Below are 45,234 nucleotides of genomic sequence, written 5' to 3'. Positions count from 1 at the left end.
GCCCTGAATGCCTTGCTTGGCAAGGCGTTCAGCGAGCGCAGCGAGGACTTTTCCGCCGCGCAGCGGCGGGAAAGTAACGGCATTTTTGCAGGCTGTCGGAAAAGTCCTTGGACTTTTTCGACAGCCTGAGGCGGGGAACTGGTTCCCCGCCTCCTCTTTGTGTTCAGAAAGGGGGATCAGAACAGGCCGGTGATCTTCCCGTTCTCATCCACGTCGATCTTCTCCGCGGCCGGGACCTTGGGCAGGCCGGGCATGACTTCCCCACGGGTCAGGCCCCGTGGGGGCCCCTTGGGATCAAAATGCTCGGGCGAAATGAATTCGCCCTGCGCCAAGGTTTTGCTGCGCAAAACGCTTGTACGCCGCACCTGCGGCGAAAGCATGCCCATGCCCGGCTCAGAACAGTCCGGTAATCCGGCCGTTCTCGTCCACATCGATCTTCTCCGCGGCCGGGACCTTGGGCAGGCCGGGCATGGTCATGATGTCGCCGGTGAGGGCCACCAGGAAGCCCGCCCCCGCGGACACCTTCACATTTCGGACGGTGACCGTGAAGCCCTGGGGCGCGCCCAGCAGGCCGGGGTCGTCGGAGAAGGAGTACTGGGTCTTGGCCATGCAGATGGGCAGGCCCCCGAAGCCCAGGTCGGTGAGCTGCTTCACCTGCTTCTTGGCGGCGGGGGTGAGGACCACTCCGTCCCCGTGGTAGATCTTCTTCACGATGGCCTCCAGCTTCTCCTCAATGGGGAGCTGAGTGTCGTAGGCGTACTGGAAGCGGTTCTCCTCCTCACACAGGCGGACCACCTCTTCGGCCAGGGCCTTGCCGCCCTCGCCGCCCTTGGCCCACACCTCGCTGAGGGCCACATTGACCCCCAGCTCCCGGCACTTGGCCTCCACCAGGTCCAGCTCGGCCTTGGTGTCGGTGGGGAAGGCGTTGACGGCCACCACACAGGGCAGGCCGTACACATTTTTGATGTTGCCCACATGCTGGAGCAGGTTGGGCAGGCCCTTCTCCAGGGCCTCCAGATTCTCCTGGTTCAGCTCCGCCTTGGGCACGCCGCCGTGGTACTTCAAGGCGCGCACCGTGGCCACCACCACCACCGCCGCGGGGGTCAGGCCGGCCATGCGGCACTTGATGTCCAAAAACTTCTCCGCCCCCAGGTCGGCGGCAAAGCCGGCCTCGGTGACCACATAGTCCCCCAGCTTCAGGGCCATGCGGGTGGCCATGATGGAGTTGCAGCCGTGGGCGATGTTGGCGAAGGGGCCGCCGTGGATAAAGGCGGGGGTCCCCTCCAGGGTCTGGACCAGATTGGGCTTCAGAGCGTCCTTCAGCAGGGCGGTCATGGCACCCTCCGCCTTCAGGTCGTGGGCGGTCACCGGCTTGCCGTCGTAGGTGTAGGCCACGATGATGCTGCCCAGCTTCTGCTTCAGGTCCATCAGACTGGTGGCCAGGCACAGCACCGCCATGATCTCGCTGGCCACCGTGATGTCAAAGCCGTCCTCCCGGGGCACGCCCTGCATCCGGCCGCCCAGGCCGTCCACAATGTGGCGCAGCTGCCGGTCGTTCATGTCCACCACCCGCTTCCAGGTGATCTGCTTGACGTCGATGCCCAGGGCGTTGCCCTGCTGAATGTGGTTGTCCAGCATAGCGGCCAGCAGGTTGTTGGCCGCGCCGATGGCGTGGAAGTCGCCGGTGAAGTGGAGGTTGATGTCCTCCATGGGGACCACCTGGGCATACCCGCCGCCGGCGGCTCCCCCCTTGATGCCGAACACCGGGCCCAGAGAGGGCTCCCGCAGGGCGGCGATGGACTTCTTGCCGATCTTCCGCAGGCCGTCGGCCAGCCCCACAGAGGTGGTGGTCTTGCCCTCGCCGGCGGGGGTGGGGGTGATGGCGGTCACCAGGATCAGTTTGCCGTCCTCCGCCTGTACCTCATTTAAAAGCTTGTAGTCCACCTTGGCCTTGTACCGGCCGTAGCACTCCAGGTACTCCTCCGGCACGCCTGCCGTCTCTGCGATCTCCTGGATGGGCTTCATTTGGGTGCTCTGCGCGATTTCGATGTCAGTCAACATGTCCAAATTCCTCCTTCGTCATAGAAAGCGGTGAGCCCTGCATAAAAAAAGGGCGCACCCTCAGTTCGGTGCGCCCAGACGGTCGGCATTGAGGCGGCTTTGGCGCCCGCTATACTTCATGTGGTTTCCATCCACTTCCGTCAGTCGTATAGCTCCTGTTCCCCACGGGAAAGTATTTGTAGTGTATCACAGCTTTTTTCATCCGTCAAGTCGTACTTCACATGTCCACCCGCCGTCTGAGGGCCAAAGGCCTGGTCCGGGAACCTGTCTCTTGTGGAGCGGAGCTGCGAGCTCAGCGGTCCGTCTCCCACTCCAGAATCGTTCCAGTGGAGGCGTCGATGGTGAAATCGTATTCGGTCTGACCGCTGCGCAGCTCCCCCTCATAGACCATGCGGCCGTCGTCCCGTTCCAGCTTGAACTCCCGGTAAGTGCCGGTAGTACCGGCCCGCTGTTCCACAATTTGCTTGGCCCGCGCCTCGCCGATGTAGGAGCCGGAGGAGTCGGCGGCCGTGTAGCGCTCCGCGTCAAAGTCGTAGCTCAGAATCTCTCCGGTGGCGGCGTCAATCTCGTAGTCGTACTCCTTGCTGCCGCTGTAAAACTCAACCTCATAGGTCCGGCGGCCGTCGTCGTAGTCCAGCTTGGCGTGGAGAAACACTGCGTTGGAAGCGGACACCCCGGCATGGTTCAGGGCGATGGTCTTGGCCTTCCCCGCGCCGATGTCGGCGCTGGACTGCGTGCCGCCGGAGGAACCGGGGACATACCCTTCAATGTCAAAGTCGTAGCTGACGATGGCCCCGGACCGGGCGTCGATCTCGTAGTCGTACTCCTTGTTTCCGCTCCAGAAATCCACATCGTACACGGCCCGGCCGTCGTCGTACTCAAATTGGCTCCGGACGAAGGTAGCCTGAGCGGCGGAGATACCGGCGTGGTTCAGGGCAATCTCCCTGGCTTTGGCCTCGCCGAGATAGGAGCCGGCGTTGGCCGCGCCGCCGCTTGTTCCGGTGGACTGGGACTCAGAGCTGGTAGTGAGAATAACGGTCTTGGTGCTGTTGTCCCAGGACACGTTCAACCCCAGGGCCTTTCCGATAGAGGCCACAGGCAGATACGTGGTGCCGTTGATGGTGAAGGGCTCCACCTCGTTACCGTAAGCGTCCCGCAGATCGACTGTCTGTCCATTCAGGGTGACCTTCATGTTCGCGTAGCCCAGATGGGCGATTCGGGAGCCGGAAGCCGCCAGAGTGGGGAGGGTCAAAGCGCTCACCAGCAGAGTGAGAGCCGCGCCGCCGGCGATCCAGGTTTTCCAATTCTTTTTCATATCCAATTCCTCCTGTCGTTTTGTGGCAGTTGTTTTGTGCGTTCAATTATGTAATGCGGCGGCAGGGAATTTTATTGCGCTCCAAGAAAAATTTTTCAGAAATTTTTTTGAATCCGCGGGACAGCGATGCGGCAGAGCAAAATTGTCAGAATTCGTACGCATACGTCCGGCTCTTGCATCAAGCCGCCCGGCAAAAGGAGGAAGCCCCCCCTATTGCGCGCGCATCCAGATGAAAAACGGGAGAGGCGCGCTGGCGCGGCGTCTCTCCCAGGAAAAACCTATTGTTTCTTTTGCGCTGCCCGCGCAACTCAGGGCAGTTCAGCGCTCTGGGAAACGGCCCTGCTTACCAGGGGAACCAGCCGTCGTCCTCCCGGGCGGCCAGCACGTCCAGCGCGCCGTCCAGCAGCCCGGCCGCATCGGCCCGGGTGAGGGTATCGCCCAGGGCGGCGGAGTTGGTCTCCTCCTCCCGCAGCACGCCGGAGGCGGCCAGGTTGGCGGCGGCCTGGCTGGCCCAGTGGGCCCCGGTCCCCTCAGAGGCAAAGACCTCCAGAGGCACGTCGGCCACGTCCAGCAGGTTGTTGAGCATCACGGTGGCCTCCCCCTGGGTGATGGCTTCCTCCGCCCCAAAGACGGGGGCGCCGCTGCCGTCTCTGGAGCCCTGGATCACCCCCGCCGACAGGGCGGAGGAGACGCAGCCCTTGGCCCAGGTGGGGATGGCCTCGTCATCGGAGAAGCCAGTGACCGTCACATCCTCCATGGGCTCCAGACCGGCGGCAGCCATGGCCAGGGAGAGGAACTCCGCCCGGGAGACCGCCTGGTCCGGGTCAAAGAAAAACTGCCCGTTCCGGTACTCGCCCACGAAAATGTCCTCCTCCGCCAGACGGAGGGCCGCCTTGTGGGCGGGGCTGCCGTCCAGGTCGGCGTAGTCCACCTTGGTGTCCGGTTTGTCGATCCGGATGGTCACCCTGGCCTCGGGAGAGGTGTTCCCGGCGGAGTCGATGGCCACATAGGTGAAGGAGTCCTTGCCCGTCTTGTTCTCATAGGGGGTGTAGACGAACCGGGCGGAGCCGTCCTCGGAGAGCTCCACACTGCCCCGGGCGGGGGTGTCGGTGAGTTGGAAGGTGAGGGTGTCCCCCTCCCCGTCCACCGCGTCAAAGTAGCCGGTGATGGCAACGTTCCGGTAGGTGGACAGATCCATGTTCCGGGCGATGGGGGCCTCATTGGCGGCGGTGAGCAGGTAGAGGGTGACGGTGGTGTCCTCCGGCTGGGCGGAGGAGGACGAGAAGGCGGGGGTGAAGGTGAAGCTGGTGGTGGTGACGGTGGGGGCGGGGCTGGACTGGAAGGCCAGCCCGGACAGGGCGGTGGCGTCGATCACCGTGCCCACGGTCAGCGCCTGCCCGCCCATGGTGAGGGAGCCCGCCCCGGGGTCGGGGAGGGAGACCAGGGTGATGTGGGACAGCACGGCGTCTGCGCCGGACTCCACCGCAAAGTCCTGGGGGGAGAAGGCGATGGTGTCCCCCACCAGGCCGTTTTTGGTGAAGTCGGCCACGGCGGGGACCTCCTCCTTCTTGTCCCAGAAGAAGGCGGAGGCGGACAGGGGCAGGGCGCAGACCAGCAAGAGGGTCAGCACGGCGGCCAGTCCGCGCCGGAAAAGAGGAAACTGTTTCAAGGGGATGACCTCCTTATTGAATGGATGTGCCCCTAGTATCTGCCTGGATGGGGAAATGATACAGGAAAAGAAAGGGGGGCGTTTCCGGCGGGGCGAAACAGGGAAGGCTGGGGGCGGAAAAAGAGGCGTTTTCCCCGCCGCGCTGCTCCTTGTATCCGGGGAAAAATCGTGATATAATAAGACGGTTTCCGAGTTTTCCCATACAAAATGGACCATACTACCGATTGAGAGGCTGCTGTTATGACTTACAAGGAAGAATTTATTACCTTTATGGTGCGCTCCGGCGTGCTGACCTTCGGGGACTTCACCACCAAGTCCGGGCGGAAGACCCCCTACTTCGTGAACACCGGCAACTACAAGACCGGCGCCCAGGCCGCCAAGCTGGGCGACTACTACGCCGCCTGCATCCAGGAGCACATGCCTGACGGCATCACCTGCCTGTTCGGCCCCGCCTACAAGGGCATCCCCTTGGCGGTGTCCGCCGCCGCCTCCCTGTACCGGAACTACAACCGGGACCTGCCCTACTGCTTCAACCGCAAGGAGGTCAAGGACCACGGCGAGGGGGGCTCCATGGTGGGCTATAAGCCCCAGGACGGAGACGATGTGGCCATCATCGAGGACGTGGTCACCGCCGGCACCGCCGTGCGGGAGTCCATCGAGCTCTTCAAGCACGTGGCCGACGTGAACATGAAGGCCCTCTTTGTCAGCGTGGACCGGATGGAGCGGGGCACCCGGGAGTGCTCCACCCTGGACGAGCTGCGCCAGGACTACGGCATCCAGGTATTCCCCATCGTCACCGTTCGGGAGGTCATCTCCTTCCTCCACAACAACCCCATCGACGGCAAGGTGTATATCGACGACGACATGAAGGCCAAGATGGAGGCCTATCTGGAGGAGTACGGAGCCAAGGGCTGAGCCATAAAATCCCCCGTCCCTCTCGGAGAGCGGAGGGGGGCCTCCGGGGGGAACTGGTGCCCCCCGGAAAACGCGGCGCGCGAACGCGCAGAGCGGTCCCCGCAGGGACCGCCCGCGTTTTGGATGGAGGCCTACCTGGAGTAGTACGGGGCCAAGGGCTGATATATCGAAAATTGGAACTGAAAGGTCCGTGATTTCGCCGTCAGGGATACTCTTTTTGCTCTAATGGGATGTAGTTCCGGACGGCGACCTACTTTGCCCGTGGCGGCAAAGTAGGCAAAACGCCACCGGGGACGGCTCAGGATGAGTGCTCCGCACTCATATTCGCCTTTCCCCGGGCCCCATTACGGGGGTATCCCTTTGGGTGGGCGGAAAATTTCCGGCGCGCAAAATCAGGTGTGATGGGCCTGAATTCCAACCGGGCCACTGGGCCCTGAGTTTGCAAAATCTGTGGCTGATGCGGTTCCGGAAATGCGCCTGGGGTTCCTAGCCAACGCTCCCGGGCTGTTATCGCCGTAGGGGCTGGGCCAAGACCAGCCCGCCCTGTAGAACTCTGTGTTTCTTTGTAGGGGCGGCACACCTGGGCCGCCCGTGAACGATAGAGAAGGGAGGTGCTTCCCATGGCGGATAAGCCCAAACACCGCCACACCGGACACCGGGAGCGGATGAAAGCGGAATTTCTGGCCCGGGGGCTGGAGGGCTGGCCCGACCACCGGGTGCTGGAGCTGCTGCTGTTCTACACCATCCCCCAGGGGGATGTGAACGACCTGGCCCACGAGCTGGTGGAGCGGTTCGGCTCCCTGGCCGGGGTGCTGGACGCCTCGGTGGAGGAGTTGAAGAAGGTGAAGGGAGTGGGGGACCACACGGCGGTCTTTCTCCGCATGCTCCCGGCGGTGCTGGGCCGGTACCAGGGGGCCCGCACCCGGCTGAGCGCCATCATCAACAGCCCGGAGGAGGCCTACGCCTGGCTGGAGCCCTACTTCTTCGGGGCCCGGAACGAGATGGTCTACGTCCTGTGCCTGGACGGCAAGCGGCAGGTGCTGGGGGTGCGGAAGGTGGCCGAGGGCAGCATTGAGCTGGCGGAGGTGAACACCCGGCGCATCGCCGAGGAGGCCATCGGCCTGCGGGCCGCCCAGATCTACGTGGCCCACAACCACGTGAGCAACCTGGCCATCCCCTCCCAGGCGGACTGGCTGACCACCGACACCCTCCGGGGCGCTCTGCGCCCCATCGGCATCGAGCTCATCGACCACCTGGTGTTTGTGGACGGGGATATGGTCTCCCTGAAAGACAGTGAGCGCCTCAAAGGTTTACAGTACGTGTAATGTGTGACGGGCATGCTCCTCTCCATTTTCATTGGAGAGGAGCAAAACCATCTTGCTGGGGAACATTTGTTCTGATATAATAAAGAGAATCCAAACAGGGGGAGGGGCGGAGATGCCCAAATTTGAAGTGGTTTCCGAGTATACGCCCTCCGGCGACCAGCCGGAGGCCATTGAGGCGCTGTCCAACGGCATTGAGATGGGTCTGGACGAGCAGACCCTCCTGGGCGTCACCGGCTCGGGCAAGACCTTCACCATGGCCAAGATCATCGAGAAGGTCCAGCGCCCCACCCTGGTGCTGGCCCACAACAAGACCCTGGCCGCCCAGCTGTGCGCCGAGTTCCGGGAGTTCTTCCCCAATAACGCGGTGGAGTATTTCGTCTCCTACTACGACTACTACCAGCCGGAGGCCTACATCCCCCACACAGACACCTTCATCGAGAAGGACTCCGCCGTCAACGAGGAGATCGACCGGCTGCGCCTGTCCGCCACCGCCTCCCTGCTGGAGCGGCGGGACGTGATCGTGGTGTCCTCCGTTTCCTGTATCTATGGCCTGGGCGAGCCGGAGGACTTTGCCGCCATGATGGTGGCCCTCCGGGTGGGCATGACCATGGAGCGGGACGAGCTTTTGAAGCGCCTGGTGGCCATCCGCTATGAGCGCAACGACATCGCCTTCGAGCGCAACATGTTCCGGGTCCGGGGGGACACGGTGGAGGTGTGGCCCGCCTACTGGAAGGACACCGCTCTGCGCATCGAGTTTTTTGGGGACGAGATCGACCGCATCAGTGAGATCAACGTGGTCACCGGAACCCCCATCCGACGGCTGAACAACATCCCCATCTGGCCGGCCACCCACTACGTCACCCCCAAGGAGAAGATGGACGCCGCCATCCAGGAGATTTATAAAGAGCTGGAGGAGCGTGTAGCCTTCTTTGAGAGGGAGGGCAAGCTCATCGAGGCCCAGCGCATCAAGCAGCGCACCATGTACGACATCGAGATGATGCAGGAGCTGGGCTACTGCTCCGGCATCGAGAACTACTCCCGGGTCATCGAGGGGCGGCCGGTGGGGTCGCCCCCCCACACCCTGCTGGACTACTTCCCCAAGGACTTCGTGCTGTTCATCGACGAGAGCCACGTGACCCTCCCTCAGGTGCGGGCCATGTACAACGGGGACCGGGCCCGAAAGACCACCCTGGTGGACTACGGCTTCCGCCTGCCCTGCGCCTATGACAACCGCCCCCTGAAATTTGAGGAGTTTGAAAAACGCCTCAATCAGGTGGTCTATGTCTCCGCCACCCCCGGCGAGTACGAGCGCACCCGCTCCGGCCAGATCGTGGAGCAGGTCATCCGGCCCACCGGCCTGCTGGACCCCAAGGTGGAGGTCCGCCCGGTGGAGGGCCAGATCGACGACCTGATTGGAGAGATCAACACCCGCACCCAGCGCAACGAGCGGGTGCTCATCACCACCCTCACCAAGAAGATGGCGGAGGACCTCACCGCCTACCTCCAGAACACCGGCATCAAGGTCCGGTATATGCACCACGACATCGATACCATCGAGCGCATGGAGATCATGCGGGACCTCCGTCTGGGCACCTTTGACGTGCTGGTGGGCATCAACCTCTTACGCGAGGGCCTGGACCTGCCCGAGGTGTCCCTGGTGGCTATCCTGGACGCGGACAAGGAGGGCTTCCTCCGGTCGGAGACCTCCCTCATCCAGACCATCGGCCGGGCGGCCCGAAACGCCGACGGTATGGTCATCCTGTACGCCGACACCATCACCCCCTCCATGCGCCGGGCCATGGACGAGACTGAGCGCCGCCGGGAGAAGCAGGACGCCTATAACAAAGCCCACGGCATCACCCCCAAGACGGTGGTCAAGTCGGTGCGGGAGCTGCTGGAGATCTCCGCCACCGCCGAGGACGTGGCCTCCGACGAGCGCCAGGGCAGGGTCAAGGCCATGACCAAACAGGAGAAGGCCGCCGAGATCGCCCGCCTGGAGAAGGCCATGAAAGAGGCGGCAAAAATGTTGGAGTTCGAGCTGGCGGCTTCGTTAAGAGACCAGATCATCGAGTTGAGAGGGAAGTAAGGAGAATTTTATGGATTCTCTCCCAAAACGAAAACGAATCGCTTGGCCGGATATGATTACAGCCAACCGGGGTGTTATTTTGTGACAATATGCGCCAAAAATCGCCGCTATTTATTTTGGGACGAGTTTGATTGGCGCGTAGGGGCGGCCTGTGGCCGCCCGCGCCTATCCCCAATTGGCACCATTGTGGAGAAAGAAATCCACCGGTTGTCCCAGATATACTCAATGGTCTGTGTGGATAAATTTGTGGTAATGCCAAATCACATTCATCTTTTGATAAGAATCCGCTTTTCAGAAAGCGGGCGGCCACAGGCCGCCCCTACGCTCTCGCAAATTATCAACCAATTCAAAGGCTCCGCTACGAAACGAGCTGGGTATATCTTGTGGCAAAAGGGCTACCACGACCATATCATCCGCAGCGAGGCGGACTATCTCCGCATCTGGGACTATATCGACACCAACCCCGCCAAGTGGCGGGAGGACTGTTACTACTGCCAAGCCGAGGGGGCGGTCTCACCGTGAAGCACGCCTGCTGATTCTGTCCCGGACGCTGGCGGGGGGCCACACGGGGCCGCCCCTACAACGTGTCCGAGACCTGCCCCCTCATCCGTCGTGCTTCGCGCGACACCTTCCCTATCCCTTCTGTCGCTGCGCGACATCTCCCCTTGATAAGGGGAGTCGGCCCCCAGGGGAAGGCTTTCGGTCGACCCAGTGTACCGTCCCTACGACGGGCCACGGACTATTGGGGGAACGGCGGGAGGGGCAAGCCCTCCCCTACGGGTTTTCGGGAAGCTACCTAGGTTTGGGTAGGGGAGCCCCTTGGGGCTCCCGCCGTCAACGGACCCGGTGCCGTTGGCTAGAGAACCTAGGCGCATGAATTGAACCGCAACAGCGGCAATTTTTGCAGACCCAGGGCCCAGTGGCCCGGCGGGAATTTAGACACCCACTCAAATTTTGCGCGCCGGAAATGATGTACAAACTCTCAGAAGAGCGTCCCCCGTAACGGGGGACCGGGGGCCGACTCCCCTTGTCAAGGGGAGATGGCCGAAGGCCAGAGGGGATAGGGAGGGCGAATATGAGCGCGGAGCGCTCATTCTGAGCCGTCCCCCGGCGATCCTTTGGTTTCTTTCCCATCGCTGGGAAAGAAACTCGCCGCCCGCAGGCGGCGAAATCTCCCCGCCAAAACAGCAAATCTCTGCCGGGGCGGCGGGGGCAAGCCCCCGCCCTACAAAGGTGCGAAACGGCGAGAAAGACAGCGAAATCCCCCATAATAGAAATGAGGAAAACCACATGTCCAAAAAAGAAGAAAAAACCAACGTGATGCGGGTACTGGATCAAAAAAAGATCCCCTACACCCCCCACACCTACCCCCACGGGGACGGCGAGGCCCCGGACGGGGTGACGGTGGCCCAGAATCTGGGGATCGACCCGGCCCAGGTGTTCAAAACTCTGGTGACAAAAGGCGCCTCCGGGGGATACTATGTCTTTGACATCCCGGTGGCGGCCACCCTGGACCTGAAGAAGGCCGCCAAGGCGGTGGGGGAGAAGTCCATCGCCATGCTCCACAGCAAGGAGCTGCTCCCCCTCACCGGCTATGTCCACGGGGGCTGCTCCCCCATCGGGATGAAGAAGCAGTTTCCCACCGTGTTCCACCACAGCGCCCTGGACCAGGAGACTATTTTCGTCTCCGCCGGGAAGATCGGCTTCCAGGTGGAGCTCTCCCCCGCGGACCTGATGAAGCTGGTGCGGGGGACCGCGGCGGACGTGACCGCGGCCACAGAATAACCGAGAGGCAGGCGAGAGACCATGACCATCCGACCGGCCCAAGCGGGCGATCATTCCGAGATCTATTCCCTGGTCCAGACGGCCTTTGCCACGGCGAAGGTCAGCGACGGGACCGAGCAGGACTTTGTGCTGGAGCTGCGCCGGCGGGACACCTACCGCCCGGAGCTGGAGCTGGTGGCCGAGGAGAACGGACAGCTCATCGGCCACATCCTCCTCACCATTTTGCCGGTGCAAGGCGCTCCCCAGGGGCTGTGGGGGCTGATGGTGGCCCCCCTGTGCGTCCGGCTGGAGGACCGGAGCCGGGGCCTGGGCGGCCAGCTTCTCCACGAGGGGGGCCGCCGGGCGGCGGAGCTGGGGTACAACGCCCTGTTTTTAGTGGGCGACCCGGACTACTACGGCCGGTACGGCTTCCAGAACGCCGTCTCCCTGGGGTTCCAAAATGCCTCCGGCGTGCCCGACCAGTTTCTGCTGGCACGGGGGTTGACTCCGGATGCTTTGCGAGACGCGGGGGGCGCGCTGGCGCTCCATTGAAAACCAGGCAAAAATCCACTTCTGTCGAGGAGGGCTTACCATGACCGCGCTGAAAGCAAAGTGGAGCGAAATGTCCCTGTACCGCCGGGTGCTGTTGATCGTGATGGTCATAGAAATCCTTGCGTTTTTCTTTGCTACTCTGGTGATGATAAACCGGCCCGGTTTGGAGTATCAGGACGCCCTGCTCTACTCCAGCACCGAGGGAGATATCCAGATTTACCAGGGTGCGGTGGACGGAGAAACCGCCCGCTTTGCCGTGTCCCCGGAGTGGGAAGTCTCCTATCAGTGGGGAGACTATACCTACGGTCCCTATCAGATTACAGAGGACCCTGCCACCGTCCCCGACGGCTATGAGGGGAGTCAGGGCATTGAGATTCGCCTGGGGGATGAGGTGCTGTTCCGGGGGTGCTATCTCCCCGGCTCCACTCTGTCGCTGATTCAGGAGGACGGGGAACCTCTCTGGGGAAGTTCCTCCTACGCAATTGCAAGCGACGGGACTATTTTGGGAGAAAACGGCCGCGTCATTACACCGCAGGAGTTCCACGAGCCTGATCTGTCCACCTTGGTTCAGGTGGCTCTGGAGCCAGCGCTCACCCACCGGGGAAGCATGGGGTTCTATCTGACGGTCACCCTGCTGGCCCTGTTCAACATCATTCAGATCTGTTTCCCCCACCTCTTCTTCCGCCTGAGCCTGCTGGGCCGTGTGCGGAATATCCACGACGCGGAGCCCTCCGACTTCTACATCGCCATGGAGCAAATCGAGTGGGTGGTTTTGGCATTGGCGTGCCTGCTGTTCTACTACATGGCTATGACTACGATACAATAGAGAACGCGCCTGTCCCGCGGGGCGGGCAAAACGAACACAAAAAAGAGGAAAAACCATGCAGGATCATATTTATGTAAAAGGCGCCCGGGAGAACAACCTGAAAAACGTGGACGTGACCATCCCCCGGGACAAGCTGGTGGTGCTCACCGGCCTGTCGGGCAGCGGCAAGTCCTCCCTGGCCTTCGATACCATCTATGCCGAGGGACAGCGGCGGTATGTGGAGTCCCTCAGCTCCTACGCCCGGATGTTCCTGGGGCAGATGGAGAAGCCCGACGTGGACTACATCGACGGCCTGTCCCCCGCCATCTCCATCGACCAGAAGACCACCAGCAAAAACCCCCGGTCCACCGTGGGCACGGTGACCGAGATCTACGACTACCTGCGCCTGCTGTGGGCAAGGGTGGGCACCCCCCACTGCCCCATCTGCGGCAAGGAGATCAAGCAGCAGACCATCGACCAGATCATCGACCAGGTGCTGGAGCTGCCCGAGGCCACCCGCATCCAGGTGATGGCCCCTGTCATCCGGGGCAAGAAGGGCGAGCACGCCAAGGTCTTTGAGGACGCCCGCCGCTCCGGCTATGTGCGCTGCCGGGTGGACGGCATCACCTACGACCTTTCGGAAGAGATCAAGCTGGAGAAGAACAAGAAGCACTCCATCGAGATCGTGGTGGACCGGCTGGTCATCCGGGACGACATCGCCCGCCGCCTCACCGACTCGGTGGAGATCGCCTCCGGCCTGTCGGGGGGGCTGGTGGTCATCAACGTGGTGGGGGAGGACCGGGACATCCTGTTCTCCCAGAACTACGCCTGCGAGGACTGCGGCGTGTCCATCGAGGAGCTCACTCCCCGCATGTTCTCCTTCAACAACCCCTACGGGGCCTGCCCCACCTGCACCGGCCTGGGCAGCCAGCTGAAGGTGGACCCGGACCTGGTCATCCCCAACAAGAACTTGTCCATTCTGGAGGGGGCCATCACCGCCTCCGGCTGGAGCAACATCAAGTCCGACGGTATCTCCCGCATGTACTTTGACGCCCTGTCGAAAAAGTACCGCTTCAAGCTGGATACCCCGGTGAAGGACCTGTCCAAGGAGGTCATGGACGTGATCCTCTACGGCACCAAGGGGGAGGAGCTCACCCTCCACTACGACCAGCCCCGGGGGAAGGGCACCCTCCATCAGCCCTTCGAGGGCATCTGCAACAACCTGGAGCGCCGCTATAAGGAGACCCAGTCCGACGCCATGCGCCGGGAGCTGGAGGACTGCATGAGCGAGTGCCCCTGTCCCACCTGTCAGGGCCGCCGCCTGCGGAAGGAGTCTCTGGCGGTCACGGTGGGCGGCCTGGACATCGACGCTTTCTGTCACAAATCCGTCACCCAGGCTCTGGACTTTGTGGACCACCTGGAGCTGTCCGAGACCCAGATGATGATCGCCGAGCGGATTTTGAAGGAGATCAAAAACCGGCTGGGCTTCCTCCAGTCGGTGGGCCTGCAATATCTCACCCTGTCCCGGGGGGCGGGCTCCCTGTCCGGCGGCGAGAGCCAGCGCATCCGCCTGGCCACCCAGATCGGCTCCTCTCTCATGGGGGTGCTGTATATCCTGGACGAGCCCTCCATCGGCCTGCACCAGCGGGACAACGACATGCTCCTGAAGACCATGAAGGATCTAAGGGACCTGGGCAACACCCTGCTGGTGGTGGAGCACGACGAGGACACCATGCGCGAGGCCGACTATATCATCGACGTGGGCCCGGGGGCGGGCGTCCACGGGGGCGAGATCGTGGCGGCGGGCACCCCCGAGGAGGTGATGAACACCCCCGGCTCCATCACCGGAGACTATCTGGCCGGGCGGCGAAAAATCCCCGTTCCAAAGGAGCGCCGGACCGGGAACGGCAAGCACCTGAAGGTCATTGGGGCGGCTGAGAACAACCTGAGGCACATCGATGTGGACTTCCCTCTGGGCGCCTTCATCTGCGTCACCGGTGTGTCTGGGAGCGGCAAGTCCTCCCTGGTGAACGAAATCCTCTACAAAAAGCTGGGGGCCGACCTGAACCGGGTGAAGGTCCGTCCGGGCAAACACGACCGCATCGAGGGGGAGGAGTTTCTGGACAAGGTCATCGACATCGACCAGTCCCCCATCGGCCGTACCCCACGCAGTAACCCCGCCACCTACACCGGACTCTTTAACGACATCCGGGAGCTGTTCGCCTCCACCCAGGACGCCAAGGCCCGGGGCTATGGCCCGGGGCGGTTCTCCTTCAACACCCGGGGCGGCCGGTGCGAGGCCTGCCAGGGGGACGGCCTGCTGAAGATCGAAATGCACTTCCTGCCCGACATCTACGTCCCCTGTGAGGTGTGCAAGGGCAAGCGCTATAACCGGGAGACCCTGGAGGTCCACTACAAGGGCAAGAACATCTACGAGGTGCTGGAGATGACGGTGGACGAGGCCCTGCCCTTCTTCGAAAACCTGCCCCGCATCTACAACCGCCTGAAAACCCTGGAGGAGGTGGGCCTGGGCTATGTGAAGCTGGGCCAGGCCTCCACCACCCTGTCCGGCGGCGAGGCCCAGCGGGTGAAGCTGGCCACCGAGCTGAGTAAACGCTCCACCGGCAAGACCATCTATATTCTGGACGAGCCCACCACCGGCCTGCACAGTTACGACGTCCAGCGGCTCATTGACGTATTGCAGAAGCTGGTGGACGCGGGCAACACCGTGGTGGTCATCGAGCACAACCTGGACGTCATCAAGACCGCCGACTATCTCATCGACCTGGGCCCCGAGGGGGGCGACGGGGGCGGCGCCATCGTGTGTGCGGGAACTCCCGAAGAAGTGGCACAGTGTGAACAGTCCTACACCGGGAAGTATTTGAAGCGGATGCTGGTGTGATCGTTTATTCGCAGGGGAGTGTTTCGCCGCCCGCTCTCATTTGGCCTTCCCCCTGGGGGGAAGGTGCCCCAGTGCTCACACTGGGGCGGATGAGGGGACAGATTTCGGATTGGATTCGTTGTGCGCAGGGGGATATTTCGCCGCCCCGGCGGCGAGTTCCTTTCTGCCCGGACAGAAAGGAACCAAAGAGCCGCCAAGGGGTGGGCGCAATCGGCAGGAACGGCGTTGCCGCCCCTGCCTCCATGCCGCCCACCCCCTGGACCCCCATTACGGGGGTTACCCCTTGGGCTAGGCAGAATATTTCCGGCGCGCAAAAATGGAGTGGCTGGTCCAAATTCCCGCCGTGCCACTGGGCCCTGGGTTTGCAAAAATTGCCGCTGCTGCGGTTCCACGACTGCGCCTGACTTTGCCGGGCCAACGCTCCCGGTTCGGTTCTCGCCGTAGGGGCGGCACACCTGGGCCGCCCGCGTCCCCCTGAGCCGCACTTGAGCCCAAACACGCCAAAAGGCGCGCTTTCTATCAGGAGGAGCAGAACCGAAAGGTTACCAAATCCTCAGCGGCAGCGGTAATAGAACGGCAGCCAATCAGTTGAGCCACCCGCGCCTTTGCGATAACGGACCATGCGGCCTAATTGGCGGCCCCCGTAAAATGGGGTCCGGGGAAAGGCGACTATGAACACGAAGTGTTCATCGGAGCCGTCCCCGGTGGCGTTTTGGTTCCTTTGCCGCCATGGGCAAAGGAACCCGCCGCCCGCAGGCGGCGGAATCCCCTGGGAGAGCTCATAATCCTTTCAAGTCCTCCCCCAGCGCCAGCCCGAACTTCACCCCCGCCCGGAACCCCTGCACGGCGTAGAAGCGGCAGACGTACTCCAGATCCTGTTTTTCCGCCTCCATCAGGGCGGAATCCAGAATGGCGAAGTGCAGCTCGTCGGCGTCGTCCTGGGGCTGGTTTTCAATTTGGGGATGGATATAATGGTCGTAGAGCCATTTCATCAGGTCTGACATCAATAACACCACCTTACAGTTCGTGATTATACACCATCTTAAAGTTCGTATCAATGGGAGATACCGCTTATGGAGAAAATCATGGAACCTTTTGGCCTCCGACTCAAAGAACTGCGGAGACACAGGAATATTACGCAGGTCGAAATGGCTGAACTATTGGGATGCACTGACCGGCACTATCAAAAAATAGAGTATGGGTATGTGAATGTGCCGTCCTTGACCTTAATCAAGCTGGCTGATTTCTTCGGCGTCACCACCGACTACCTGCTGGGCCGCAGCGAATCCCCTGCTCAGGAAAAGGAGTAACCCTCTATGGATTTCATTCGTTTGACCGACCCCGCCGGCCCGGAATTTGAGACCGCCTTTGCCCTGTACGAAGTCAGCTTTCCCGTCCACGAGCAGCGCACCCGCCCGGCCCAGGCGGTCCGACTGTCCCACCCGGAGTACCGTTATATGCTGCTGTATGAGGGAGACCAATTCCAAGGCATCCTCCTCTATTGGGAGGGCCCCGGCTTCCGGTATGTGGAGCACTTCGCCATCGCCCCGGAGCTGCGGGGCGGGGGAGTGGGGGCCCGTGCCCTGGCGGAGCTGTGCAGCCAGGGAATCCCGGTGATCCTGGAGATCGACCCGCCGGTGGACGAGATCTCCGTCCGGCGGCAGCACTTCTATGAGCGGTGCGGATTTTCTAAAAATCCCTTCCCCCACGTCCATCCCCCCTACCGGAAGGGGTTCCAGGGCCACCCCCTGGTGGTGATGTCCGTCCCGGGGGCCCTGACCCAGGAGGCCTATGACCGCTTCGCGGGGTACCTGCAAAATACGGTCATGTCCGACTGCGTGCCGCCCCTGGAGGAGTGAGGCGCTTTTGACCGAGCTGGACCGTTTTTCCGGCACTCTCGCCCCGGTTCTGGCATAGGATGGCCCGGAGGTGGTGCCCTGTGGGTCCTGTGACAGAGGCGATTTTGGCTCTGCTGTGCGCGGTGGGAGCGGCCGCGCTGCTCTGGCTGCTGTTTGGCTGGCTGGTCCGTCCGGCCTCGGTACATAATCTTTGGATAGTGATCCCCGGCAGGGGAAATGGCAACTTGCTGGAGGCCGCCCTCCGGCAGCTGGCCTGGCTGCGCCGGGCGGGCCTGTTCCGGGGGGAGGCGGTGATCTGGGACGCCGGCCTCACCCCGGAGGGCCGGGAGCTGGCCCTGCGCCTGTCCCTCCGGTGGTCCTGGGTCACCTGCTGTCCCAGTGGAGCGCTGGAGGAGTGGCTGGGGCGGTGAGAGAACGCGACTTGGAAACGAGCGGCGCGTCCGGGTCGTCGCGCCCTACTGAAAGTAGAAACCTCCAAAGCGGCGGGGGCAAGCCCCCGCCCTACAAAGTTTCCACACCATAAGCGTTGGCTCGGCCAAGTCAGGCGCAGAAGTGGAACCGCACCGGCAGCAATTTTTGCAAACCCAGGCCCCAGTGGGCCGGGAGAAAACGCAGACCGCCACTCAGATTTTGCGCGCCGGAAATCCATTGCCGGGCCAAAGGGATAACCCCCGTAATGGGGTCCGGGGAAAGGCGACTATGAGCACGAAGTGCTCATCCGGAGCCGTCCCCGGTGGCGTTTTGGTTCCTTTGCCGCCATGGGCAAAGGAACTCGCCGCCCGCAGGCGGCGAAATACCCCCTGCGGATAATGAACCAAATCCGAAACCTGCCCCCTCATCCGTCACGGCTTCGCCGTGCCACCTTCTCCCCGAGGGGAAGGCTTAAAAAGAGCGGCGAAATCCAGGCAAATATGGAGCAGACAAAAGAAAGGAGGGGACCGCAGTGCCCCAGCTCACAGAGGAACAATCCACCCTGGAGGGGACCGTCTCCTCCATCATCTTTCAAAACGAGGAAAACGGCTATACGATTCTCCGCCTGGACGCGGGGGAGGAGGAGATGACGGTGGTGGGCTCCATGCCCGGGGTGTCCCCGGGGGAGTACCTCACTGTCCGGGGGCAGTGGGTGCGCCACGCCACCTACGGCACCCAGTTCCGGGCCGACGTGGTGGAGCGCCGCCTGCCCCAGGGGCTGAAGGAGATCTTCCACTACCTGGCCTCCGGAGCCATCAAGGGCATCGGCAAGGCAACTGCCCGGCAGCTCATCGAAACCTTCGGGGAGGACGCCCTGCGGGTCATCGAGGAGGAGCCGGAGAAACTCACCACCTTGAAAGGGATCTCCCCCAAGCGGGCCCGTACCATCAGCGACGCCTTCCGAAAACAGATGGGGATGCGCCGCCTGCTGGAATTTTTGACGGAGCACCAGCTCCCCGCGGAGCTGTCCGGCCCCCTGTACCGGGCCTACGGGGACGTGGCCCTGGAGGTGGTGCGGGCCAATCCCTATGTCCTGGCCTCCGTGGAATTTGGGGTGGAGTTCTCCCAGGCGGACGCCCTGGCCCTCTCTTTGGGCATCGCCGCGGACGACCCCCAGCGGCTGGAGGCCGGACTGCTCTTTGAGCTCTCCCACAACAACTGGAACAACGGCCACACCTTCCTCCCCGCCCAGAAGCTCATTTCCGCCACGGCTCAGCTGCTGGAGGCCTCCGGCGACCTGCTGGAGGAGCGGCTGGAGGCCCTGGCCAATCGGGGCGAACTGGACCGGGAGACCATCGCCGGCCAGGACGCCGTGTACATCCCCGCCCTGTACGAGGCGGAGACCTACATCGCCCACCGCATCGGGGAGATGAGCCAGGCGGAGCTGCTGCCCCCTGACGGGCTGGACCGGATCATCGCCCGCATCCAGCGGGAGCAGCGCATCACCTACGCCCCCCAGCAGCGCCAGGCGGTGGAGATGGCCGCCTCCCGGCAAGTGATGCTCCTCACCGGCGGGCCGGGCACCGGCAAGACCACCTGCCTGCGGGGGGTGCTGGCCCTGTTTGAGGCCATGGGGCTGGACACCGCCCTGGCCGCCCCCACCGGCCGGGCGGCCAAGCGCCTGGGGGAGCTGTGCTCCACCGACGCCTCCACCATCCACCGGCTGCTGGAGACCGGCTTCGACCCCAGCACGGGGCAGTTGGCTTTCACCCACGACCAGTACGACCCCCTGGAGGTGGACGCGGTCATTGTGGACGAGGTCTCCATGGTGGACGTGCCCCTGATGGCCGCCCTCCTTTCCGCCCTGCGGGGGGACTGCCGGCTGGTGCTGGTGGGGGACCCGGACCAGCTGCCGTCGGTGGGGCCGGGCAACCTGTTCTCCGACTTGATTCGCAGCGGGGCGGTGCCCATGGTCCGCCTCACCGAGATCTTCCGCCAGGCCGCCCAGAGCGCCATCGTCCGCAACGCCCACATGGTGAATGCCGGGGAGCTGCCCAACCTGAGGCAGAACGACAGCGACTTCTTCTTCCTCCGCCGCCGGGACCCCCAGCTGGCAGTGGAGACCATTGTGGACCTGTGCCGCCGCCGGCTGCCTGAGCGCATGGGCATCCCCGCAGACCAGATCCAGGTGCTCTCCCCCACCCGCCGCCGGGGGACCGGCACCACGGTGCTGAACCAGGCCCTCCAGGCCGCCCTGAATCCCCCCTCGGAGCGGAAGGGGGAGCGCCGCTTCGGGGACTGGATCTTCCGGGCGGGGGACCGGGTGATGCAGGTGAAAAACAACTACGACATCCTTTGGAGGGAGGAGGACGGCTCCGCCTCCGGCATGGGGATGTTCAACGGGGACATCGGGGTCATCCAGTCGGTGGACAAGGAGAGCGTGGTGGTGGACTTCGACGGCAAGATCGTGGAGTATACCCCGGACATGCTGGGGGAGCTGGAGCCCGCCTTCGCCGTCACCGTCCACAAGTCCCAGGGCAGCGAATACCGGGCGGTGATCCTGGCCGCCCTGGAGGGAGCCCCCATGCTCATGACCCGGGGCATCCTCTATACCGCCATCACCCGGGCCAAGAGCCTGTTTATCGTGGTGGGGGACGAGAGCGCGGTGGCCCAGATGGTGGCCAACAACCGGCAGACCCGCCGGTACTCCGGCCTCCGGGCCCGGCTGGCGGGCGAAATAGAGACATAGCAAGAGCGGCCGCGCATCTGCGCGGCCGCTCTTGCTGACTGGATGTGTAAATAAATTACTGGATGGACAGGGTATCGCCGTCTACGGTCACCGTCCGGCCCAGCATCTCAAAGAGCTGAGCGGGGGCCCAGGTGGTGCCGGGCTCCACAATATAGGGGGCCATTCCATAGTCCATGGGGGAGGTCATGCCCACCGCGCCCTCAATCTTGGTGACGCCCTGGATCAGGTTATCGCCGATGTTCAGATTGACCCGGAAGGAGTCGTCCTCCACGGTGACCAGGGCGGCCTCGCCGTTCTCGCCGGGGGTGTAGGTCACCTCATAGCCCAGGGCCTGGGCCACGGCGGCCACGGGGACCATGGCGGCGCCGTTCTCCACCTTGCCGGTCACCGGGAGCACCATGTCGCCCTCCAGCACGATAGACAGCTCAGTCCCATCCTGAAGCGTTCCGGCGGGATCGGTGGTCTCAGCAGGGGCGGAAGTCTCTGCGGTTTCGCCGTTCTGCTCCTCCGCCGCGCCGGGCATGAGCATCAGGTGGTCCGTGCCCGCCTGTCCGGGGTAGGACAGCAGAACGATGTCATACCAGGCCATCACATGGCTGCCCACCTGGAGATCGGCCAGGGAGGCCTTTTCCCCGGCGTAGGTGGTCACAGAGGCGTCCGCCTCCACGGTGAGCCACAGACCGCCGTTATTGGTGGTGATGGTGGCGCTGCCGTCCTCATTCTGGGTGACAGCCTCCACCTCCAGGTACTTGGCCGCGCCCACATCCTGAGGAACATTGCGCACCACCGCGAAGGCGGGGGACTGGGGGGGCAGGGAGCGGGTGGAGACCGGGCTGTGGTACACGTAGACGGACTCGCCCACCTGGAGGGTGGCGGGATCGGAGGCGGTGCGCTCCCCGCTGTCGATCCACACGGTCTCGCCGGAGATGTTCATCACATATTCCCCATAGCGCTCCGAGGTGAGCAGCAGGCTGGTGATGGTTCCGGCCTCATCCCGGCCGATCTCCTGGACCTGGCCGTAGTACAGCTCGCTGTCGGACATGGTCTCCTCCTGGACTGCGGCAGAATCGGTCTGCGCGGGATCGGCGGACTCCGCCGCCATGGCGGGCAGGACTGCGGCGCACAGCAGGGCGCTGCTGACCAGCAGAGCAGATAGGGTACGCTTCATACGTCAACACTCCTTTTACAGCGAGGGGAATTTCCCCGTTTGTTTGCTTAGACGGCGGAGCGGAGAAAAGGTTCCCTGGAAAAAGAAAAAATTTCCGCGCCCGTTCCGCCCTTGAATCTATGCGGGCGGGCGGGGATATGGTATAATGACAGCAGGAAAACAAAACAGAACATCTGCCCCGCTTCGGCGGGAGGCGCGGAAAGGATGGAGAAAGTATGAAGCATTGGAAGCGCAGCGGAACACTGATCCTGGCGGCCGTACTCTCCCTGTCTCTGGCGGCGTGCGGCGGCTCAGAGCCTACCCCGGAGGAGATTCTGGACCAGACCCTGCAGAACAGCCAGGAGGGGCTGGAGAGCCTGTCCGCCTCCGTCACCGCCCAGATAGACATGGAGATCCAAGTGGGGGACCAGACTCAGACCATGGAGAACACCACGGCAATGGATATGGTATGCTTTTCCGATCCCCTGAAGCTGAAGGCGGAGACCTCCATGGACATGGGGGAGCTGGGCTCCTTTTCCGCCACCGTTTACGCCCAGCAGGAGGGGGAGACCTACACCACCTACACCGACGTGGGCGGACAGTGGTTCAAGGAGACCGCCAGCGCCGAGCTCCTGGAGCAGTATAACGCCTCGGCGGAGATGAACTCCTATCTGTCCAGCACCGACCAGTGGGCCTTCCAGCAGGAGGAGGAGCTGGACGGAAAGACGGTCCTGAAATTCTCCGGTACCGTCACCGGCAGCCAGGTGTCCGCCCTGATGGAGGAGAGCGGCGTGCTGGACAGCCTGGGCACCATGCAGCAGCTGGGGGTGAGCACGGAGAACCTCCAGGGGATGCTCCAGGATCTGGGGGACATGACCATTGAGATGTGGATTGACCCGGAGATCTGCTACCCGGTGCGGTATGAGATGGATATGACCCAGGTGTGCAACACTCTGATGGAACATGTGCTCCAGGTGTTGGAGGACATGGGCCAGTCCACCGATGGGGTTTCCATTCAGTATCCCCAGGTACAGATGACCATGACCTGCTCCGACATCAACTCCGCCCCCGACTTCGAAATTCCGGCGGAGGCGCTGGAGGTGTGAAAAATGGAGGCCAAAGGGCCTCCATTTCAGCTTGTCGAAAAACCTCTGTTCTGACGAATCCGCCCGAGCGTTGGCGGGGGAGCTCGAGGGGGCGGCAGCCCGCCTCGAGTGGGATCGAATGCCCTGAATGCCTTGCTTGGCAAGGCGTTCAGCGAGCGCAGCGAGGACTTTTCCGCCGCGCAGCGGCGGGAAAGTAACGGCATTTTTTTATTTCAGCTCCCGCTCATAGGCCGCCTTGGCTGCTTCGTTAAAGCAGACGAAGGTGACCGCAGGGCCCTCCGGGTGCTCTGTCAGGAAGCGGCGGACCGTTTCGACGGCAATGCGGGCGGCCTCCTCCAGGGGGTAGTGGTACACCCCCGTGCTGATGGCGGGGAAGGCCACCGTTCTGCACCCCAGCTCCAGGGCCAGGGCCATGGAGCTCTCATAGCAGCTCGCCAGCAGCTCCGCCTCGTTGTGTCCACCCCCGTGCCACACGGGGCCCACCGTGTGGATCACATACTTGGCGGGGAGCCGGTAGCCCTTTGTGGCCTTGGCCTGCCCGGTCTGGCAGCCGTGAAGGGTGCGGCACTCGGCCAGCAGCTCCGGGCCCGCCGCCCGGTGGATGGCCCCGTCCACCCCGCCGCCCCCCAGCAGAGAGGTATTTGCGGCGTTGACAATGGCGTCAACCTTTAATTTTGTGATGTCTCCGGTGACAACATGCAGTTCCATGGCAGAAAACCTCCCATTCAGATTTTGGATGGTTTTAGTGTACCACGGACCGCCGCTGGAATACAAGGGATGAAAGATACGGAACATTGTTTCTTGCGGTGAAAGAGTAGTCCGCACACCTCTTACCCAAACCGAAGGGCCCCACAGCCGACGGCTGTGGGGCCCATTGGATGGGAGGCAAAATTACTCATTCGTCTCAGCCGGCTGAAGTTCCGGTTCATGGGAGAGGGGCATGGCATGCTCCTGCTCCCTCCTTTTCCGGGTGAGGAGCAGGCCGGCGCACAGGGCGGTGAAGGGGGCAACGGTGACCAGGCCGAAGGAGCCGATGACGGTGTGGATGATCTCCGCCGCCACGTACTTGTAGTTCAAAATGTGGTCCACCGGGGTGCCCTGGGCCATAAAGACCATGAGCAGGGCGATATAGCCCCCGGAGTAGGCGAACAGCAGGGTGGTGGTCATGGTGCCCATGGCGGCCCGGCCCACGTTGACGCCGGACTTGGCGGCCTCCTTCCAGTCCAGGTCGGGGCGCTTCTCCACCACCTCGTGGATGGCGGAGGTGATGTCCACGGACAGGTCCATCACCGCGCCCGAGGCCCCGATAAAGATGGAGGCCATAAAGATCTGGGTCAGGTTCAGGTGGGCGTAGCCGGAGTACAGCAGGCTCTCCGAGTTGCTCATCACCGCCCCGTGGATCTGGAACAGGTCGGTGAACAGGATGCCCAGCACGCAGGTGACCAGGATGCCCAGAAAGGACCCGGACACCGCCGCCCAGCACCGCCGGTCAAAGCCGTACACCAGGGCGATGATGATAAGGGTGAGGAACAGGGTGATGGCCAGCCCCACCCAGATGGGGTTCCAGCCCTTCAGGTACAGGGGGACCAGCACCTTCCACAGGGTGAGCACCGTCAGGGCGAAGGAGGCAATGGCCCGGACGCCGGTGCGCCCGGCAAACAAAATCAGGAACACTGCGAAGCCCACCGCCATCAGGGCCTCCCAGCCCAGGCGGTAGTGGTCGGTCATGGTCACGTTGGTGACGGTGTCCCCGTCGTGGCTCACCACCACCTGGGCCACATCCCCCGGAGCGAAGATCTTGTCCTGCTCCAGAGAGCCATTGAGCATGTTGATTCCGGTGACGGTCTGCCCGGCGAAGGCTCCGTCCAGAATTTCCAGCTGGCAGCGCTGCTCACCGGAGCGGACCAGGCCGGTGTCAATGATGGCGGAGTCGTCCACCGACAGTACCTCGGCCTTGCAGCGCTCCGCCTCCTGGTAGAGAAGGGCCCCCTCAAAGCCGGTGGGCAGGAAGATCAAAACGAGAATGGCCAGCAGGCACACCAGCACCGGGGCGTGGTAGCGCAGGGCCTGGGGGGTCAGATGGTTTCCCATGTATCAAAAACTCCTTTTTTCGAGTGAAATTTCGCAGTTTAGTGGGACCGGCGGTTCAAAACAGGAACCAGCCGATCAGCAGCAGGGCGGTGAGCACTGCGTCCGGAATGACGATCCAAAGGGGCGAGACGTGATAAATACGCATAGAGAACACCTCGATTCCATGTACGGGAACAGCCGCGCAGCCCGCTCCTGACGAGAGAGCCAGGAGCGGGCCGGCAGTAGAGAAAAGAAGGAAGTTGAAGGATTCAGAGTGATAGGGCCATCAGGCGATGTTCAGCAGGTCGGCCATCTTCTCATAGATCTGGGTGTTGTCGTAGTAGCCGCTGAAGCTCTCAGCGCCTACGCCCTCGGCCAGGACGGCCACGGGCAGGCCGGTGTGGCTGTAAGAGGTGAAGGAGATGCCGGACTTGTTGTTGATGATGTGGGTGATGGTGACGCTCAGGGGCTCGTAGGTGCCGTAGAGCACATACTCCTCCTGCTCATACTGGCTGGCGGCGGTGCCGTTGACGCTCTTCTCATAGGCGGCCCGCAGCTGCTCCATCTCGTACTCGGTGAGCACCAGCTTGTCGTCGGCGGCGCCCTGGGCCTTCAGGCCGAAGAGCTCCTCAATGTCGGAGAGCACATCCTCGAAGGGGGTCTTGTTCTCCTTGTAGGAGGCCACATAGTCGCTGTCAAACTTGGCGTAGGAGATCTTCTGGTTCTCCAGCAGGTCCAGATAGGTGTCGTAGTCGGTGCCGGCGAAGCCGATGGTCAGGCCGCCGGTCTCGTGGTCGCCGGTGACCAGGATCAGGGTCTCGTCGGGGTGCTCGGCGGCGAAGTCAATGGCCACCTGCACCGCGTCGGCCAGAGCCTGGGTGTCGTGGATGGAGGAGCCGGCGTCGTTGGCGTGGCAGGCCCAGTCGATCTTGCCGCCCTCGCACATCATGAAGAAGCCGGTGTCGTTGTCCAGCACCTCGATGCCCTTCTCCACATAGTCGGCCAGGGACCACATGTCGTCGGTGCGGTCCAGCTCATAAGGGATAGCGTCGTCGTCGGCCAGGTTTTCCTCAATGATGATGGCCTTGTCGGTGTCGGCGCTGATGGCGTCGGCCTCGGCGTAGGTGCGGGCCACGGTGTAGCCGGCCTCCTGAGCCAGCTGGTACAGGTCGGTCTGGTCGCCCTCGCTGCCGGTGGGGTCCAGCAGGCCGCCGCCGGCGAAGTAGTCAAAGTCGGACTCCACCATCTCCAGGCCGATGTCGTAGTAGTTGCTGCGGCTGGCCTGGTGGGCGTAGAAGGCGGCGGGGGTGGCGTGGTTCAGGTTGACCGAGGTGATGACGCCGATCTCATAGCCCTTCTGGGCCTTCAGCTGCTCGGCGATGGTCTCGTACTCCACGGTGCCGGTCTCGTCCACATTGATGGAGCCGGAGTAGGTCTTGTGTCCGGTGGCGATGGACGTGGCGGTGGAGGCGGAGTCGGGGGCGAAGGAGTTGGAGTCGTAGGTGACGGCGGTACCCACGCCCTCAAAGTTCATGAAGTTCAGGTACTCCGGGCCGTCCAGGATGGCGCCCTGGTTGTCGTCCAGGCTGGGCTGGGCCTGCCAGTAGTCCTCATCGTTCAGGGCGCCCAGATAGTCGGACGTGGACTGGATCTGGGGATAGCTCATGCCGTCGCCGATGAACAGGAAGACGTACTTGGGGGTCTTTCCGGTCTCGTTGGACATGGTGGCGGCAGCCACGGTGTTCTGGTCGTCGGTGGGCGCAGCGGCATTGGCGGCACAGCCCGCCAGGGCGGCGGTGGTGAGCGCCAAAGTCAGGGTCGCGGCGATCATACGTTTCATGTGATGTTTTCCCTCCATAACAATTTCCTCGTCTGGTTCAGACGGCTTTATTTTACGGATGGGATGTAAAACCATCCACCGGCGGGAGGTAAAAACTTGGTAAAACCAAAGCGGGGAATGCAAAGCCGGAGGGGACGCGAAAATAAATTGACAGGGCGGAGGAGGCCTGTTATAATGAAGAAGATATTGCTGATCCTCTATCACCGGATAGAGAAGATCGTGAGGGCATTCAGAAATTGGCCGTAGGTACGGCGCGATGTTCGCGCTATAAGGTCAATTTTTGGAATGCCTTTTGTTTTTATCCGGAGGAGTCAGAGGAGTTTCCAGACATACCAGATTTTTAAGGAGGCGCATCCCTATGCCCCAGCTCAGTCAGCGGGTAGAGCTGTTTACCGACTCCGTGATCCGGCGGATGACCCGGATCAGCGAACAGTACGGAGCCATCAACCTGTCCCAGGGCTACCCCGACTTCGATCCCCCAAAGCCCATGCTGGACCGCCTGGCCCAGGTGGCCTATGAGGGGCCCCACCAGTACTCTATCACCTTCGGCGCCCAGAATCTGCGGGAGGCCCTGGCGGACAAGCACGGGAAGGCCATCGGCCGGAGGGTGGACCCCAACCGCGAGGTGCTGGTCACCTGCGGCGGCACCGAGGCTATGATGTCCGCCATGATGACCGTGTGCAACCCCGGGGACAAGGTCATCGTGTTCAGCCCCTTCTATGAGAACTACGGGGCGGACGCCATCCTCTCGGGGGCCGACCCCATCTACATCCCACTGGTGCCGCCGGAGTTTGACTTTGACCGCTCCGCCCTGGAGGACGCCTTCCGCCAAGGGGCCAAGGCCATCATTGTCTGCAACCCCTCCAACCCCACAGGGAAGGTGTTCACCCGGGAGGAGCTGACCTTCATCGGGGAGCTGGCCCGGAAGTACGACGCCTTCGTCATCACCGACGAGGTGTACGAGCACATCGTCTTTGCCCCCTATGAGCACGTGCGCATGGCCTCCCTGCCCGGGATGTACGAGCGGACCATCACCTGCAACTCCCTGTCCAAAACCTACTCCATCACCGGCTGGCGGCTGGGCTGGCTCATCGGCCCGGCGGAGGTGGTGTAGAACGCCAAAAAGGTCCACGACTTCCTCACCGTGGGGGCCCCCGCCCCCCTCCAGGAGGCGGCCTGCGTGGGGGTTCGCTTCCCGGAGTCCTACTACCGGGAGCTCAACGCCATGTACACCCGCAAGCGGGACTTCTTCTGCGGCGGGCTGGAGCGGCTGGGTCTGAAGCACAACCGCCCCCAGGGGACCTACTTCGTGCTGCTGGACATCTCCGACTTCCTGGCCCTGGACCAGTTTAAGGGCTGGAGCGACATGGAGTTCTGCGAGTGGATGATCCGGGAGATCGGGGTGGCGGCGGTGCCCGGCTCCAGCTTCTTCCGGGAGCCGGTGAACCACCTGATCCGCCTGCACTTCGCCCGCAGCGAGGAGACCCTTCAGGAGGCCCTGGACCGTCTGGCCAAGCTGGCGGAGCTGTTACCGTGATCTTCTGAGGCGGGCGCACACTGTGCGCCCCCACAAAAGGGAAGGAAACCCCAGGGCGGGTGGCCCAGTGTGCCGCCCCTACGAAAAGGAAGAAAGCCTGAGTCGGCAGGGAACGGAATCTTGTAGGGGCCGATGTCCCCATCGGCCCGCGGGTGAGGATGCCCGCCTCTGTGGGGGGCGCTCCAGGTAGGGGCGGCTATCAGCCGCCCGCATGAAGGGGGCGAAATTCCAAAAAACGGGCGGATGACATCCGCCCCTGCGAAATTTCCTCAGTCCAAATTTTGAGAAGGAGCAGTTTTATGAACATCAAACCGTTTTTGGTAGAAGAGTGGATGAACGAGTACGAGGTGGGGGCCAAATATAATATCGCCGAGACCTGTGTGGACTCGGTGTCCCTGGACGAGCTGTTCGCCCTCACCGGCGAGGACAAGGGGGCCTTTCTGGAGGCGCTGTGCGCCCGGCGGCTCACCTATGGGGACATCTTCGGCTTGCCCGCCTTCAAGGAGGGGATCTGCAAGCTGTACCGGGACGTGAAGCCCGAGCAGGTGATCCCCACCCACGGGGCGGCGGGGGCCAACCACCACCTGTTCTACTCCCTGGTGGAACCCGGGGACAAGGTGATCTCCGTCCTGCCCACCTATCAGCAGCTCTACTCCATCCCTGCCTCCCTGGGGGCCCAGGTGGAGCTGCTGCATCTGACCCAGGAGAGCGAATACCTGCCCGACCCGAAAGAGCTCGCCCGGCTGGCGGAGGGGGGCGTGAAGCTCATCTGCCTCAACAACCCCAACAACCCCACCGGGGCCCTCATGCCGGAGGCCCTGCTCCAGGAGATTATTGCCGTCGCCCGGCGGCACGGGGCCTACATCCTGTGCGACGAGGTGTACCGCCACCTGACCCAGGAGGAGGGGTACTGCCCCTCCATCGTGGACCTGTACGAGAAGGGCATCAGCGTGAGCAGCATGTCCAAAGTGTTCTCCCTGGCGGGGGTGCGGCTGGGCTGGATCGCTTCCAAGGACGAGCGCGTGCTGGAGGAATGCCGCATCCACCGGGACTACGACCTCATCAGCTGCGGCATGCTGGACGAGGCGGTGGCCGCCCTGGCCCTGAAGCATGCGGACAAGCTGCTGGAGCGGAACCGGGGCATCGTCCGGGAGAATCTGGCCATTCTGGACGCCTGGGTGCAGAGAGAGCCCCACCTTTCCTATGTGAAGCCCCAGGCGGGGACCACCGCTCTGGTGTCCTATGACCTGGACGTCCCCTCCTATGACTTCTGCAGGGAGATGTACCACGCTACCGGGGCCTTCGTCACCCCCGGGGACTGCTTCGAGCAGGAGCGCTCCATGCGCATCGGCTACGCCTGCGACAGAGAGACTCTCCAGAAGGGACTGGAGGCTGTCAGTACCTATCTTGCGCAAAAGAAGTAGAACAAATCCGCTGCCCGAAACCGCGCCCTCATATGGGCGCTGCCCCCTGCGCAAAATGCCCTGAACGGCTATGATATCGACCTAGAAGATAAGCCTTCCGAAGTGCCAAAAATCCCTGGTGTCATACTTCAAAAGGCAAAGAAATAGAGCCTACAACCAGCTGCTTTCGCTTTTGGTCGTAGGCCCTATTTTTTAATTTAGGGTATCAGTCCTAACGATTTACCCGTTTTTTAGAACAAATTACTTGCTCTCGGTCGCTCTGGGATTTTTGATGGCGGCCTGCGCGGCAGCCAGCCGGGCGATGGGCACACGGAAGGGGGAGCAGGACACATAGTCCAGCCCGGTGTTGTGGCAGAACTCCACGGAGGAGGGATCGCCGCCGTGCTCGCCGCAGATGCCCAGCTTCAGGTCGGGGCGGGTCTGACGGCCCAGCTTGGCAGCCATCTCGATGAGACGGCCCACGCCGGTCTGGTCCAGACGGGCGAAGGGATCGGACTCGTAGATCTTCTTCTCGTAGTAGGCGTCCAGGAACTTGCCGGCGTCGTCACGGGAGAAGCCGAAGGTCATCTGGGTCAGGTCGTTGGTGCCGAAGGAGAAGAACTCGGCCTCCTTGGCGATCTCGTCGGCGGTGAGGGCGGCACGGGGGATCTCGATCATGGTGCCCACCTTATAGGTCATGTTGGAGCCGGCGGCCTTGATGATCTCGTCGGCGGTGGCCACCACCACGCTCTTCACGTACTTGAGCTCCTTGACCTCGCCCACCAGGGGGATCATGATCTCGGGGACCATGTTCCACTCGGGGTGCTTGGCCTGGACGTTCAGAGCGGCCTTGATGACGGCCTTGGTCTGCATCACGGCGATCTCAGGGTAGGTGACGGCCAGACGGCAGCCGCGGTGGCCCATCATGGGGTTGAACTCGTGCAGGGAGGCGATGATGGCCTTGATGTCCTCCACGGACTTGCCCATATCCTGGGCCAGCTGGGCGATGTCGGCCTCCTCAGTGGGGACGAACTCGTGCAGCGGGGGGTCCAGGAAGCGGATGGTGATGGGGTTGCCCTCCATGGCCTCGTACATGGCCTCGAAGTCGCCCTGCTGCATGGGCTCCAGCTTGGCCAGAGCGGCCTCGCGCTGCTCCACGGTGTCGGAGCAGATCATCTGACGGATGGCGGGGATACGGTCAGCCTCAAAGAACATGTGCTCGGTGCGGCACAGGCCAATGCCCTCGGCGCCGAACTTCATGGCCTGCTTGGCGTCGCGGGGGTTGTCGGCGTTGGTGCGGACCTTCATCTGGCGGTACTTGTCAGCCCAGGCCATGATGCGGCCGAACTCGCCGCCGATGGAGGCGTCCACGGTGGGAATGGCCTCGCCGTAGATGTTGCCGGTGGAGCCGTCCAGGCTCAGCCAGTCGCCCTCGTGGTAGACCTTGCCGGAGAGCTCGAACTGCTTGTTGGCCTCGTCCATCTTGATGGCGCCGCAGCCGGAGACACAGCAGGTGCCCATGCCGCGGGCCACCACGGCGGCGTGAGAGGTCATGCCGCCGCGGACGGTGAGGATGCCCTGGGAGGCGACCATGCCCTCGATGTCCTCGGGAGAGGTCTCCAGACGGACCAGGACCACCTTCTCGCCCCGGGCGGCCCACTCCTTGGCGTCGTCGGCGGTGAAGACGATCTTGCCGCAGGCGGCGCCGGGGGAGGCGGGCAGAGCGTTGCCCACGGGGGTGGCCTTCTTCAGGGCCTCGGGGTCAAACTGGGGATGGAGCAGAGTGTCCAGGTTGCGGGGATCGATCATGGACACGGCTTTCTTTTCGTCGATCATGCCCTCGTCCACCAGGTCGCAGGCGATCTTCAGAGCGGCGGCGGCGGTGCGCTTGCCGTTGCGGGTCTGCAGCATGTAGAGCTTGCCGTGCTCCACGGTGAACTCCATGTCCTGCATGTCGCGGTAGTGGTCCTCCAGGGTCTTGCACACCTGCTCAAACTGGGCGAAGGCCTCGGGGAACTTCTCGGCCATCTCCTGGATGGGCATGGGGGTGCGCACGCCGGCCACCACGTCCTCGCCCTGAGCGTTGGTCAGGAACTCGCCCATGAGCTTCTTCTCGCCGGTGGCGGGGTTGCGGGTGAAGGCCACGCCGGTGCCGCAGTCGTCGCCCATGTTGCCGAAGGCCATGGACTGCACGTTGACGGCGGTGCCCCAAGAGCCGGGGATGTCGTTCATACGGCGGTACACGATGGCGCGGGGGTTGTTCCAGGAGCGGAACACGGCCTTGACGGCGCCCATCATCTGGTCCACGGGATCGGTGGGGAAGTCGGCGCCCACCTTCTCCTTGTACTCGGCCTTGAACTGCTCAGCCAGCTCCTTCAGGTCGTCGGCAGTGAGCTCCACGTCCTGGGTGACGCCGCGCTCGGCCTTCATCTTGTCGATGAGCTCCTCAAAGTACTTCTTGCCCACTTCCATGACCACGTCGGAGTACATCTGGATGAAGCGGCGGTAGCAGTCATAGGCCCAGCGGGGATTGCCGGACTTCTCGGCCAACACCTTCACCACGTCCTCGTTCAGGCCCAGGTTCAGAATGGTGTCCATCATGCCGGGCATGGAGGCGCGGGCGCCGGAACGCACGGAAACCAGCAGGGGGTTCTCCTTGTCGCCGAACTTCTTGCCGGTGATCTCCTCCAGCTTGCCCACATACTCCATGATCTGGGCCTGGATCTCGTCGTTGATCTTCTCGCCGTCCTCATAGTACTGAGTGCAGGCCTCGGTGGTGATGGTGAAGCCCTGGGGCACGGGCAGACCGATGTTGGTCATCTCGGCCAGGTTGGCGCCCTTGCCGCCCAGCAGCTCGCGCATGTTGGCGTTGCCCTCAGAGAAGAGGTACACGTACTTGTTAGCCATTTCCTTCATTCCTTTCTGTTGCTTAACACGGCGGCGGCGCCCATGCCATGGCTTGTCTCCTTCTCACCTTGAGCAGCCCGGAAGCAGAGGTCCCCGCCCCACGCCGATGGTCCGGCGGTCCTGTTCCGCCGGGATATCGCATTCTCCATTATACCTATTTGAAGGAAATATTGCAACAACTTCCTGGGTATTTTTCACGGTTTTTCTCCCAGCCCGAGTGAAAAATATTCTATTCCGCCGAACATTGTGAAAAATCGTTACTTTTTTCTGCATGACGGGCATCCTCCAAAAGGAGGGACTACCACTCCACCCCCTGGCGGGCGGCCGTCCCCCGGTCGTATGGGTGGCGGAGCTTTTTCATCTCGGTCACATAATCGGCCCGCGCCAGCAGCTCCGGGGCCGGGTCCCGGCCGGTGAGGACCACCTCGCAGGCCGCCGCCTCCAGGCAGGAGAGCACCTCCTCCAGAGGCAGCAGGCCGGTGTTCACCGCCGCGCACACCTCGTCCAGCACAAGAAGTCCATCCGGAATCTCCCGCGCCGCCGTCCGGGCCTGGGCGATGAGGCGGAGGTAGCGCCTCTGCTCCGCCGCCCGCTCCTCCGGGGTGAGCTGAAAGGAAAATTTAATGTGCTCCGGGGCGGGGAGCAGGGTAACCTTCGGGAGCAGAGAGAGGGCGTACCTCTCTCCGCTGTCCGCCCCCTTCAAAAACTGGGCGATGACCACCGGCTTTCCCCGGCCCGCCATACGCAGGGCCAGGCCCATGGCGGCGGTGGTTTTCCCTTTTCCGTCGCCGCAGTAGAGATGGATCATGGTATTCCTCCTTGTTTCCTTGGGGAGTTTCGCAGTGGGATTTCGCCGCCTGCGGGCGGCGACCTTCTTTTTCCATGGCGAAAAAGAAGGCAAAACGCCACCGGGGACGGCTCCAGATGAGCACTTCGTGCTCATAGTCGCCCACCCTACCCCCTCTGGCCCTTCGGGCCATCTCCCCCTGACAGGGGGAGTCGGCCCCGGACCCCATTACGGGGGATGCATTCTTGATAGGTTCTGCAAAATTTCCGGCGCGCAAAATCTGAGTGGCGGTTTGCGATTTCTCCCGGGCCACTGGGCCCTGGGTTTGCAAAATTTAAAATCGCTGCGATTCCAGGACTGCGCCTGACTTTGCCGGGCTAACGCTTCCGGTGCGGATCCTGACGGGCCCTAAGCCTTCCCCCTCCAAGGGGGAAGGTGCCCCCGAAGGGGGCGGATGAGGGTGGGCTCCGGAATGGCAGGAACCCCTCAGCGGGTCGGCCAGTGTCCGGCCCCTGCGAAAGGAAGGAACGGCTTCCGGGTGCGCCGTAGGGGCGCCCCCATGTGTCCGTCCGCTGGAGATGGTTTCCCCCAATGTAGGGCGGGGGCTGAAGGTGAATCGGCCGAAGGCCGAGAGAAGCCACCCTGGGGTGTGCCCCCGCCGCGTTCGGAGAATTCTCCTCCCGTACGCGCCGTCACCGCTGCTCTCACAAGAAAAGCAGGCCGCCCTCGGGCGGCCTGCTGGAAATGGCTCAGACTGTGGTCAAGATCAAGCTCTCCCCGTCGGAGGAGACGTTGATCCGGCTGACCGGGTGCTGCCAGCTGCCGATGATCCGCTCGGCGATGGCGTCCTCCAGCTCCTTCTGGATGAGGCGGCGCAGGTTCCGGGCGCCGTAGGCGGCGGAGTAGGACTTCTTGACCAGATAGTCCAGCAGGCTGTCCTCCCAGGTGAGGGAGATGTGCCGCTCGGCCAGGGAGTCCTTCAGCTCCTTGAGCATCAGGCCGGCGATGGCCTTGAAGTTGTTCTCGGTGAGCTGGTGGAAGTAGACGATCTCATCCACCCGGTTGATGAACTCGGGCCGCAGGAAGTCCTGGAGGGCCTTCATGGCCCGGTCCTTCCCCTGCTCGTCGGCGGTGCGGTTGAAGCCCACGGAGCCCACCTTGGTGTTGCTGCCGGCGTTGGAGGTCATCACGATGACGGTGTTTTCAAAGTTCACCTTCCGGCCGTGGGCGTCGGTGATGTGTCCGTCGTCCAGGATCTGAAGGAGAATGTTCAGCACGTCCGGGTGGGCCTTCTCGATCTCGTCAAAGAGGACCACGGAGTAGGGTTTTCTCCGGATCTTCTCGGTGAGCTGGCCCGCCTCGTCATAGCCCACATACCCCGGGGGGGAGCCGATGATCCGGGAGACGGCGTACTTCTCCATAAACTCGGACATATCCAGCCGGATCAGGGACTCGGGGGCGTTGAACAGGTCCTGGGCCAGCTGCTTGACCAGCTCGGTCTTGCCCACGCCGGTGGAGCCTACGAAGATGAAGGACACGGGCTTGCGCTTGGGGCTGATGCCCACCCGGCCCCGGCGGATGGCGGCGGCCACCGCGTGGACCGCCTCGTCCTGGCCCACGATGTGCTCCTTCAGCCGGTCCTCCAGCTTGGAGAGCCGCTCGAACTCCTGCTCCTGGATGCGGCTGGCGGGGATGTTGGTCCACAGCTCGATGACATTGGCCAGGTGCTCCGCCGTCAGGGCGGGGACGCCCTGCTGCTGAAGCTGGTGCTGCTCGGCCTCCAGGCGCAGCTCCATGCTGCGGATGTTGGCCAGCCGGGCGTAGGCCTCCTCGGTGTCGGCGGCCATCATGACTTCCTTCTCCTTGGCCAGATCGGCCATCTCCTTGGAGATCTCCGCCTCCCGGGCCAGAGTCCGGTTTTTCAGGTTCACATTGGAGCAGGCCTCGTCCAGCAGGTCGATGGCCTTGTCGGGCAGATAGCGGTCGGTGATGTACCGCTCGCTCATGGTGACGGCCAGGCGGCACATTTCCGGGGAGATGGACACCTGGTGGTAGGCCTCGTAGTAGGGGGCCACCCCCTCGATGATCTTCACGCTGTCCTCAATGGAGGGCTCCTCCACGATGACCGGCTGGAAGCGCCGCTCCAGGGCGGTGTCCTTCTCAATGTGCTTGCGGTACTCGTTGAGGGTGGTGGCGCCGATCACCTGGAGCTCCCCCCGGCTGAGGGCGGGCTTGAGGATGTTGGCGGCGTTCATGGAGCCCTCCGCGTCCCCGGCCCCCACGATGTTGTGCACCTCGTCGATGACCAGGATGATGTTGCCCAGCTTCTTGATCTCCTCAATGAGGCCCTTCATCCGGCTCTCAAACTGGCCCCGGAACTGGGTGCCAGCCACCAGGGCGGTGAGGTCCAGCAGATAGACCTCCTTGTCCTGGAGCTTATAGGGGACGTCCCCCTTGGCGATCTTCATGGCCAGCCCCTCGGCGATGGCGGTCTTGCCCACGCCGGGCTCGCCGATGAGGCAGGGGTTGTTCTTCTGGCGGCGGTTCAGGATCTGGATGACCCGCTCCAGCTCCCGGTCCCGGCCAATGAGTTTGTCCAGCTTGCCCTCCTGGGCCCGCTTGGTGAGGGAGATGCAGTAGTTTTCCAAAAACTTGCGCTTGGCCGGGCGCTCCCCCTTGCCGTTCTGGGCGGTTTTATCCCCCCGGTTGGGATCCCCGCCGGGGTTGGGCTGGCCGTTCTGGCCGCCGTTCCCGCCGAAGAGCTGGTTCAGGAAGGGGAAGGTGGCGGTGCGCCCGTCGTCCTCCTCCCCGTCCGGATCGCTGGGCTGGGCCACCAGGCCCTCCATCCCCTCGGCCCCGCCGAAGGCGGACATCATCTCGTTGGTGAGGTTGTCCAGGTCCTCGTCGGAGATGCCCATTTTCTTCATCATATCATCAATGGGCTTGATGCCAAGCTCCCGGGCGCACTTGAGACAGAGACCTTCGTTCTTGGTCTCGCCGCCCTCCAGCTTGGTAATAAAGATCACCGCCACATTCTTGTGACAGCGGCTGCACATAGTCGGCTGCATACATACCACTCCTTTCCGGAGAAAACTTCGTCTCGTGGGAAACCATACACCATAATTGTGAACTGGTTATGAATCTTTTAAAAAATGGAGGCAATGAACAGAAACGGATTGGTGGTGCAGAAAAAGCGGAGCAGGATGGACTGGTCCACCGCCTCCTGGGGAATCAACCCCCGAAACAGCCAGCAGGCGATAAACAGCAGCACGCCGCCCTTCACCAGCCCAACAGCCGCCCCGCTCCACTGGTTCAGGGTGGACAGCACCGGCAGCTTGAAGGCCAGATCCAGAGCGTGGCTGAGCACAAACCACCCCGCCAGGATCAGCACGAAGCACAGGAGAAACAGCACCGTCCGGGTCAGCTGCACCGCCACATACTCCGCCAGCGCCCGGACGGCGTTGGCGGCGACGGTCTCCACGCCGTCCTCCACCGCCTGCTGGAAATTCTGGGTGAGGCTGCGGTAGAGCGAGGAGTCCTGGAGGGCTGCCAGCACATCCTCCAGGGGGAGCTCGTCAAAGAAGGCGTCCCCCGGCGTGCTGCCGTCCCCGCTGTTCTCAACCGGGGGCGTATACTGGTAGTAGCTGCCCACGGTGTCCTGGATGCCGCTCTCGATGGCGGGGGTGATGGCCTGGCTCACCGGTCCGGCCAGGGCGTCGGAGAGAATGCTCGCTCCGATAAACGCCACAAAAACGGCCAAAAAGCCGCACAGCGTAAGGACAAAGCCCTTCCGATAGCCCTGGACCACCGCCAGGATCAGTACAATCAAAACAATCAGATCAAAGATGAAAAATCCCATGGAATCCTCCTCTTCTGCGGGTCACTGTTTTCAAGACGGCAGATACAGCCAGGCCTGCTGGGAGTTGGCCAGCAGGGCCGCCCCGGAATCGGTCAGCGAGATATACCGGGCGTTTTGCGTCTGGTCCAAACTACTATATGCAGTGAAATCCGAGGTGTAAATATCCAGCCGGTCCCCGGTGAGCAGGGACACATAGCGGCCGGCGGCGTCAAAGTCCAGCACGTTGGCCGTGAGGTCCAGGGACGCCAGTTCCGTTCCGTCCGGCCCCACGATCACCGCCTGCTCCGCCGAGCCGGCCTGATAGCGGCCCAGCAGCAGAAGGGCGTATCCGTCCCCGCTGAAGCTGCACCCCTTCAGATAATTCCGGCCCAGGGTATAGACGCCGGACGCCGTCCCGTCCTCCTGAATGGCGGAGACCTGGTCCTCCCCCAGAACCCACAGCAGTCCATCCTCATAGTCCAGGTCCAGCACCACTGTGTTGCCCAGGGAGATCACCGCGGAGGGCTCCTGGGAGTCCACCGGATAAAAACGGATCTGGCTCTGGAAAGCGCCGCCCTCCTGCCCCATGGTGACGACGGCCACCGTCTTGCAGTCGGGGGAGACGGCGGCGTCCACAACAAAGGTGGTGGACAGCCGGATCTGGATGGGGGGCTCTTCCGTGTTGTAGGAGCTGTCGTACACCGTGACCAGGCCGCGCCAGCCCCCGCCGTGGGAGGTGACCGCCAGCCAGCCCGAGTCGTTCACCCGGGCGGAGAGCAGCTCCCCGCTGTCCAGGGTCAGGTGGAATGCCTCCTCCACCCCGCTGAACAGGAACAGATCCTGGCCGCCCGCGTCGTAGACCACGCCGTATCCGCTGGAGTGGGTGAGCACCGGCTGCTCCAGATTCCGCACCTCCTCGGCGTACAGCTCCCCGGAGAAGGAGTAGTACCGGGCCCCGGTATCCGAGGCCAGAAGCACGCCGCTGTCCAGGTATGCAAAGTTGGCCTGCCTGCCTCCGGCGTGGGAGAAGGGAACCGCCTCGCCGCTCTCGCTGGTCTCCAGGTTCCGGTACTCAAACCACCGGGCCAGCGCGTCCAGGTTCAGCCGGTCCCGGTAGACCACCAGGACCAGGGCGCCCAGCAGCAGCGCCGCCGTCACCAGCAGGGCGATCAGACGAACTAGGATATTCGGTTTTTTCGGTTTTGATTCCTGTTGTTCTTTCATGGGCCTGTTCCTTATCGTTGCATTGGGCATCTGTTTGATGCGTCAGGATGGTTGGAAACTTTGTGCCGGGCATTTTCCCCCGCGGATGAGGTCCCCCGCGCCGCCCCTTACAGCACGTCCTCCTCATACCACAGCTTGGTCATATAGAGCCCCCCCGGCGGCACGGTGGGGCCGGCCAGGGTCCGGTTGCCCGAGGCCAGGATGGCCGGGATGTCCTCCGGGGACAGCTTGCCCTCGGCGGCGTAGACAATGGTGCCCGTCATGGCCCGGACCATATTGTAGAGGAAGCCGTCGGCGCACACCCGGCACTCGATCAGCTCCCCGGCCCGGGACACCTGGAAGTAGTGGACGGTGCGCACCGTGGTGCGGGTCTCGGTCCCCACCGAGCGCACCGCCCGGAAGTCGTGGGTGCCCACAAACTGGTCCGCCGCCCGCTGCATCACCGTCTCGTCCAGGTGCTTGGGGTAGAACCAGGCCCGGTCCACATAGAAGGGGTTGCCCAGGCGGGAATTGTAGATGCGGTAGGTGTACTCCTTCCGCTGGCAGGAGCCGATGGCGTTGAAGCTCATGGGCACCTGGGTGGCCTTCACCACCACGATGTCCCGGGGCAGGCGGGTGTTCACCGCCAGGGGAATCCGGTCGCAGGGGATGGTGGAGGTGGTGCGGAAGTTGGCCACATAGACCTCGGCGTGGACCCCGGCGTCGGTGCGCCCCGCCCCGGTGCACTTCACCGGGTGGCACACCACGGTGGAGAGGGCCTTCTCCAAAGTCTCCGCCACCGTGACCGCGTTTTTCTGCACCTGCCAGCCGTGGTAGGCCGTCCCGTTATACATCAGTTTTAAGGCGATGTTCCGCTCCTCCATGGTATCCTCCTCACAGGCTGCCCAGCTGAAAAATCCCGCCCGCCGCTGCGGGCGGGACGCTCTCCCGCGCTGGTTCCTGGGTTGCTATCGGGATTATAACATAGTATAATCAGTTGGGCAAGCGTCCCTTTTTCGGAAAAAGGTGCATTTAATCGGATTTTAAGAAAGAGAAAAGTACCCTTTAAGACCGCCGCGGTATACTGAGAGACGATGAAGCGGCCCAGGGCCGTCATCCACCCCAAGGGAAAGGAGCAATCCCATGGAAATCACATTGGAACAAGTGGAGCGCCTGCGGGAGAAGGCCGATGTGTCCTACGGCCAGGCCAAGGCGGCCCTGGAGTACAGCGGCGGCAATCTGCTGGACGCGCTGATCTATCTGGAGGAGCAGGGGGTCATCCCCCGGCCGGAGGACGCCTACTACTCCACCAAGAATGAGGCCCCCCCTCCGCCGCCCCAGGATCTGCCGGTCCTCCAGGTGAAGCCCGAGGCCAAACAGGCCAAGCAGAAAAAGCACAAGCGCCGGGGCGTGCGCCATCTGCTCCACTGGCTGCGGCGCATCCTGCTGGACAATGAGCTGGAGATCTGGCGCAAGGGGCAGCCCATCACCGCCGTCCCCATGCTGATTCTGCTGATTTTTGTGATCTTTTTATACTGGATCGCCATTCCCCTGCTGGTCCTGGGGCTGTTCCTGGGCTTCCGGTATCAGATCGCCGGGCCGGACCTGGAGAACGACACCATCAACGGCATGATGGACTCGGCGGCCAGCACGGCGGCCGATGTGGGCCGTCAGGTGATGGACGAGCTGAAAAACCAGCACGAAAAGTATAATAACCGCAAAAAATAACATTTTGTATCGTTCCCGCCCGCCGGGCTGGGAAATCAACGGGTGCGCCGCCTGCCGGGCGGCCGCCGCAAGGAGAAGATGGAAATGGCAGAGAAGATCCTTCTGGTGGAGGATGAGGAAAAACTGGCCCGCATGGTGGAGATGGAGCTGCGCTATGAGGGCTATGAGGTGACCAAGGCCTTTGACGGCCGCAGCGGCCTGGAGGAGGCCCTGTCCGGGAAGTACGGCCTGGTGCTGCTGGACATCATGCTGCCCCAGCTGTCTGGGATGGAGGTGCTCCGCCGCCTGCGGCGGGAGAGCGACATGCCGGTGATCATGCTCACCGCCCGGGACAGCGTCATCGACAAGGTGTCCGGCCTGGACTCCGGAGCGGACGACTACATCACCAAGCCCTTCGCTATCGAGGAGCTGCTGGCCCGCATCCGGGCCGCCCTGCGCAAGCGCTCCAGCGCACGGGCCGGCGCGGTCCTCTCGGCCGGCCCCCTGGAGATGGACGTGGACAAGCACTCGGTCACCGTCAAGGGTCAGGGGGTGGAGCTCACCAAGAAGGAGTTCGACCTGCTCCACCACCTGTTGGAGAACAAGGGCCGGGTCCTCTCCCGGGAGGCCCTGCTGGACAGCGTATGGGGCTTTGACTTTGTGGGGGAGACCAACTCGGTGGATGTGTACATCCGCTTCCTGCGCAGCAAGATCGACGAGGCCTTCGGCATCAAGCTCATCCACACTGTGCGGGGCGTGGGCTATGTGATTCGGGAGGACTGACCTTTGAACTTATTTTACCGTCACCGGAGAACAGGCCCGGGGGAGCGTCAGTTTCGTGAGGCGGGACAACTCCGGTCTGTGAGGAATTCACCACCAAGAGCTTACCTTCTCCTCAGACAAAGCCTAAACGAGACCGGCGCCGCCGGGCGGCCCAACGTGCCGCCCCTGCGGCGGACAACGGACCTTTCCGAAGGGCGGCGGGAGGGGCAACTCCCTATCCCCTCTGGCTCTTCGGGCCATCTCCCCTTGATAAGGGGAGGCGGCCTCCCCTACGGTTCTCGGGAAAATCTCCCTGGTTTGGGTAGGGGAGCCCCTTGGGGCTCCCGCGCCGATGTTGTGCATGTCAAGAAGTCACCCTCATCCGTCTGGCCTATCGGCCAGCCACCTTCCCCCTGACAGGGGGAAGGCTTTCAGGCGGCCAAAGGCCGCCCCTAAAGCGGAACACAAACCGGGAGCGTTGGCTCGGCAAAGCCAGGCGCAGAAGATGAACCGCAACGGCACCAATTTTTGCAAACCCAGGGCCCGGTGGCCCGGCGGGGATTTAGACACCCACTCAGATTTTGCGCGCCGGAAATGACACAATGACTACCAATAGCGCGTCTCCCGTAAAAGGGGTCCGGGGCCGACTCCCCCTGTCAGGGGGAGATGGCCCGAAGGGCCAGAGGGGGTAGGGTGGGCGAATGTGGGCACGAAGTGCCCACCTTGAGCCGTCCCCGGGGGCGTTTTGGTTCCTTTGCCGCCATGGGCAAAGGAACTCGCCGCCCGCAGGCGGCGAAATCCCCCTGAGAAAAGCCCCTCCTGACACGGCGCGCCGAGTCGTCGCGCCCTACGGAAGAGATAAAATCTCCGAAGGCGGCGGGGGCAAGCCCCCGCCATACAGAAGTGCGAAAAGGAGAAGAAAGTGGCGAAATCCCTGCCGAAAGGAGCAGAAACAAAATGGTCATCGTCTATCAGTCCAAAACCGGCTTCACCAAACAGTACGCTGAAATGCTGGGGGACTCGGAGCGCGTGGAGGTCCTCCCCCTGAAGGAGGCGGAGCAGAAGCTCTCCTCCGGCACGCCGGTCCTGTTCCTGGGTCCCCTGTCCGCCGGCCGGATCGTGGGCCTGGAGCGGGCCCGAAAGGCCTTCCTTCTCCGGGGTGTGTGCGGGGTGGGGATGTCCCTGCCCTCTCCGGAGCTGCCGGAGAAGCTGCGCCAGGGCAATCAGCTGGGGGACCTGCCTGTCTTCTATCTCCAGGGCGGCTGGGCCCCGGACCGGGTGAATCCCATGACCCGGGCCATGGTCAATCTGGTGACCCGCTCCACCCGGAGGGAGCTCCAGGCCAGAGGAGCGGACCGCACGCCCCAGGAGGAGGCCATGCTGGATATGCTGCTCCACGGGGGCAGCTTCGTCTCCCCGGACAACCTGCCTTCCCTTCAGAATTGGCTGTCCAAGCAGTAATTTTCCCCTGGATTTCAACAGAAAGGAGGGAACGCCATGCCCCAGCGGAAGCACCGCTTTCAAGCCCCCCCGTCCCAGGACCCTCTGAGCGGGGCCAAGTCCTCCCTGGTCTTTCGCCTGAACTTCGGCTTTTTCTTCCGGCAGCTGGTGATTTTTCTGGTGATGGATCTGCTGCTGCTCTTCATGGCCACCGCCGGGCTGTTTCTCTATGCGGAGAACCGGTGCGCCACGGTGGCCGCCCTGGTGGAGGAGCGGGGCGTCCCCTCCGCCGATACCATCCCCTGGATGGAGGCCAGCGACTACACCATTGTCCCTCTGGGGATCGACGGCTCGGGGAGCATGGCTGTGGAACCCGCGCCCTATGGCTCGGACGGCCAGGCGGTGGGGTACTCGCTCCTCCCGCTCCCCTTCCTCCCTCAGTATCCGGAACTGGAGGGCGGAACCCGCTCCTGGGACCTGTCCTCCTACTACACCATCGTGCTGCCCAACAACGGGGAGCCCTACGCCATCACGGTGGACCTGTCCGGCATCTCCAGCACGCTCTACTGGGCGGGAATCGTCCTGCTGGCCTGTCAGGGATTGTCCCTGCTCACCGGGCTGTTCCGGAACAACCGGTCCATCCACAAGATCCTGAAGCCCATACAGGATCTGGCCGCCACCGCCTCCCGGCTCAACTCCATGACCCACATGTCCCGGCAGGAGCTGGAGGCCCTGGCGGGGGAGCTGGAGAAGATCAACGCCACCCATCTGGACAGCCGCATCGACCTGCCCGCCACCCAGAAGGAGCTGCGCTCTCTGGCCCAGGCCATCAACGCCATGCTGGACCGGATCAACAAGGCGTACAGCGCTCAGATGCGCTTCGTCTCCGACGCCAGCCACGAGCTGCGCACCCCCATCGCCGTCATTCAGGGCTACGCCGCCCTCCTGGACCGGTGGGGCAAGGACGACCCGGAGGCTTTGCAGGAGTCCATCAACGCCATCCGCTCCGAGGCCAAGTCCATGGAGAACCTGGTGGAGCAGCTGCTGTTCCTGGCCCGGGGGGACAACGACACCCAGCCGGTGAAGCGCACCCACTTCGACCTCACGGCTCTGGCCGGGGAGGTGCTGCGGGAGGAGGAGATGATCCACGATGACCGCCTCTTCCTGCCCCGGTGGGGGGAGGAACCGGTGCCGGTGTACGCCGACCAGGGACTCATCAAGCAGGTGATGCGGATTTTGATGGACAACAGCGTGAAATACAGTGCTCCGGACAGCCGCATCTATCTGCGGGTGATGGTGCTGGACGGCCACGCCCGGGTCACCGTCCAGGACGAGGGCATGGGCATCTCCCCCGAAGGCATCCCCCACATCTTCGACCGTTTCTACCGCACCGACCAGTCCCGGGACCGAAAGACCGGCGGCACCGGCCTGGGGCTGTCCATTGCCAAGTGGATCGTCGACCGGCACGGAGGCTGGTTCGAGGTGGTCTCCCGGGAAGGGGTAGGCACCCGGATCTCCTTCCTGCTGCCCGCCGATCAAACACCCCCGGAGGAGGAGGCGGCGGGGTAATGTACTACGTCTATCTCCTCCGCTGTGGGGACGGCACCCTGTATACCGGCTTCACCAACGACCTGGCCCGCCGCCTGGCGGCCCACAACGCCGGGAAGGGGGCAAAATATACCCGCGGACGGCGTCCGGTGGAGCTGGTATACTGGGAAAGTTTCTCCAACAAATCTTCTGCCCTCCGCAGGGAGTACGCCATCAAGCGGCTCCCCCGGGGGCAGAAGCTCGCCCTGATTCAATCCGCTGCGCTTCCGTGTGAAATTTGAAAGCCCGGCAGGCGGCCCCGCACAGCGCCCCGTCCGCTTTTTGCGAACATTTATGCTGAACGCCGGGGTTTTTCTCCCTTTTGCTCGCATAATTTGGCTGGAAAAGGCTCTTGAAATTCAAAAAACCATATGGCATAATAACACCGACCATTCGACACCAAAGGAGTGACGACTGCTATGATGGTTTCCACAAAGGGCCGCTACGCTCTGCGGGTGATGATCGACTTAGCGGAGCACGATGACGGATTGTACATCCCCCTGAAAGAGATTGCCGCCCGGCAGGATATTTCCGAGAAATATCTGGAAAGCATCGTAAAGCTGCTGACCCGAAACGGCGACCTGGTGGGCGTCCGGGGAAAAGGCGGCGGCTACCGCCTGACCCGCTCCCCGGAGGAGTACACCGTGGGCAGCATCCTGCGCCTGACCGAAGGGGGACTGGCCCCGGTGGGCTGTCCCGGACTGGACAGCCGCAGCTGCGACCGGGCGGAGGACTGCCGGACCCTCCCCATGTGGAGAGAGCTGGACAAGCTCATCAACGACTATTTGGACGGCGTGACCTTGGCCGACTTGATCCGCCCCAAGGAGGAGGAACCCGCGTTCCTCTGACCGAAAAGACTGTGCCGCCCGTGGGCGGCACAGTCTCAGGCTGTCAAAAAAGTCCAAGGACTTTTCCGACAGCCTGTAAAAATGCCGTTACTTTTGCGCCGCTGCGCGGCGCAAAAGTCCTCGCTTCGCTTGCCGGAATCCTTGCACAGCAAGGCTTCCGGGGCATTTGATTCCATTCGAGGCGGGCGGCTGCCCCCTCGAGCTCCCCCGCTCCAACTTGAGCGGATTCATCTCAACAAAAAAGGTTTTTTGACAAGCTGAGACTGTGCCGCCCGTGGGCGGCACAGTCTCAGTCTATCAAAAGAGCCCTCCGTCATCTCCGTGCTAAGAGCTATCCCTATGGGCGGCTGCCCTCCGAAATGCGCCTGCGGGCTCAGGCAGACGGCGGAATAAAGGCGAGATTTTGCCTCCGGCAAAATGCTCGAGCGGCGCAAATGCGCCGGGGCGCTCCCGCGCCCTGAGGACCGCCCCCATAAAAACAGCCGCCCCGTTTGGGGCGGCTGTTTTGCGTTTGGGATCAGCCTTCCTCAGCCAGCGCCTTGGCGGCGGCGATTGCCTTCTCCTGAGCCATGGGGGGGCAGTCCCGCCCCACCAGCGTAAACGCTGGCGGGGACCCCGTTTTTTGATATCCTCGGGCGG

The 45,234-nt window shown here is 63.0% G+C and carries 35 protein-coding genes and 1 pseudogene; 21 read left to right on the top strand and 15 right to left on the bottom strand.

The window, feature by feature from the left end:
* Positions 1-176 precede the first annotated feature (176 nt).
* The 4 genes from B5F19_RS17170 to B5F19_RS18205 all read right to left on the bottom strand — a co-directional run bounded on the left by B5F19_RS17170 (position 177) and on the right by B5F19_RS18205 (position 5,045).
* Complete coding sequence (locus B5F19_RS17170) at positions 177-386, bottom strand: formate--tetrahydrofolate ligase (RefSeq protein ID WP_162612565.1); 210 nt, start codon at positions 384-386, stop codon at positions 177-179.
* A 7-nt stretch (positions 387-393) separates the two neighbouring features.
* Entirely contained in the window at positions 394-2,061 is a 1,668-nt protein-coding gene (locus B5F19_RS10160) for a formate--tetrahydrofolate ligase (RefSeq protein ID WP_087290165.1), read from the bottom strand.
* Positions 2,062-2,353: 292 nt separating this feature from the next.
* Entirely contained in the window at positions 2,354-3,376 is a 1,023-nt protein-coding gene (locus tag B5F19_RS10155; protein ID WP_087290163.1) for a PepSY domain-containing protein, read from the bottom strand.
* Positions 3,377-3,719: 343 nt separating this feature from the next.
* Positions 3,720-5,045, bottom strand: coding sequence for an Ig-like domain-containing protein (locus B5F19_RS18205; protein ID WP_087290161.1), 1,326 nt, complete (start codon positions 5,043-5,045; stop codon positions 3,720-3,722).
* 240 nt (positions 5,046-5,285) lie between these two features.
* Here B5F19_RS18205 and pyrE point away from each other — a divergent pair, with 240 nt between their 5' ends.
* The 8 genes from pyrE to uvrA all read left to right on the top strand — a co-directional run bounded on the left by pyrE (position 5,286) and on the right by uvrA (position 15,394).
* Positions 5,286-5,960, top strand: coding sequence for an orotate phosphoribosyltransferase (gene pyrE, locus B5F19_RS10145; protein ID WP_087290159.1), 675 nt, complete (start codon positions 5,286-5,288; stop codon positions 5,958-5,960).
* Between the two features lie 620 nt (positions 5,961-6,580).
* Positions 6,581-7,285: a DNA repair protein RadC gene (gene radC, locus B5F19_RS10140; RefSeq protein ID WP_087290157.1), complete on the top strand. Its 705-nt coding sequence runs from the start codon at positions 6,581-6,583 to the stop codon at positions 7,283-7,285.
* A 112-nt stretch (positions 7,286-7,397) separates the two neighbouring features.
* Complete coding sequence (uvrB, locus tag B5F19_RS10135) at positions 7,398-9,371, top strand: excinuclease ABC subunit UvrB (RefSeq protein WP_087290155.1); 1,974 nt, start codon at positions 7,398-7,400, stop codon at positions 9,369-9,371.
* Positions 9,372-9,452: 81 nt separating this feature from the next.
* Complete coding sequence (locus B5F19_RS18320) at positions 9,453-9,893, top strand: transposase (RefSeq protein ID WP_343219428.1); 441 nt, start codon at positions 9,453-9,455, stop codon at positions 9,891-9,893.
* Between the two features lie 768 nt (positions 9,894-10,661).
* The gene (ybaK, locus tag B5F19_RS10125) at positions 10,662-11,156 is read left to right on the top strand and encodes a Cys-tRNA(Pro) deacylase (RefSeq protein ID WP_087290151.1); all 495 of its coding nucleotides are present in this window, start codon (positions 10,662-10,664) and stop codon (positions 11,154-11,156) included.
* Between the two features lie 21 nt (positions 11,157-11,177).
* Positions 11,178-11,687, top strand: a complete 510-nt coding sequence (locus tag B5F19_RS10120) for an N-acetyltransferase (RefSeq protein ID WP_087290149.1) — start codon at positions 11,178-11,180, stop codon at positions 11,685-11,687.
* A 40-nt stretch (positions 11,688-11,727) separates the two neighbouring features.
* Complete coding sequence (locus B5F19_RS10115; protein WP_087290147.1) at positions 11,728-12,513, top strand: hypothetical protein; 786 nt, start codon at positions 11,728-11,730, stop codon at positions 12,511-12,513.
* 55 nt (positions 12,514-12,568) lie between these two features.
* Complete coding sequence (uvrA, locus tag B5F19_RS10110) at positions 12,569-15,394, top strand: excinuclease ABC subunit UvrA (protein ID WP_087290144.1); 2,826 nt, start codon at positions 12,569-12,571, stop codon at positions 15,392-15,394.
* A 779-nt stretch (positions 15,395-16,173) separates the two neighbouring features.
* On the opposite strand, the gene B5F19_RS10105 is transcribed toward uvrA, so the two are convergent.
* A complete protein-coding gene (locus B5F19_RS10105) occupies positions 16,174-16,398 on the bottom strand; it encodes a hypothetical protein (RefSeq protein WP_087290142.1) in 225 nt (74 codons plus the stop codon).
* A 69-nt stretch (positions 16,399-16,467) separates the two neighbouring features.
* Here B5F19_RS10105 and B5F19_RS10100 point away from each other — a divergent pair, with 69 nt between their 5' ends.
* From B5F19_RS10100 to B5F19_RS10085, 4 genes are all read left to right on the top strand, one after another.
* A complete protein-coding gene (locus B5F19_RS10100) occupies positions 16,468-16,704 on the top strand; it encodes a helix-turn-helix transcriptional regulator (protein ID WP_191343396.1) in 237 nt (78 codons plus the stop codon).
* 6 nt (positions 16,705-16,710) lie between these two features.
* The gene (locus B5F19_RS10095; RefSeq protein WP_087290140.1) at positions 16,711-17,253 is read left to right on the top strand and encodes a GNAT family N-acetyltransferase; all 543 of its coding nucleotides are present in this window, start codon (positions 16,711-16,713) and stop codon (positions 17,251-17,253) included.
* Positions 17,254-17,333: 80 nt separating this feature from the next.
* The gene (locus B5F19_RS10090) at positions 17,334-17,663 is read left to right on the top strand and encodes a hypothetical protein (RefSeq protein ID WP_140394209.1); all 330 of its coding nucleotides are present in this window, start codon (positions 17,334-17,336) and stop codon (positions 17,661-17,663) included.
* A 533-nt stretch (positions 17,664-18,196) separates the two neighbouring features.
* Positions 18,197-20,413, top strand: a complete 2,217-nt coding sequence (locus tag B5F19_RS10085) for an ATP-dependent RecD-like DNA helicase (RefSeq protein WP_087290136.1) — start codon at positions 18,197-18,199, stop codon at positions 20,411-20,413.
* Positions 20,414-20,468: 55 nt separating this feature from the next.
* Here the strand turns inward: B5F19_RS10085 and B5F19_RS10080 are convergent, their stop codons facing one another.
* On the bottom strand, positions 20,469-21,581 hold the full coding sequence (locus B5F19_RS10080) for a stalk domain-containing protein (RefSeq protein WP_087290134.1): 1,113 nt from the start codon (positions 21,579-21,581) through the stop codon (positions 20,469-20,471).
* 215 nt (positions 21,582-21,796) lie between these two features.
* Here B5F19_RS10080 and B5F19_RS10075 point away from each other — a divergent pair, with 215 nt between their 5' ends.
* The gene (locus B5F19_RS10075) at positions 21,797-22,666 is read left to right on the top strand and encodes a DUF6612 family protein (protein WP_087290132.1); all 870 of its coding nucleotides are present in this window, start codon (positions 21,797-21,799) and stop codon (positions 22,664-22,666) included.
* A gap of 207 nt (positions 22,667-22,873) precedes the next feature.
* On the opposite strand, the gene B5F19_RS10070 is transcribed toward B5F19_RS10075, so the two are convergent.
* From B5F19_RS10070 to B5F19_RS10060, 3 genes are all read right to left on the bottom strand, one after another.
* Complete coding sequence (locus B5F19_RS10070; protein ID WP_087290130.1) at positions 22,874-23,374, bottom strand: O-acetyl-ADP-ribose deacetylase; 501 nt, start codon at positions 23,372-23,374, stop codon at positions 22,874-22,876.
* 183 nt (positions 23,375-23,557) lie between these two features.
* Positions 23,558-24,757 carry a YibE/F family protein gene (locus B5F19_RS10065; protein WP_087290128.1) on the bottom strand — a complete coding sequence of 400 codons (1,200 nt, stop codon included), beginning with the start codon at positions 24,755-24,757 and terminating at the stop codon, positions 23,558-23,560.
* A 265-nt stretch (positions 24,758-25,022) separates the two neighbouring features.
* Complete coding sequence (locus B5F19_RS10060) at positions 25,023-26,576, bottom strand: alkaline phosphatase (RefSeq protein ID WP_204248319.1); 1,554 nt, start codon at positions 26,574-26,576, stop codon at positions 25,023-25,025.
* Between the two features lie 358 nt (positions 26,577-26,934).
* Here B5F19_RS10060 and B5F19_RS10055 point away from each other — a divergent pair.
* Positions 26,935-28,113, top strand: a pseudogene (locus tag B5F19_RS10055) (aminotransferase class I/II-fold pyridoxal phosphate-dependent enzyme).
* 299 nt (positions 28,114-28,412) lie between these two features.
* Positions 28,413-29,537: an aminotransferase gene (locus B5F19_RS10050; RefSeq protein WP_087290124.1), complete on the top strand. Its 1,125-nt coding sequence runs from the start codon at positions 28,413-28,415 to the stop codon at positions 29,535-29,537.
* A gap of 240 nt (positions 29,538-29,777) precedes the next feature.
* Here B5F19_RS10050 and ppdK read toward each other — a convergent pair whose 3' ends face one another.
* From ppdK to truA, 6 genes are all read right to left on the bottom strand, one after another.
* Entirely contained in the window at positions 29,778-32,423 is a 2,646-nt protein-coding gene (ppdK, locus tag B5F19_RS10045; protein ID WP_087290122.1) for a pyruvate, phosphate dikinase, read from the bottom strand.
* A gap of 298 nt (positions 32,424-32,721) precedes the next feature.
* Positions 32,722-33,231, bottom strand: coding sequence for a cob(I)yrinic acid a,c-diamide adenosyltransferase (locus B5F19_RS10040; RefSeq protein WP_087290120.1), 510 nt, complete (start codon positions 33,229-33,231; stop codon positions 32,722-32,724).
* 728 nt (positions 33,232-33,959) lie between these two features.
* The gene (locus B5F19_RS10035) at positions 33,960-36,278 is read right to left on the bottom strand and encodes an ATP-dependent Clp protease ATP-binding subunit (protein ID WP_087290118.1); all 2,319 of its coding nucleotides are present in this window, start codon (positions 36,276-36,278) and stop codon (positions 33,960-33,962) included.
* A gap of 77 nt (positions 36,279-36,355) precedes the next feature.
* The gene (locus B5F19_RS10030; RefSeq protein WP_087290116.1) at positions 36,356-37,069 is read right to left on the bottom strand and encodes a CvpA family protein; all 714 of its coding nucleotides are present in this window, start codon (positions 37,067-37,069) and stop codon (positions 36,356-36,358) included.
* Between the two features lie 30 nt (positions 37,070-37,099).
* Positions 37,100-38,272 (bottom strand): DUF5711 family protein, encoded by a 1,173-nt coding sequence (locus tag B5F19_RS10025; protein WP_087290114.1) that lies wholly within the window; start codon positions 38,270-38,272, stop codon positions 37,100-37,102.
* A gap of 107 nt (positions 38,273-38,379) precedes the next feature.
* Complete coding sequence (gene truA, locus B5F19_RS10020; RefSeq protein WP_087290112.1) at positions 38,380-39,135, bottom strand: tRNA pseudouridine(38-40) synthase TruA; 756 nt, start codon at positions 39,133-39,135, stop codon at positions 38,380-38,382.
* A 259-nt stretch (positions 39,136-39,394) separates the two neighbouring features.
* On the opposite strand from truA, the gene B5F19_RS10015 reads away from it, so the two are divergent.
* The 6 genes from B5F19_RS10015 to B5F19_RS09990 all read left to right on the top strand — a co-directional run bounded on the left by B5F19_RS10015 (position 39,395) and on the right by B5F19_RS09990 (position 44,595).
* The gene (locus B5F19_RS10015) at positions 39,395-39,979 is read left to right on the top strand and encodes a hypothetical protein (RefSeq protein ID WP_087290110.1); all 585 of its coding nucleotides are present in this window, start codon (positions 39,395-39,397) and stop codon (positions 39,977-39,979) included.
* Between the two features lie 84 nt (positions 39,980-40,063).
* Positions 40,064-40,741 (top strand): response regulator transcription factor, encoded by a 678-nt coding sequence (locus tag B5F19_RS10010; RefSeq protein ID WP_087290167.1) that lies wholly within the window; start codon positions 40,064-40,066, stop codon positions 40,739-40,741.
* A gap of 936 nt (positions 40,742-41,677) precedes the next feature.
* Positions 41,678-42,181, top strand: a complete 504-nt coding sequence (locus tag B5F19_RS10005; RefSeq protein WP_087290108.1) for a hypothetical protein — start codon at positions 41,678-41,680, stop codon at positions 42,179-42,181.
* A gap of 36 nt (positions 42,182-42,217) precedes the next feature.
* Positions 42,218-43,729, top strand: coding sequence for a HAMP domain-containing sensor histidine kinase (locus tag B5F19_RS10000; protein ID WP_087290106.1), 1,512 nt, complete (start codon positions 42,218-42,220; stop codon positions 43,727-43,729).
* Positions 43,729-43,989 carry a GIY-YIG nuclease family protein gene (locus B5F19_RS09995; protein WP_087290104.1) on the top strand — a complete coding sequence of 87 codons (261 nt, stop codon included), beginning with the start codon at positions 43,729-43,731 and terminating at the stop codon, positions 43,987-43,989. The genes B5F19_RS10000 and B5F19_RS09995 overlap by 1 nt, the downstream gene beginning before the upstream one ends.
* A gap of 177 nt (positions 43,990-44,166) precedes the next feature.
* Positions 44,167-44,595, top strand: a complete 429-nt coding sequence (locus tag B5F19_RS09990) for an RrF2 family transcriptional regulator (RefSeq protein WP_087290102.1) — start codon at positions 44,167-44,169, stop codon at positions 44,593-44,595.
* Positions 44,596-45,234 lie beyond the last annotated feature (639 nt).

This window comes from Pseudoflavonifractor sp. An184 (genome assembly GCF_002160305.1).
In the GTDB taxonomy this organism is placed as follows: Bacteria; Bacillota; Clostridia; order Oscillospirales; family Oscillospiraceae; genus Lawsonibacter; species Lawsonibacter pullicola.
Note: the sequence above shows the minus strand (reverse complement) of the source record. Positions and strands in the feature narration are given on the sequence as shown.

Bases quoted from the DNA above. Each gene is read 5' to 3' on its own strand.
- B5F19_RS17170 (WP_162612565.1), bottom strand. From the start codon at position 386: ATGGGCATGCTTTCGCCGCAGGTGCGGCGTACAAGCGTTTTGCGCAGC.
- B5F19_RS10160 (WP_087290165.1), bottom strand. From the start codon at position 2,061: ATGTTGACTGACATCGAAATCGCGCAGAGCACCCAAATGAAGCCCATC.
- B5F19_RS10155 (WP_087290163.1), bottom strand. From the start codon at position 3,376: ATGAAAAAGAATTGGAAAACCTGGATCGCCGGCGGCGCGGCTCTCACT.
- pyrE (WP_087290159.1), top strand. From the start codon at position 5,286: ATGACTTACAAGGAAGAATTTATTACCTTTATGGTGCGCTCCGGCGTG.
- radC (WP_087290157.1), top strand. From the start codon at position 6,581: ATGGCGGATAAGCCCAAACACCGCCACACCGGACACCGGGAGCGGATG.
- uvrB (WP_087290155.1), top strand. From the start codon at position 7,398: ATGCCCAAATTTGAAGTGGTTTCCGAGTATACGCCCTCCGGCGACCAG.
- ybaK (WP_087290151.1), top strand. From the start codon at position 10,662: ATGTCCAAAAAAGAAGAAAAAACCAACGTGATGCGGGTACTGGATCAA.
- B5F19_RS10120 (WP_087290149.1), top strand. From the start codon at position 11,178: ATGACCATCCGACCGGCCCAAGCGGGCGATCATTCCGAGATCTATTCC.
- B5F19_RS10115 (WP_087290147.1), top strand. From the start codon at position 11,728: ATGACCGCGCTGAAAGCAAAGTGGAGCGAAATGTCCCTGTACCGCCGG.
- uvrA (WP_087290144.1), top strand. From the start codon at position 12,569: ATGCAGGATCATATTTATGTAAAAGGCGCCCGGGAGAACAACCTGAAA.
- B5F19_RS10105 (WP_087290142.1), bottom strand. From the start codon at position 16,398: ATGTCAGACCTGATGAAATGGCTCTACGACCATTATATCCATCCCCAA.
- B5F19_RS10100 (WP_191343396.1), top strand. From the start codon at position 16,468: ATGGAGAAAATCATGGAACCTTTTGGCCTCCGACTCAAAGAACTGCGG.
- B5F19_RS10095 (WP_087290140.1), top strand. From the start codon at position 16,711: ATGGATTTCATTCGTTTGACCGACCCCGCCGGCCCGGAATTTGAGACC.
- B5F19_RS10080 (WP_087290134.1), bottom strand. From the start codon at position 21,581: ATGAAGCGTACCCTATCTGCTCTGCTGGTCAGCAGCGCCCTGCTGTGC.
- B5F19_RS10075 (WP_087290132.1), top strand. From the start codon at position 21,797: ATGAAGCATTGGAAGCGCAGCGGAACACTGATCCTGGCGGCCGTACTC.
- B5F19_RS10070 (WP_087290130.1), bottom strand. From the start codon at position 23,374: ATGGAACTGCATGTTGTCACCGGAGACATCACAAAATTAAAGGTTGAC.
- B5F19_RS10065 (WP_087290128.1), bottom strand. From the start codon at position 24,757: ATGGGAAACCATCTGACCCCCCAGGCCCTGCGCTACCACGCCCCGGTG.
- B5F19_RS10060 (WP_204248319.1), bottom strand. From the start codon at position 26,576: ATGAAACGTATGATCGCCGCGACCCTGACTTTGGCGCTCACCACCGCC.
- B5F19_RS10050 (WP_087290124.1), top strand. From the start codon at position 28,413: ATGAACATCAAACCGTTTTTGGTAGAAGAGTGGATGAACGAGTACGAG.
- ppdK (WP_087290122.1), bottom strand. From the start codon at position 32,423: ATGGCTAACAAGTACGTGTACCTCTTCTCTGAGGGCAACGCCAACATG.
- B5F19_RS10040 (WP_087290120.1), bottom strand. From the start codon at position 33,231: ATGATCCATCTCTACTGCGGCGACGGAAAAGGGAAAACCACCGCCGCC.
- B5F19_RS10035 (WP_087290118.1), bottom strand. From the start codon at position 36,278: ATGCAGCCGACTATGTGCAGCCGCTGTCACAAGAATGTGGCGGTGATC.
- B5F19_RS10030 (WP_087290116.1), bottom strand. From the start codon at position 37,069: ATGGGATTTTTCATCTTTGATCTGATTGTTTTGATTGTACTGATCCTG.
- B5F19_RS10025 (WP_087290114.1), bottom strand. From the start codon at position 38,272: ATGAAAGAACAACAGGAATCAAAACCGAAAAAACCGAATATCCTAGTT.
- truA (WP_087290112.1), bottom strand. From the start codon at position 39,135: ATGGAGGAGCGGAACATCGCCTTAAAACTGATGTATAACGGGACGGCC.
- B5F19_RS10015 (WP_087290110.1), top strand. From the start codon at position 39,395: ATGGAAATCACATTGGAACAAGTGGAGCGCCTGCGGGAGAAGGCCGAT.
- B5F19_RS10010 (WP_087290167.1), top strand. From the start codon at position 40,064: ATGGCAGAGAAGATCCTTCTGGTGGAGGATGAGGAAAAACTGGCCCGC.
- B5F19_RS10005 (WP_087290108.1), top strand. From the start codon at position 41,678: ATGGTCATCGTCTATCAGTCCAAAACCGGCTTCACCAAACAGTACGCT.
- B5F19_RS10000 (WP_087290106.1), top strand. From the start codon at position 42,218: ATGCCCCAGCGGAAGCACCGCTTTCAAGCCCCCCCGTCCCAGGACCCT.
- B5F19_RS09995 (WP_087290104.1), top strand. From the start codon at position 43,729: ATGTACTACGTCTATCTCCTCCGCTGTGGGGACGGCACCCTGTATACC.
- B5F19_RS09990 (WP_087290102.1), top strand. From the start codon at position 44,167: ATGATGGTTTCCACAAAGGGCCGCTACGCTCTGCGGGTGATGATCGAC.